Consider the following 54,865-nt stretch of genomic DNA (forward strand, 5'->3'; position numbering starts at 1 on the left):
GCCGCCATGCGGCTCAACATCCCAGTGGTGTTCGTCTCGGGCGGGCCGATGGAGGCGGGCAAGGTGCAGCGCAGCGCCCCCGGCAGCCAGACCATCGAATTCAAAAAGCTCGATCTGGTCGATGCCATGGTGATGGCCGCCGACGACCAGGTGTCGGACGCCGAACTGGCCGAAGTCGAGCGCAACGCCTGCCCCACCTGCGGCTCCTGCTCCGGCATGTTCACCGCCAACTCGATGAACTGCCTGACCGAAGCGCTGGGCCTGAGCCTGCCCGGCAACGGCACCGTGCTGGCCACCCACTCCGACCGCGAGCAGTTGTTCCGCCGCGCCGGGCGCCTGATCGTCGAGCTGGCGCGGCGCCACTACGAGGGCGACGACGCCTCGGTGCTGCCACGCTCCATCGCCAGCTTCGAGGCCTTCGAGAACGCGGTGACGCTCGACATCGCCATGGGCGGCTCGACCAACACCGTGCTGCACCTGCTGGCGACCGCGCGCGAGGCCGAGGTGCACTTCACCATGGCCGACATCGACCGCCTGTCGCGCCGCGTGCCCACGCTGTGCAAGGTCGCACCCAACACCGACCGCTACCACATCGAAGACGTGCACCGCGCCGGCGGCATCATGGCCATTTTGGGCGAACTGGATCGCGCCGGGCTGCTGCACGCTGGCTGTGGCACCGTGCACAGCCCCACGCTGGCGGCGGCGCTGGCGCAGTGGGACATCGCCCGCGCCCCCGCCCCCGCGCCCGAGGTGCAGACCTTCTACCGCGCCGCCCCCGGCGGCGTGCCCACCCAGGTGGCCTTCAGCCAGAGCCAGCGCTGGCCCAGCCTGGATACCGACCGCGCCAATGGCTGCATCCGCAACCTCGAGCACGCCTACTCGCGCGACGGCGGGCTGGCGGTGCTGTACGGCAACCTGGCGCTCGATGGCTGCATCGTCAAGACCGCCGGGGTCGATCAGAGCATGTTCGAGGCCGAGCAGTTGCGCTACACCACCAGCGTCCCGACCTCGACCCTGCGCGCCTTCGAAGGCCCGGCGCGCGTCTTCGAGAGCCAGGACGCGGCGGTGGAGGCGATTTTGGGCGACCGCATCGTCCCCGGCGACGTGGTGGTGATCCGCTACGAAGGCCCGCGCGGCGGACCCGGCATGCAAGAAATGCTCTACCCCACCTCCTACCTCAAGTCCAAGGGCTTGGGCAAGGTTTGCGCGCTGCTCACCGACGGGCGCTTCTCGGGCGGCACCTCGGGCCTGTCGATCGGCCATGCCTCGCCGGAAGCGGCCGCGGGTGGCACCATCGGGCTGGTGCGCGAAGGCGACCGCATCCGCATCGACATCGCGCAGCGCCGCATCGAGCTGCTGGTGTCCGAGGATGAACTGGCGCAGCGCCGCCTGCAACAAGACGCGCTGGGCTGGAAGCCGGCCGCGCCGCGCCCGCGCAAGGTCTCGGCGGCACTCAAGGTCTATGCCAAATTCGTGCTCTCGGCCGACAAGGGCGCGGTGCGCGACCTGTCGCAGCTCGACTGATCAACCACCATGCTGATCCACCCGCAAATCGACCCGGTTGCCTTGCAACTGGGGCCGCTGTCCATCCACTGGTACGGCCTGACCTACCTGGTCGCCTTCGCGTTGTTTTTTTTGCTGGCGCTGCGCCGCCTCAAGCACCCCACCTATGCCAACTTGGGCTGGGGCCGGCGCGACATCGAAGACCTGCTGTTTTTTGGGGTGCTGGGAATCATCATCGGCGGCCGGCTCGGCTATGTGCTGTTTTACCGGCCCATGGAGTTTCTGGCCGAGCCGCTGCGCATCGTGGCGGTCTGGGAAGGGGGCCTGAGCTTTCACGGCGGCTTCATCGGCATCCTGCTGGCCATGGCTTGGTTTGCCTACCGTCGGCGCGTCAACTGGCTGCGCGTGACCGATTTCATCGCCCCCTGCATACCCATTGGGCTGGCCAGCGGGCGCATCGGCAACTTCATCAACGGCGAACTCTGGGGCCGGGTGGCCGACCCGGCGCTGCCTTGGGGCATGGTGTTTCGTGGCGCCGGTGATTTGCCGCGCCACCCCTCACAGCTCTACCAGGCTTTGCTGGAAGGGCTGCTGCTGTTCGTGCTGCTGTGGCTGTACGCACGCGGGCCGCGCCGTTTGGGCGAGGTGTCGGCGGCGTTTTTGATCGGTTACGGCACCTTTCGCTTCATCGCCGAATTTTTCCGCGAGCCCGACGCGCACCTCGGCCTGCTCGGGCTGGGCCTGAGCCTGGGCCAATGGCTGAGCCTGCCGATGGTGCTGGCCGGGGCCGCCCTGTGGGGCTGGGCGCACCGGCAACCGCGCAGCGCCGTCTGAATTAGCGCAGCACCAGCACCGGCGTGTGCGAGTGCGTCAGCACCTGCTGGGTTTCGCTGCCCAGCAGCAGCCGCTTGAGCCCGCGCCGCCCGTGCGAGGCCATGACGATCAAATCGGCCTTGTACTGCTGCGCGGCAGCGATGATGGCTTCGGCGATCAGGTCCGACTTGATCGCCACCGGGCGCACCTTGACATCGAGCTTCTGGCCTTGGTCTTGAATGGTGTGCAGGCTGCCCATGGCTTCCTCGTGCCACTGCTGCTCGATGCGAGCAATTTCTTCTTCGCTCAAGGCCACACCGCCTTCAAAGTAGGTTTTGGGGTAGGGCGGCACCACCCGCAGCGCGATCAATTCGGCACAGGTGATATTGGCCAACTGTAGGGCGTGCGCCACGGCTTGATCCGATAGCTCTGATCCGTCGGTGGTGACGAGTATGCGTTGGTACATGGTGCAGTTTCTCCTTTAAGTGCAAGCCATGCGCCCATTGTGCCTGCATTGGAGGTGGAGTTGAAGCGCTGCCGCGTTCAAAAACCCCCTTGCTTTGATATGAATCAAGCGTGCAGAGCGCAGGGCAATGTTATGCTCGACCGCATGGCAAATTCCACTGTCGTTGGTCAGGCTGCGCTGGTGCAGCCGGGCCCACTCATGCCCGAGCCGCCAGACGGTTTGGCCGGCCTGCTGGGCCAGCACCGGGGTCCGCTCACGGTCGATGACGATTTTTTGGTGCTCGACGACCCGCTCGAGCAGGAAGACTTCAGCCATGCGCTCGAGGTCGATGGCCGGACGCTGCAAGAGTCGATCCTGATGGTGCAGGGCATGTACTGCCCGGCTTGCACCGAAACCGTGGAGGCTGCTCTGGCGGGCCGCAAAGGGGTGGTGTCCGTCTTGGTGCATGCGGCCACGCGCCGCGTCACGCTGCGCTGGGATCCGGCGCAAACCCTGCTATCAGAACTGGCGCGCGATGTGGGGCAAACCGGCTACCGCCTGCTGCCCATGCGCCAAGCCTTGAGTGTGGAGCACCGGCTGGCTGAAACGCGGCTGCTGATGTGGCGCTTGTTCGTGGCCGCTTTTTGCACCATGCAGGTCATGATGTATTCGTGGCCTTTCTACATCACCGAACCGGGCGAGATCGATCCAGTTTACGACCAGTTGCTGCGCATGGCCAACTGGATGCTGAGCGTGCCGGTGGTGATGTTTTCCAGCATGCCTTTTTTCCAGAGCGCGTGGCGCGACCTCAAGCTCGGGCGCATCGGCATGGATATGCCGGTTTCGGTCGGTATTTTGGTCACCTTCATTGCCAGCACCGGCGCCACTTTCGACCCGACCGGCGTTTGGGGGCACGAAATCTGGTTTGACTCGCTCACCATGTTCGTGTTCTTCCTGCTCGGTGGGCGCTACCTGCAATCGCGGCTGCGCGACCGCACCGCCGGCTCGCTCGATGCGCTCATGAACCGCCTGCCCGAGCAGTGCGAGCGCCAAATGGCCGATGGCGCTTTCGAAATCGTCTCGCTCAAGCGGCTGCGCGTGGGCGATGTGCTGCGGGTGCAGGCCGGTCAGGCCTTCCCCGGCGATGCCACCGTGCTGGGCGACAGCGCCACCGTCGATGAGGCGCTGCTCACCGGAGAGTCGCAGCCTGTCACGCGCCTGCGTGGCCAAAGCGTGGTGGCGGGCAGTTACAACTTGGCCGGTTCGGCCTTGGTGCGCATCGACAAAATCGGGCGCGACACCCGCTTTGGCCAGATCGTCTCGCTCATGGAGCAGGCCTCGACCGAAAAGCCCGATCTGGTCAAGCTGGCCGATCGCATCGCGGGCCCGTTCTTGATCTTGGTGCTGTTGAGTGCCGGATTTGGGGCTTGGTACTGGTGGCAGATCGACCCGGCGCTGGCGGTGCCCATCGCCGTGGCCGTGCTGGTGGCCACCTGCCCCTGCGCCTTGGCGCTCTCTACCCCATCGGCCATGTTGGCCTCGGCCGGGGCGCTGGCGCAGCGCGGCATTCTGGTGCGACGCCTGCTCGCCTTCGAGGCGCTTTGCAAGATCGACACCGTGGTGTTCGACAAAACCGGCACCCTAACGCAAGACCGGGTGGTGCTGCGCGAAGTGATCGTGCGCCCCGGATTGGAGCGCGAGCAGGCGCTGCGCATGGCGTGGCCGCTGGCCTCGGCCTCGTTGCATCCGGTTTCACGCGCCATAGCGGTGCAGGCGCAGCCCTTGGCCAGCAACGCGCCCAATCCCAGCGATCCAGGTTCAGCGCCGGTTGCGGAACCAGTCGATCTGGTGCAAGAACGGCCTGGGTCTGGGCTGGTGCTGGAGCGCGCGGGCGGGGGGCAGTGGCGGCTCGGCTCGGCGGACCTGTGCGAACTCGACGAGGCACACCTGCTGGAGCAGGGGCGCAGCGTGGCCGATGCGCCCTGCGCCTTCCTATGCGACGAGCACGGTTGGGCGGCCACCTTCGTCATGGACGAAGGCGTGCGCGCCGACGCCCCGGCTGCGGTGGCAGAGCTGCGCGAAATGGGTTTTGCGGTGCACTTGCTCTCGGGCGACCGGCTCGGGGCGGTGCAGCGGGTGGCGCAGCAGCTCGGCATTGATCAGGTGGTGGCCGGTGCCAGCCCCGAGCGCAAGCTCGAAGTGGTGGCCGCCTTGCAGCAGCAGGGCGCGCAAATCGCCATGGTCGGCGACGGCATGAACGACGGCCCGGTGCTGGCACGCGCCCAAGTTTCCTTTGCGCTCGGCCACGGAGCGCCGCTGACGCAATCGCAGTCCGACTTCGTGGTGCAGAGCGGTCGGTTGTCCGAATTGGTGCAAACCGTGCGCCAAGCGCGCCGCACATTGCGCATCCTCAAGCAGAATTTGTGCTGGGCTGGCGGATACAATGCCAGCATGGTGCCGCTGGCGATCGCGGGTTACGTGCCACCTTGGTTGGCTGGCTTGGGCATGGCCCTGAGTTCCTTTTTGGTCATTGGCAATGCCATGCGTTTGTCCCGCTTGCCGGGCATGCCTGTGCCCGAGCCAGCCGCTGCGGCTGCGGCCCTTTCTGTGAGGTAAAGCCATGGAATCCTTGTTTTTGCTCATCCCTTTGTCGGTGTTGCTGGTGCTGGCCATCATGGCCGTGTTCTGGTGGGCGCTCTACAACGGGCAATACGACAACATCGAGCGCGAGGGCGAGCGGATTTTGAAAGACGATTGATCTAAGTCAAACGGCAACGTCACCCCAGCGATGACACTTACCCAATGTGTTTTTTAGAGTAGAGGAGTAACCATGAGTTCAATAACGGCAGATGCCTTGTCTAGGGCCCAACCGGATGTCCAGACCGGCATCTACAACGACAAGGTCGTCAGACAGTTTTCCGTGATGGCGGTGGTCTGGGGTGTGGTGGGCATGTTGGTCGGCGTGATCATCGCCGCCCAGATGATTTGGCCTGCACTCAACCTAGGCCAGTTTGGCCTAGAGTGGTTCTCCTTTGGTCGTTTGCGACCTTTGCACACCAACGCGGTGATCTTTGCCTTCGGCGGCTGTGTCCTGTTTGCCACCAGCTACTACGTGGTGCAGCGCACCTGCCAGACCCGGCTCTTTATGGGGCCGCTGGCAGCCTTCACCTTCTGGGGTTGGCAACTCGTCATCGTGCTGGCTGCCATCACACTGCCGCTGGGCTTGACCACTGGCAAAGAATACGCAGAGTTGATTTGGCCCATCGATGTGCTCATCACCATCGTCTGGGTCTCCTATGCGGTGGTGTTCTTTGGTACCTTGGCCACGCGCAAGATCAAGCACATCTACGTCGCCAACTGGTTCTTCGGCGCCTTCATTCTGGCGGTGGCGCTGCTGCACGTGGTCAACAGCGCGGCTGTCCCGACCAGCTTATGGCACGCCTACTCGGCCTACGCGGGGGTGCAGTCGGCCATGATTCAGTGGTGGTACGGCCACAACGCGGTGGGCTTTTTCCTCACCGCGGGCTTCTTGGGCATCATGTACTACTTCATTCCGAAGCAGGCTGAGCGCCCGATCTACAGCTACCGGCTTTCGATCGTCCACTTCTGGGCCCTGATCTTCACCTACATGTGGGCCGGTCCGCACCACCTGCACTACACCGCGCTGCCCGACTGGACACAATCCATCGGCATGGTGTTCTCGCTCATCCTGCTGGCGCCTTCATGGGGCGGCATGATCAACGGCATCATGACGCTCTCGGGCGCTTGGCACAAGCTGCGCGACGACCCGATCCTGCGCTTCCTGATCGTTTCGCTGTCTTTCTACGGCATGTCCACCTTCGAAGGGCCGATGATGTCGATCAAGACCGTCAACGCCCTGAGCCACTACACCGACTGGACCATCGGCCACGTGCACTCCGGCGCGCTGGGCTGGGTGGGCCTGATCTCCATGGGTGCGCTGTACTTCCTCATTCCGCGCCTGTTTGGCCAGAAAAAGATGTACTCGGTGCCTGCCATCGAACTGCACTTCTGGATTGCCTGTGTGGGCATCGTGTTCTACATCGCCGCGATGTGGATTGCCGGTGTGACCCAAGGCCTGATGTGGCGTGCGCTGGCTGATGACGGCACCTTGGCTTATACCTTCAGCGAGTCGGTGCGTGCCACTTACCCCTTCTATGCCATTCGTCTGGTGGGCGGCACCATGTACTTTGCCGGCATGTGCATCATGGCTTGGAACGTCTGGATGACGGTGCGCATGGGCCTCCAAGCCGGTCCGGTGCCACAGATTCGCATCCCCGCCGTCAACCCGGCTCATGCTTGAGAAGCAGCACAAAATGGCAAACAACAACCATTCCAACCCGCAAGCGACTGATTCCCGTGGCCGCCTCGCGCGCTCACACGAGAAGGTCGAGACCAACAGCTTCCTGATGATCGTGCTCATCTTGGCGGTGATCTCGGTCGCCGGTCTGGTCGAGATCGTCCCGCTGTTCTTCAAGAAGTCGCTCACGCAACCGGTGGAGGGGCTCAAGCCCTACACCGCACTGCAGTTGGCCGGGCGCGACATTTACATCCGCGAGGGCTGCTTCACCTGCCACTCGCAGATGATTCGCCCTTTCCACGCCGAAACCATGCGCTACGGGCATTTTTCTCTGGCGGGCGAGTTCGTCTACGACCGGCCGTTTCAGTGGGGTTCCAAGCGCACCGGCCCCGATCTGCACCGCATCGGTGGCCGCTACTCGGATGAATGGCACCGCCAGCACCTGAAAGATCCCCGCTCGCTGCGCCCGTACTCCAACATGCCGGCCTATCCATGGTTGGCCGACCGGATGGTGGATGCGGAAACAATGCCTCGTCGTTTGCGCGTGCTGCAGATACTCGGGCACCCTTATACGGACGAAGAGGTGGCGGGTGCGGCGCAAGCAGTCGAAGGCAAAACCGAGATGGACGCCCTGATTGCCTACCTGCAAATTCTGGGTACAGCAGTTCGCTGATTGAATGGAAGGGCGATCAACATGGACGTAAACGACTACCGCAGCATTGTGACCGTGGTCAGCTTTGTGCTGTTTCTGGGCATCATTTGGTGGGCTTGGTCCAAGCGCAACAAAGCGCAGTTCGATGAAGCCGCCCAACTGCCCTTCAAGGAAGATTGAGCCGCGACCTCACTAACTAGAGAATCATCATGAGCGACTTCACAAGCGAATTCTGGCATTATTGGATAGCCGGTGTCACATTGATCAGCATCTTGGCGTGTATTGCCTTGTTGTGGTACAGCACCAAGGTCAAGGTCGCGCCAAGCCAAGACAAATCCACCGGCCATGTGTGGGATGAGGACTTGGTCGAGCTCGACAATCCACTGCCCAAGTGGTGGGTCTACCTGTTTGTTATCACCATCATTTTTGCGCTGATCTACGGCGTGTTGTACCCCATGTTCGGCAAGTTTCCGGGCCTGCTGGGCTGGACTTCAGCGGGGCAGTACCAAGCCGAGAAGGATGCCAACTTGGCTGAGGTTGCGCCCAAGTTTGAAGCTTTTGCGCAAAAATCGGTGCAAGAACTCGCGGCCAACCCAATGGCCATGCAAATTGGTGAAAGTCTGTTCATGAACAACTGCGCCGTTTGCCATGCCGTCGATGCGCGCGGCAGTTTGACCTTCCCCAACCTCACCGACAAAGACTGGATCTGGGGCGGCGAACCCGAAGCCATCAACGCCTCCATCACCCAAGGCCGCGTGGCCGTGATGCCACCCATGGCCGCAGCAGTGGGCACGCCCGAGGATGTCACCAACGTGGCGCATTACGTGTTGAGCTTGTCAGGCGCTCCGCACGACAGCGTGCGCGCAGCGGCTGGAAAGGCCAACTTTGCCTCCTGCATCGCCTGCCATGGCGCCGAAGGCAAGGGCAACACGGCCATGGGTGCCCCCAACCTCACCGACGACATCTGGTTGCACGGGTTTGGTGTCGATGTGATCGTTCGCCAGATCAACGAGGGCATTGTCAACATCATGCCACCGCAAAACGTGTTGTTGTCGGAGCAGCAGATCCACGTGCTCACGGCTTACGTCTGGGGCATGTCGAACCAACCCGCCAACTAAAGCCCTAGAAGCGCAGGTTAGATTTGTCTGATACGAGCAACAAACCCAGCGGCCGCCCAGCGGCTGCCGCTGGTGTCAAGCCGGTAGTGATACCGGTTTATTTAGAGCAAGAGAAGATCCATCCGCGCTCTGTCAGCGGATTCTTTAGCAGTTGGCGCTGGATCACGGTCTGGATCACCCAGATCATTTTTTATGGTCTGCCTTGGCTGAACTGGAACGACCGCCAAGCCGTCTTGTTCGACCTCGAGGCGCGAACCTTTTACCTTTTTAACTTGGTGCTGTTTCCACACGACCTGATTTACCTCACGGGTCTGCTGGTGATCTCGGCACTGGGCTTGTTTTTGTTCACGGCGGTGGCGGGGCGCCTCTGGTGCGGTTTTGCCTGTCCGCAGACGGTCTATACCGAGATCTATATCTGGATGGAAAAGCTGGTCGAAGGCGACCGCTCGGCCCGAATGCGGCTGGACCAATCGGGACGATCATTTGCAAAGTTTGGCAAAAAAACCCTCAAACACACGCTCTGGTTGGCTTTTGCTCTCTGGACTGGATTCACGTTCGTCGGTTATTTCACCCCGATCGACCAGTTGGGGCAGGCGGTGTGGCAGGCGACGCTCGGGCCTTGGCAAACCTTCTGGGTTCTGTTCTACGGTTTTGCCACATATGGCAATGCGGGTTTTCTGCGTGAGAAAATTTGCAAATTCATGTGCCCCTATGCGCGCTTTCAAAGCGCGATGTTCGACAAAGACACCCTGATCGTTACCTACGACGCCCAGCGCGGCGAGCCCCGCGGTTCCCGCTCGCGCACCGCCGATTTGGCTGCACTCAACTTGGGCTCCTGTGTCGATTGCACCCTGTGCGTGCAGGTCTGCCCCACGGGTATAGACATTCGCAATGGCCTGCAGTATGAGTGCATAGGCTGCGGCGCCTGCGCCGATGTCTGCGACGAAGTGATGGACAAGGTTGGCTACCCCAAGGGTCTGGTGCGCTTTACCACGCAGAACGGCCTTGAGCAGGGTTGGAGCGCAGCCCAGATGTGGCGCCGGGTGATGCGGCCGCGGGTGTTGATCTACAGCGCCATTTTGCTGCTCATTACACTGGCCTTGTTCACCAGCCTGTATTTGCGCACCCCTCTAAAAATCGATGTGACCCGAGATTCCAGCGTCATGTCGCGCGTGGTGGGGCAGGGTTACATCGAAAATGTGTATCGCTTGCGTGTGCTCAATGCCACCGAGCAGGTGCAGCACTACCGCATCTCGGTGCAGGGTCTGCCCGGTTTGCTGATCGACTCCGAGTCCCGCTTCAGCCTAGAGCCCACTGGTGCACGCGCCATGGCGCTGACGCTGCGCTTGCCGCCAGGCAGCAGCCCAGCCGGGGCGCATCCGATTCGCATCGAGGTGCAGGCCGAGGGCAACCCAGACTTGCGCGTCGGCACGGATTCGATCTTCATGGTGCCGCGCTGAATGGCCTAGTGTGGCGATCGCCCATCGCTTGTGCCAGCTTGCATTTTTCACTACACTGTCCCCTATCATGACTCAAGCCACCCTCCCAGCAGCCGCCAAGCCAAAACGCCCTTGGTACCGCGAACCCTTCTGCTGGCTGGTCTTCGGGCTTCCTGCTACCTCGGTGGTCACTTCTTTGACCATGGTTAGCATTGCAGTCAACGACCGCGACCCGGTGCTGGATCGAAATGTGCCAATGGTGCGCATCGATCCGCAGAGGGTGCAACACCTCACGCCGGAGCAGCGGGCCATTTACGAAGCCAGCTTGCGCCCGGCGCGCGAGGCGCGCAACCACGCGGCCAGCCCAGAAATGCCGCCGCCGCGCCCCTGACAAGGGGATTCAGGAGGCTGAAATATTTCTCTCAGCCTTTGCATTGCCAGCGGCCGCATGCGGGTTGGCCAGCGCTTCCAAACCCTGAGTGTCTTTGATCAACACATAGCGCTGCTTGACTTCGATGATGTCGTCGTCCATGAAGCGCGAGAAGGTGCGGCTGACCGTCTCGAGCTTCATGCCCAGGTAGCTGCCGATTTCTTCGCGCGTCATGCGCAAAACCAGTTCGGATTGCGAGAAACCGCGCGCGTGCAGGCGCTGCACCAGGTTGAGCAAAAAGGCCGCCAGCCGCTCCTCGGCGCGCATGGTGCCCAGCAGCAGCATCACGCTCTGGTCGCGCACAATCTCGCGGCTCATGATCTTGTGCACGTGGTGCTGCAAGGCGCTGAACTCGCGCGAGAGCTGCTCGATTTTGTCAAAGGGCAGCACGCAGACTTCGGCGTCTTCGAGCGCCACCGCGTCGCAGGCGTGTTGGTCGTGCACGATACCGTCCATGCCGATGATCTCACCCATCATCTGAAAACCGGTGACCTGATCGCGCCCATCGATGCTGGTGACGCAGGTCTTGAAAAAGCCCGAGCGCACCGCATACAGGGCCGTAAACGGTTCGCCGATAGTAAACAGGGCGGCGCCCCGCTTGACGCGGCGTCGGTTCGACACCACGTCTTCAAGGCGCACCATCTCGGGCGCGCTCAAGCCCATCGGCAGGCACAGCTCGCGCAGGTTGCAACTGGAGCAGGCAACTTTGAGGCTCTGAATATCCATAGAAACGCAGCTAGACAAGCCTTGAGCTTAACCTAAGTGAGGCGGTGGACTGGCGTGCTTGGAAAAGGCGGAAAAATGCCCCTGCTTTGACTCATGTCAAGGGTATTTGGCGCGCGCTGGTGCATAGTTCACCCTTAGGAGAGCCATTTTGTGAAACATGTGATCGACGACGGGTTGCTGCGGCGCTTTGATGTGCCCGGCCCCCGGTACACCTCATATCCCACCGCCGATCGCTTTGTCGAGGCTTTTGGCGAGGCGGATTACGCCTTGGCGCTGCAACAGCGTCGATCTGGCGGCTCCTTGGCCTTGCCGCTGTCGATCTATGTCCACATTCCCTTTTGCGAGTCGCTGTGCTACTACTGCGCCTGCAACAAGGTCATCACCAAGCACCACAGCAAGTCGGCCGAGTACCTGCGTTACCTCACGCGCGAGCTCGAAATGCAGGCCCAGCATCTGGGGCAGGGGCACGCCGTGTCGCAGATGCACCTGGGCGGCGGCACCCCGACCTTTATGAACGACGAGGAACTGGCCGACCTGATGGCCATGGTGCAGCGACACTTCACGCTGGTGCCGGGGGGCGAATACTCGATCGAGGTCGATCCGCGCACCGTCACGCCGCAGCGGCTGGAGCATTTGCACCGACTGGGATTCAACCGCCTGAGCTTTGGGGTGCAGGATTTCGACCCCACCGTGCAAAAGGCGGTGCACCGCATCCAGCCCGCCGAGCAGGTGTTCGAGCTGGTGGCGGCGGCGCGGCGCATCGGTTTCGAGTCGGTCAACGTCGATCTGATCTACGGGCTGCCGCAGCAAACGCCCGAGTCTTTCCGCCACACGCTGGAGCGCGTGCGCGAGCTGCGCCCGGATCGCATCGCGCTCTACGCCTACGCGCACTTGCCGGCGCGCTTCAAGCCGCAGCGGCGCATCGTCACCGCCGAACTGCCGCCCGCAGCCGACAAGCTGGCCATGCTCTCGATCTCGCTCGATGTATTCAACCAGGCAGGTTATGTGTATGTGGGGATGGACCACTTCGCGCTGCCCGACGACGCGCTGGCGGTGGCCAAGCGCCAAGGGCGGCTGCATCGCAACTTCCAAGGCTACAGCACCCAGCCGGATTGCGACCTGATCGCCCTCGGGGTGTCGGCCATCGGCCGCATCGGGGCCACCTACAGCCAAAACGCCAAGACCCTAGAGGAGTACTACGATAGCCTCAACCAAGGGCGGCTGCCGATCGTGCGCGGGCTGGCCCTGAACCGCGACGACCTGCTGCGCCGCGCCGTCATCATGGCCCTGATGTGCCAAGGGCGGCTCGATTTCGAGTCCGTCGGGCTGGCACACCTGATCGATTTCAGGTCGTATTTTGCGCGCGAGTTGGAGCGCTTGCACGAGTTCGAGGCCATGGGCTTGCTGCGCCTGAGCCCGGGTAGCATCGAAATCAGCGACAGCGGCTGGTACTTGGTGCGCGCCATCGCCATGGTGTTTGACAAGTACTTGCAGCTAGACCGGGACCGGGCGCGCTTTTCCAAGATCATTTGAGCTTGGTGTTAGAGTCCAAGGTCTATGTTTGAGTCCATGTTGCTCTCGGCCCTGTTGATGGGGCTGGTGGGTGGCCCGCACTGCATCGCCATGTGCGGCGCCGCTTGCGCCGGCATTGCCCACGCGGGGGAACCGCGGCGCGTGCGCGCCTTGCTCACTTTTCAATTTAGCCGTTTGATCGGTTACTCGCTGCTGGGCGCCGTGGCGGCAGGCACCGTGCAGGGTTTGGCCTTGCTGGGGCAGCACACCGCCATCATCCGCCCGCTCTGGACCCTGATGCACGTGGCGGCCCTGTTTTTGGGCCTGCTGCTGTTGCTGCAAGCGCGCCAGCCGGCCTTCATCGATGGCTGGGCCCAAGGGGTGTGGCGGCGCGCGCGCCCGGTGCTCAACAAGCTCGGCCCCAAGGCCCCGGCGGTGCTCGGGCTGGGCTGGGCGTTCATGCCCTGCGGCTTGCTTTATTCGGCGCTGCTGGTGGCCTCGCTGTCGGCCAATGTGTTCAACGGGGCGGCCGTCATGGCCGCGTTTGCGCTGGGCACCATGGTCTCGCTCACGGCAGCACCGTGGCTGCTGCTCAAGCTCAAAGACGCGCGCAGCGGCGGCTGGGGCATTCGGCTGGCCGGGCTGGCGCTGATGCTGGTCTCGGGCGTGGCGCTGTGGATGGGCATTGCGCACCCGACGGGTTTGTGGTGCGCCGAGCCGGTGGCTTTTTTGCATGCCGGCTGTGTTGTTTCATGATATGAAAAGCAGTCTTGTTGCGCTGCAATAAATTTTTTCATATCAAAAACACTGTTTCACAATATAAAATAAGAGTGTCAAGCTATTGATTTTTGTTGGAATTATTTTTGTCTTATATAAGACATAAGATTGATGGCTGCCGTTTCTCGGGTTTACACTAAGGCTCAAGAGTGAGCGGCCGAGTCCCATGGGTCCCCAGTGGCCCCTTGGCAGCCCGGTTGCACCTCGCCCCCCTTTTTTTAACCTTCAGGAGTGAGCATGACCTCTGCCATCAACAAGCAACTCAGCCGCCAGCAACAAATCGAGGCGCTGGAACTCGACTGGGCGCAAAACCCGCGCTGGAAAAGCGTCAAGCGCGGCTACTCCGCCGCCGACGTGGTGCGCCTGCGCGGCAGCGTGCAGCCCGATTACACCTACGCCCAAAACGGTGCCCGCACCCTGTGGGACAAGGTCAATGGCGGCGCCAAAAAGGGCTACGTGAACGCCTTTGGTGCCATCACCGCCGGGCAGGCGATGCAGCAGGCCAAGGCCGGGTTAGAAGCCGTGTACCTGTCGGGCTGGCAAGTGGCCGCCGACGGCAACACCAGCGAAACCATGTACCCGGACCAGTCGCTCTACGCCTACGATTCGGTGCCGACCATGGTGCGCCGCATCAACAACACCTTCAAGCGCGCCGATGAAATCCAGTGGAGCCGCGGCATCGAGCCCGGTTCGCCCGAATTCATCGACTACTTCCTGCCCATCGTGGCCGACGCCGAAGCCGGTTTTGGCGGCGTCCTCAACGCCTTTGAGCTGATGAAGAACATGATCGCCGCCGGTGCCGCCGGCGTGCACTTCGAAGACCAGTTGGCGGCCGTGAAAAAATGCGGCCACATGGGCGGCAAGGTGCTGGTGCCCACGCAAGAGGCGATCGAAAAACTGCTGGCAGCGCGTTTTGCCGCCGACACCATGGGCGTGCCCACCCTCATCCTGGCCCGCACCGACGCCGAAGCCGCGAACCTGATCACCAGCAACCACGACGCCAACGACCAGCCCTTCCTCACCGGCGAGCGCACCCAGGAGGGCTTCTACCGCGTCAAGAACGGCCTCGAGCAAGCCATCAGCCGCGGTGTGGCCTACGCCCCCTACGCCGACCTGGTGTGGTGCGAAACCGGCACCCCCGACCTCGGCTTTGCGCGCGAGTTCGCCCAGGCCGTACACGCCGCCTGCCCCGGCAAGCTGCTGTCGTACAACTGCTCGCCCTCGTTCAACTGGAAGAAAAACCTGGACGACAAGACCATCGCCGTGTTCCAGGAAGAACTCTCGGCGCTGGGCTACAAGTACCAGTTCATCACGCTGGCCGGCATCCACATCAACTGGTTCAACACCTTCCAGTTCGCCCACGCCTACGCGCGCGGCGAGGGCATGAAGCACTACGTCAACATGGTGCAAGAGCCCGAGTTCGCGGCGCGCCAGCAGGGCTACACCTTTGTGTCGCACCAGCAGGAAGTGGGCGCAGGCTACTTCGACGACGTGACCACCGTGATCCAAGGCGGCTCCTCCAGCGTCAAGGCCCTCACCGGCTCCACCGAAGAAGAGCAGTTCCACTGATCTGAACTGAACCAAAAGCAGGCAGGGGAGAGCCAAAGCCCAGGGCAGCCGCCTTGGGCTTTTTTTGTGGGAAAATCGAACCCAAGATTCATTGGCAAGAACGGGAAAGGCAGCTTGGTTATGACACCGCGAACTCGCACGGAGCACCCACCGGCCCTTTAAAGGGGCGGCAGTTCGCGCCTGCACTTTTCTTTTTTTGCGCGGCTCTGGTGCCTACTTGCACAAGTCTTGCTGCATTCGATCGAGCTGGCCTCCCCGGGCGCGGCGTTGCAAATCCTCGCGATGCCACGGGGCATCGCTGCGGTTAGCGCCTTGCGCGCGGGGTACCAGTTCAATCTCTGTGCTGACGCAGACTTATGCAAGTAGGCACTGGCCGCGTTTTTATTTACCAATCGCCTCATCATGTTGACCCTCACCCTCCCCGACGGCTCGCAGCGCCAGTTCCCCGGCCCGCTCACCGTGGCCGACGTGGCCGCCTCCATCGGCAGCGGGCTGGCCAAGGCCGCCTTGGGCGGCAAGGTCAATGGCGAACTGGTTGACACCGCGTTCCTGATCGAGCAAGATGCCCAACTGGCCATCGTCACCGCCAAAGACCCCGACGGACTGGAGCTGATCCGCCACTCCAGCGCGCACCTGCTGGCCTACGCCGTCAAAACCCTGTTCCCCGACGCGCAAGTGACCATCGGCCCGGTGATCGAGCACGGTTTTTATTACGACTTTGCCTACAAGCGCCCGTTCACGCCCGAAGACCTGGAAGCGATCGAGAAAAAAATGCTCGAACTCGCCGCCAAAGATGAAAAGATCGAGCGCCGCCTGCTCGGCCGAGACGAGGCCGTGGCGCACTTCAAGGGCATGGGCGAGCACTACAAGGCCGAGATCATCGCCGGCATCCCGAGCGGGCAGAGCCTGAGCCTGTACCGCGAGGGCGCTTTTGAGGACCTGTGCCGCGGCCCGCACGTGCCCAGCACCGGGCGCCTCAAGCACTTCAAGCTCATGAAAGTGGCCGGGGCTTACTGGCGCGGCGACCACCGCAACGAGATGCTGCAACGCATCTACGGCACCGCCTGGGCCAGCAAGGAAGACTTGCAAGCCTACCTCAAGCGGCTCGAAGAAGCCGAGCGGCGCGACCACCGGCGCTTGGGGCGCGAGCTGGATTTGTTCCACATCGACGAACACGCGCCCGGGCTGGTGTTCTGGCACCCGCTGGGCTGGGCCCTGTGGCAGCAAGTGGAGCAGTACATGCGCCGCATCTACCGCCAGCACGGCTACCACGAGGTGAAGGCGCCGCAGATTCTGGAGCAGACCCTGTGGGAGAAAACCGGCCACTGGGACAAGTACCGCGACAACATGTTCATCACCGAGAGCGAAAAGCGCGACTACGCCTTGAAGCCGATGAACTGCCCCGGCCACATCCTGATCTACAAACAGGGCCTCAAGAGCTACCGCGACCTGCCGCTGCGCTACGGCGAGTTTGGTCAGTGCCACCGCAACGAGCCCTCGGGCGGCCTGCACGGCATCATGCGCGTGCGCGGCTTCACCCAAGACGACGGCCACATCTTTTGCACCGAAGAGCAGATTTTGGCCGAGTGCGACACCTTCACCCAGGTGCTGCGCCACGTCTATGCCGATTTCGGTTTTCACGACATTTTGTACAAGGTCTCGACGCGTCCGGCGGCGCGCATCGGCTCCGACGCACAGTGGGACAAGGCCGAGCAGGCGCTGATCGACAGCCTGCGCCACGCCGGTTGCGAGTTCCAAATCTCGCCCGGCGAGGGGGCTTTTTACGGCCCCAAGATCGAGTACACCCTCAAAGACGCGATCGGGCGCGAGTGGCAGTGCGGCACCATCCAAGTCGATTTCAACCTGGCCGAACGGCTGGATGCCGAGTACGTGGCCGAAGACGGCAGCCGCCGCGCGCCGGTGATTTTGCACCGCGCCATCGTGGGCAGCCTGGAGCGCTTCATCGGCATCTTGATCGAGCAACACGCCGGTGCGCTGCCGCTGTGGCTGGCCCCGCGCCAGGTGGCGGTGCTCAACATCACCGACGCGCAGGCCGATACCTGTCGCGAAATTGCCAAAAAACTCGAGCACTTGGGCTTTAGAGTGGCGCTGGATTTGCGCAACGAGAAAATCACGTATAAAATCCGAGAGTTTTCCTTGCAAAAGCTGCCCTACCTGATCGTTGTGGGCGACAAAGAGAAGGCCGCCGGGACGGTTGCTGTGCGAGCGCGTGGCAACCAAGACCTAGGCGTCATGGCCTTCGATGATTTCGCCTTGCGTTTGCAGCACGAGCTCGATGCCAAGACTTGAGTCCTAGGCTTTGCCTAGGCGGGTAAGCCCAAGCTTTTGCAAGCCTCCATTCGTTTGAACCAAAGGATTTCACCATCGCTACGACTGCTCCGAACTTTCGCGATCGCCGCCACCGCGAAGAACGCGCCCACCGCCTGAACCGCGAGATTCTGGTTCCAGAAGTGCGCCTGACGGGCCCCGAAGGCGAGGCTATCGGCGTCGTCAGCATCCAAGAGGCGCTGCGCATGGCTGGTGAAATGGATGTCGATCTGGTTGAGATCGCTGCCGTGGCCAAGCCGCCGGTGTGCCGCCTGATCGATTACGGCAAGTTCAAGTACGCCGAGCAGAAGAAGGCCGCTGAAGCCAAGTCCAAGCAAAAAGTCATCGAAGTCAAGGAAATCAAGTTCCGCCCTGGCACCGACGACGGCGACTACCACATCAAAATGCGCAACATTCGCCGCTTCCTCGAAGAAGGCGACAAGTGCAAGGTGACGCTGCGTTTCCGGGGCCGTGAGATCACGCACCAGGAAATCGGGCTGGCGCTGTTGCAGCGCATCCGCGAGGAGCTCGGTGACCTGATCGTGGTGGAGCAGTTCCCCAAGCTCGAAGGGCGCCAGATGATCATGATGATTGCCCCCGGCCGCAAAAAGGCTGGGGCTGCCAAACCGGCGCCGGAAACGGCTGCCGTCGCCCAATCGGCTTAAACGCCGCGTTGGGTGCAAAAACGGTGTGGGTGGGTCGCCCGCACGGTTTTATTCGTGGCTCGGGGCCAGCAAGTTCGCGGTGGGTATCGCGGCGCCTCACGAGCACAATTCAAGAAGGAGCACACCATGCCCAAAATGAAGACCAAGAGCAGTGCGAAAAAGCGTTTTCGCGTTCGTCCGGGTGGCACCGTCAAGCGCGGTCAAGCCTTCAAGCGTCACATCCTGACCAAGAAGAGCACCAAAAACAAGCGCCAGTTGCGCGGTGCGGTGAATGTGCATGAGACCAATATGGGTCACATGGCGCAGATGCTGCCCTACGCTGGCCTGTAATTCAACCCGACGAACAAGGAATCAACCATGCCTCGCGTTAAACGTGGTGTAACGGCACGTGCCCGTCATAAAAAAGTGTTGGCTTTGGCCAAAGGTTTCCGCGGCCGCCGCGGCAATGTCTATCGCATCGCCAAACAGGCGGTGATGAAGGCCGGCCAGTACGCCTACCGCGACCGCCGCGCCCGCAAACGGGTGTTCCGCCAGCTCTGGATTGCGCGCATCAACGCCGGCTCGCGCGAGCTGGGCCTGAGCTACAGCCAGTTTGCCAACGGCCTGAAAAAAGCCAATATCGCCATCGACCGCAAGGTGCTGGCCGATCTGGCCGTGAACGACAAGGCCGCCTTTGCCCGCATCGTCGAGCAGGCGCGCGCGCATCTGGGCGCGGCTGCTGCCCCGGTGGCGGCCTGATCTCGCCGAGGGTTTGAGTGGCGGGTGGAGCGCTTAGGCTTCCAACCAGCCCCTTGCCCCTGAGGGCCAGCGCTGCACGGCACTGGCCCTTTTATTTTGCTTCGCCCCTTTGCACTCCACAGCCCGCCCCGCGCACCTCGGAACGGATACTTCGATGAACGAACTCGATGCCCTTGAGCAGTCGGCGCGCGCGCAGTTTGCGCAGGCGCACAGCCCCGCCGAGCTGGAAAACGCCAAGGCCCAGTACCTGGGCAAAAACGGCAGCCTGACCGAGCTGATGAAGGGCTTGGCGCGCCTGAGCGTGGATGAGAAAAAAACCCGTGGCGCGGCCATCAACGTGGCCAAGCAGGCGGTGGAGGCGGCGCTAAACCAGCGCCGCGCCGAGCTGGCCGAGGCCGAGTTGCAGCGCCAGTTGCAGGCCGAGGCGCTGGACGTGACGCTGCCCGGGCGCCACAGCGGCGGCGGCGGACTGCACCCGGTGAGCCTGACCCTCGAGCGCATCGAGGCGATTTTTGGTTCCATGGGCTTTGAGGTGGCCGACGGCCCCGAGATCGAGTCCGACTGGTTCAACTTCACCGCCCTGAACACGCCCGCCGACCATCCGGCGCGCTCCATGCACGACACCTTTTACGTGCGCGCCGGCGCGCAGCCCGAGCCCTATCTGCTGCGCACCCACACCAGCCCGATGCAAATCCGGCACGCGCTGCAACACGTGCAGCGCCACAAGCAGCAGGCGGGAGCGAGCGCTGCGGCGCTGTTTGATGGCGCCATGCCCGAAATTCGCGTGATTGCCCCCGGGCGCACCTACCGGGTGGACAGCGACGCCACGCACTCGCCCATGTTTCACCAGTGCGAGGGGCTGTGGATCGGCGAGAACGTGAGCTTCAAAGACCTGAAGTTCGTTTTCACCGATTTTTGCCGCACCTTCTTTGAGTCAGACGATCTGGTGTTGCGCTTTCGCCCCAGCTTCTTTCCCTTCACCGAGCCCAGCGCCGAGATCGACATCCAGTTTCAGTCCGGCCCGCTGGCCGGGCGCTGGCTCGAAGTGGCGGGCTCCGGGCAGGTACACCCCAACGTGCTGCGCCACATGGGCCTGTGCCCCGAGCGCTACCTCGGCTTTGCCTTTGGCATGGGGCCAGACCGGCTCACCATGCTGCGCTACGGCGTCAACGACCTGCGCCTGTTTTTCGACGGCGACCTGCGCTTTTTGAGCCAGTTCCAGTGAGCCCGCAGCAGCCCCTTCTTCGTTGACCCCTGCCACGCCTACGCACGAGAGCACACGATGCAATTTCCCGAATCCTGGTTGCGTGAGTTTTGCAACCCGCCGCTGAGCAGCCAGCAACTGGCCGACACCCTGACCATGGCCGGGCTGGAGGTGGAAGAACGCCGCCCCGCCGCGCCCCCGTTTACCGGGGTGGTGGTGGCGCGCATCGAGCACGTCGCGCCGCACCCGCAGGCCGAGCGCCTGCGCGTTTGCCAGGTCGATGTGGGTGCTGGCGAGCGGCTGCAAATCGTTTGCGGAGCGCCCAATGCGCGCGTCGGCTTGGTGGCCCCTTGCGCCCTCGTGGGAGCGGTGCTGCCCCCCGGTGCCGACGGCCAGCCGTTGCAGATCGGACTCGGGCAGTTGCGCGGAGTGCCCAGCCACGGCATGTTGTGCTCGGCGCAAGAGCTGGGCATTGCCGACGACGCCGCCGGCCTGCTGGAGCTGCCCGCCGAGGCCCCCGTGGGGCAAGATTTGCGCGCCTATCTGCAACTCGATGACACCATTTTCACCCTCAAGCTCACGACCAACCTGGCGCATTGCCTGAGCGTCTATGGCGTGGCGCGCGAGCTGGCCGCGCTCACCGGGGCGGCGCTGCACACCCCGCCCTGGCCGCAGGTGGCGCCTACCCACACCGAGGTGCTGCCGGTGCAGGTGCAGGCACCCGATCTGTGTGGGCGCTTCAGCGGCCGCATCGTGCGCGGCATCGACCCGCAGGCGCGCACCCCAGGCTGGATGGTGCAGCGGTTGGCACGCTGCGGCCAGCGCAGCGTCTCGGCGCTGGTGGACATCTCCAATTACGTGATGTTCGAGTTTGGCCGCCCCTCGCACATCTTCGATCTGGCGCAGATCGAGGGTGGCTTGCAGGTGCGCTGGGGCCGCGCGGGCGAGACGCTGCCACTGCTCAACGGCCAGACCGTGGCGGTCGATGAGCAGGTGGGCGTGATCGCCGACGCGCAGGCGCTGGAGTCGCTGGCCGGCATCATGGGCGGCGCGGCGACGGCGGTGGGCGCGGCCACGCGCGATGTGTTCGTCGAGGCCGCCTTCTGGTGGCCCCAAGCCATCGCCGGGCGCTCGCGCCGCTACCACTTCAGCACCGACGCCGGGCACCGCTTCGAGCGCGGCGTCGACCCCGCCACCACGGTCGAGCACCTAGAGCGCATCACCGAGCTGATCCTGCAAATCTGCGGCGGCCAGCCCGGCCCGATCGCCGACCAGATCATCAACTTGCCGCAGCCGCAAGCGGTGGCGCTGCGGGTGGCGCGCGCGGCCAAGGTGATCGGCATGCCGCTCACGCAGGAGCAATGCGCGCAGGCGCTGCGCCGCTTGGGGCTGGAGGTGAAGGAAGGGCAGGGCATTTTGAGCGTGACCCCGCCTTCGCACCGCTTCGATTTGCAGATCGAAGAAGACCTGATCGAAGAAGTGGCGCGCCTGATCGGTTACCAGAACCTGCCGCACACCCCGCCGCAGGCCCCGGTGACGGCGCTGCCGCGCCCGGAGCGCCGCCGTGGGCTGTACGCGCTGCGGCGCCAACTGGCGCAACGCGGCTATCAAGAAACCATCAACTTCAGCTTCGTGCAAGAGCGCTGGGAGCGCGACTGGGCCGGCAACGCCGAGCCGATTGCCCTGCTCAACCCCATCGCCAGCCAGATGAGCGTGATGCGCTCCTCGCTCATGGGCAGCTTGCTGGCGGTGCTCAAGTTCAACACCGACCGCAAGGCCGAGCGCGTGCGCGTGTTCGAGCTCGGGCGCGTGTTTGCCCACGACGCCACGGTGCCCGACGGCCCCTACAGCGTGGCCGGTGTGGCGCAGCCGCTGCGCGTGGCGGCGCTGGCTTGGGGTGAGGCCCAGCCGCAGCAGTGGGGCGTGGCGGCGCGCAGCGTCGATTTTTACGACCTAAAAGGCGATTTGCAGGCCCTGCTGGCCCCGCGCCAGCCCCGCTTCGAACCAGCGGCGCACCCGGCGCTGCACCCGGGGCGCTGCGCCCAGGTCTGGCTAGCCGGGCAGGCCATCGGTTACATCGGCGAGCTGCACCCGCGCTGGCGCCAGCAAGAAGGCTGGCAGCAGGCCCCGGTGTTGTTCGAGCTGGAACTGGCACCGCTGTTGCAGCGCGAGCTGGTGCAGGCGCAGCCGGTGCCACGGCACCAGCCGGTGCAGCGCGACCTCGCCGTGCTGCTGCCCGAGCGCGTGACGCACGACGCGTTGCTGGCCGTGGTGCGCGCTGCCGACGGCTCGGGTTGGCTCAAAGACGTGTGCCTGTTCGACATTTACCGCCCCAAGCTGGGGCACAATGCGGGTGCAGGCGGCGTGGCCGAAGGCGATAAAAGCTGCGCCTTGCGCCTGACGCTGGAGCGCGACGACGCCAACCTCACCGATGCGCAGATCGAGTCGGTGGTGCAGTCGGTGCTGGCCGCCTTGTCGGCGCAACTGCAAGCGCGCTTGCGCGCCTGATACCCCCACCCTGTTGGAGACCTTCGCTGTGAGCCCAAGCAACCCCCTGCCCGACACCGATCTGAGCGAGTCTGCGCCAGACGCCGACACCCTGACCAAAGCCCAACTGGCCGAGTTGCTGTACCAACAAATAGGCTTCAACAAGCGCGAGTCCAAAGACTTGGTGGATGCTTTTTTCGATCAGATCGCGGAGCGCCTGATTCAGGGCGACGACGTGAAGCTGTCGGGTTTTGGCAATTTTCAGGTGCGCACCAAAGCCCCCCGGCCCGGTCGCAACCCGCGCACCGGCGAAGCGGTGGCCATTGCGGCGCGGCGCGTGGTGACCTTCCACGCCAGCCCCAAGCTCAAGGAGGCGGTGCAGTCGGGGCGGGCGTTGGACGAGGAGCCCGACGCTGCGGGTGCGCCCTAGTCCCTTTTGAGGGGGGGGGGGCTGCTCAGGCCGCCGCCCAGCGCGCTTCCAAGTCCAATAAAGCCTGCTTGCGTGCCAGCCCGCCGGTGTAGCCGGTGAGCTGGCCTTTGCGGCCCAGCACGCGGTGGCAGGGCAGCACGATGCCGAGGGGGTTGCGCCCCAGCGCGCCGCCCACGGCACGCGCCGCCTGCGGTCGCCCAATGGCGATGGCGATGTCCTGATAGCTGCACGTTTGGCCCGGCGCGATGCCCGCCAAGGCGCCCCAGACCGCTTGTTCAAAGGCGCTGCCCCGGCTCCAGTCGAGCGCCAGCTCGAAGCGCTGGCGTGCGCCGGCAAAGTATTCGTCGAGTTGGGTCGCGGCTTGCCGCAGCAGCGGGTGTGCGGGCTTGGGCGTTGCACCCGTGGCCCAAGCCGGAATGGCGAGCTGGTCGGCAAACCACAAGCCCAGCAAGCGGTCGGCGCGCGCGACCAGAAGCAATTCGCCCAACGGGCTGTTCAAACGGCTTTGGTGCATGGCGGCTTGGCAGCAAGGCAAGGAGCAACAGGGCACGCAGGCCACTGTGCGCAACTGGAGCGGGCGATGGGAATCGAACCCACATCTTGAGCTTGGGAAGCTCAGGTCCTGCCATTGAACGACGCCCGCGTGGCTCGCATTCTATTCGATGTGGCGCAATGGGAGGTCAGCGCGGGTACGCCAGCAGGCAGGCTCATTCGGTCAACAACTCTGCCACCAGCTTGCGCACGATGGATAACCCAGGCACCTCGGTTCGCTGGGCCAGGGTCACAAAACCGAAACGCGCCGTGGCCTTGAGCGGCGGGTGGGTGTCTAGCTGCACCAGGCCGCGCCCGGCGGCATTGATGGTTAGCACCACCGCGTCGCTTTGGCGTGCCACTTCCACCAGGGTGGGCGTGTCGTCGCAGCGCAGCGTGACCATGTCGTCGGGGTTGGCGGCGGCACCGTAGCGTTCGGTGAGGATGCGCGCCACCTCGTCGCTCAAGGGGGTGGATGCGATTGGGTAGGCCAGCACATCGTTGAACGGCAGCGGGCCGGATCGGCTGCACAGGGGGTGACCCGGGCGGCACATGAAACTGGCCGCCATTTCTACTTGGTGGCTGATGCACAGGTCGATGGCGGGCCGCAGCGCGCGTATGTCCACCACGGCGGCGTCCAACCGGCGCTCGCGCAGGGCGTGGATGAGCAGAGCGGTGTTGCCACGCGACACCTCCAAATGCAGCTGCGGGTGGTGCCGCGACATGTGCAGGAGCAGGGGCACCGACAACACAGCCCCCGGCCCCGAACTCAGCCCTAACTCTCATGAATCCTGCGCGACACCCCGGACGATGGAAGACACTGAGGGGGTGTGCGGGCGAGCTTGGGTAGAGGTCGGTCAAACCTTTGATGGCACATTGACCGCGATTCCTAACTTGACCCGCCGCCGACCACTCGTACCCTGGATTGCCTGCGGGCGCTGCCCTGACCCAGTCGGATCAGTGCATGCCTGACAGCCCACATTAAATGGAGCCGCCGGGCTTGCCCGGCAGGCCGTTGGTCTGCGGCACCCATGCTTGCCCTGCACGCTTGTGATTATCGTTCAAGCTGCTAGGAGAGATGCAATGGATTTGACCCCGATGCACAAGCGCGTGCTCGCGCTCGATGTTCACCAAGCCAAGATCACCGCGTGTGCCGTCGTCGAGCACGATGACGGCCGCGTGCAGGTGACCAAGCGCGACTTTGGTGCCTTCAAGCGTGATCGGCGCGCCTTGGCGCAGTGGGCGCTGCAAATCGCACCCGAGGTAGTGGTCATGGAGAGCACGGGCGTGTACTGGAAGAGCCCGTTTGCGGCACTGGAGGCGGTGGGCATCATCGCTTGGGTGGTCAACGCAAGGCACGTCAAGGCCGTGCCCGGTCGCAAGACCGACATGGCCGATGCGCAGTGGCTGGCCACGCTGGCGCGTGCGGGGCTGCTGCGCGCCTCGTTCATCCCTCCCCAGCTCATGCGCCAACTGCGCTTGGTTGCACGCCAGCGGCAAAAGCTGGTGGGCATGTGCAGCGCCGAGAAGAACCGGCTGCACAAGGTGCTGGTGGATGCGGGCATTCGCCTCAACGTGCTGGTCTCCGACATCCACGGCAGCAGTGCGCGTGCGATGATCAAGGCGCTGATTGTCGGCCAGCCCATGCACGAGGTGCTCGATCACAAGGGGCGGCTGCGTGCCAGCCGAGACGAGTTGTTCGAGGCCCTATGCACCGAGCAGTTCAGCGCCGCGCACCGCTTCGTAGCCGATGAGATCATGCAGCACATCGAGTCTCTGGAGCGGCGCATAGCGGGCTTTGATCGGTACTTGCTCGAAGGTCTGCGGCCCTGGCGGGCGCAACTGACGCTGCTGCAAACCATTCCCGGCATCGACGAGCAGGGCGCGGCCATGCTGCTGGTAGAGATTGGCGCAGACATGAGCGTCTTTGGCAGCGCTGAGCGCCTGGCTAGCTGGGTCGGCATTTGCCCGGGCAACAACGAGAGCGCGGGCAAGCGCAAGTGCGGGCGCATCCGCAAGGGCAACGCTTGGGTGCGAAGGCTGTTGTGCGAGTTTTCCCAAGCTGCGGCTCGAACGCGCTGTGCGCTCAAGGCCAAGTTCGATGCGCTGACTATCCGCAAGGGGCGCAAGAAGTCCATCATCGCGCTGGCGCACAAGATGCTGCGCACCATCTACGCCATGCTCACCCATGGCACCCACTACCGGGACAAGGAGGTTGATTATGAGGCGCTCAACGTCGAGCGCAACGCCCCACGCTGGATGAAGATGCTGCTCAAACACGGCTTCATCACCAATCCCGCAGCCGCAGCCGCCTGAGGCTGACCTACCCGCTGATCTCGCGGCCCCGGCCAGCCTGAGGTCAGGATGAGTCTCGGCTGCTGGTGGGGTGTCTTCCACATTAAGTTCATGTGGCCCGTGACGCCGGCCTGCATGCGTTTGCCCAGGGTTTTCAGGGCCTCGGCCTCCTGCGTCAGGATTTTGGCCCGTGGCAGCAGCTCCAGCCCCATCGCTGTCAATTCGATGCGCCGGCCCACCCGGTCAAACAGCGCTTGCGCCAGCTCGGCTTCCAGCGCCTGAATGCTGCGCGATAGGGCTGGTTGGGTCAAAAACAACGCTTTCGACGCCCGGGCGAACGAGCCCAGTTCTGCCAGAGCAATAAAGTGCCGGAGTTGAACCAAGGTCATGGCAGTTTCATGAGTTGAAGTTATTGAATAGCATACAACAATGCATTGGACTTTGTGTATCGGGGCATCTAATATGCACTTAAATGCATGCATCCAGATGGATCGCGTGCACTAAACATCACAAATTGCAGGAGCGCTTTTATGTCACTCTCATCCCCAGCCACCGAAGCAGCGCGCACCCCGGTGGCCTTGGCCCCGGCCCTGGTGGACGAATTCATTGCGGTGCGGCATGACATTCACCGCCACCCCGAAATGGCGTTTGACGAACACCGCACCGCCCAGTTGGTGGCCGAGCAATTGCGCAGCTGGGGCTACCGGGTGACCACCGGACTGGGTGGAACCGGTGTGGTGGGGCAGCTGGTGCGTGGGCACAGCGGCAAACGCTTAGGCTTGCGCGCCGACATGGACGCCTTGCCCATCGTCGAAGAAACCGGCCTGCCTTGGAGCAGTTGCCACCACGGCGTCATGCACGCCTGCGGCCACGATGGCCATACCGCCATGCTGCTGGCTGCGGCCAAGCACCTGGCCCAGCACGGCGCTTTCGAGGGTACGCTCAACCTCATTTTCCAGCCGGCGGAAGAGGGCGCTGGGGGCGCCTTGAAGATGATGGAGGACGGCCTGTTTGAGCGCTTTCCCTGCGACGCGATTTTTGCCATGCACAACATGCCGGGTTATCCGCAAGGGCGGCTGGTGTTTCGCAGCGGGCCCACCATGGCCTCGTCGGACTACGTGACCGTGACCGTGCGCGGGCGCGGTGGCCACGGAGGCATGCCGCACCGCGCCGACGACCCGTTGGTGGCGGCGTCGTCCATCGTCATGGCTCTGCAAACCATTGTCTCGCGCAACACCGACCCGCTTCAGCCCGTGGTGATCACCGTGGGCGCCTTTAACGCCGGCCACGCCAACAACGTGATTCCCGACACCGCCAAGCTCGAAATTGGCGTGCGCGCGCTGGACCCGGCCGTGCGCCGCGCCACCGAAGCGCGCATCAAGGCCTTGGTGCATGCCCAGGCCGAAAGCTTCGGCGTGCAAGCCGACATCGACTGGCGGCCCGGCTACTCGGTGCTCGTCAATAGCGAGGCCGAAACCCGCTTTGCCTTGAACGTGGCCCTACGGCATTTTGGCGCCGAGCGCGTCAACCCCAACGGCGCCATGCTGACCGGCAGTGAAGACTTTGCCTTCATGCTCGAGCGGGTGCCCGGTTGCTACCTGTTCATCGGCAATGGCGCCGATGGCGAGCCGGGTGCCTGCATGGTGCACAACCCGGCTTATGACTTCAATGACCGCAACATCGGAATCGGCGCAGCCTACTGGGTGGCGCTGACGCAGGATTACCTTTTCCCCGCCCCCTGAACCTCAACCCACCACCCGCAAGGAGACTAAAAATGACCCCACGCATCCGCATTCGTGCCTTGGGCGCCACCCTCGCCGCCAGCGTCCTTCTGTCCACGACCGGTTTCGCAAAGGCCCAGGCCTTCCCCAGGAGGCCCATCACCATGGTCATTCCGTATCCGGCGGGCGGCCCTTCTGACCACATTGGCCGACAGGTGCAGCCGCTGGCCAGCCAAAACCTGGGTCAGAACATCATAGTGCAAAACATCGGTGGTGCCAGCGGCACCATCGGCATCGCCCGGGCCTTGTCCGCGCCCGCCGATGGCCAAACCGTGATCCTCGGCTCGCCGATGGAGCTGATCATGGCGCCGCTGGCCTTGCAGGGTGTTGCTTACAATTCTGAAGACATGAAACTGGTGGCCTACTTGGTATCTACCAGCACCATTTTGGCGGTACGCAGCAACTTGGGCGTCAACAACGTGAACCAACTGATTGCCCTAGCGAGAAACTCTGCCAACAGGCCCCTGACCTATGGCAGCGTGGGCTACGGTTCGCTCTATCACCTGATTGGCGAAAAGTTCTCGCAAGATGCTCGCATCCCGCTCACTCACGTGCCCTACCGCGGCATCGCTCCCCTCATGACCGACCTCATGGGAGGGCAGATCGACATGGCGTTTTTGCCCATGGCCGGCACCATCATGCAGGCTGTCAGTGCAGGCCGGATGATAGGCTTGGGCGTGACGGCCAAGACGCCGCATCCGCTGTTCAACCGATACCCGGCGCTGGCAGCCATGCCAGGTCTGGAAGCCTTGGAATTCGAGGTGTGGGCCGGCATACTGGTGCACAAGGACACGCCCGTCGCCGTTTCCGAGCGCCTCAGCCGGGCTTTCTACACCGCTTTGCAGAACACCGAGGTGCGCAACTCGCTCGAAGCAACGGGCAACAATGTCATGAGCCCGCGCAGCCTGACCGAACTGGCTGCCTTCTATCGGCAAGAGACGGAGCGCTACCGCACGATTGCCAGGAGCATGAACCTCCAACCCCGGATGGCACAATAAGCTCGTTTTGCCTTCTGCCGCTTTCCATGGCCCTGTCTATCAGCTCCTTGGACGCCGCACGGGTCCGTCACAAGCGAGGCGGTGTCATGCCGGCGGGAGGTCATGCAGGCCCGCCTAGAGCGGGGGATGCCGACCTGCTTCGATGGACCGCCGCACATAAATGCCAGATGCTTGGCTGGCTGGAAAACAAACCGCCTGACTGGGCTTGAGAAAGTGAGCCAAAAGCGCTAACATCAGCCGATACACGCGTCGGGAGAGACTCGGTTGATTGCAGCCGGGCGCCGAAGGTGCAACCGCCCCGGAAACTCTCAGGCAAAAGGACCGGCGTGTGTGAGGTATTTTTCTGAAAAGTGGCCGTCTTAGTCAGTCGGCCCACCGCAGGAGCAAGTGGTCTGTATCGGGCCATGAATCTCTCAGGTTCCAAACAGAGGGGCGCGTCTCACGCATCCGGCGTTGGCGCTTCCCTTTCCGACGTTTTGGAGCCTTTCATGAAATCGATCGCAGTCATTGGTGGTGGCATCACCGGGGTCACTACCGCCTATGCCTTGGCTAAAAGGGGCTTTGACGTCACCTTGTTCGAGCAAAACCGGTACGCCGCGATGGAAACTTCGTTCGCTAACGGGGGTCAACTGTCTGCCTCCAACGCCGAGGTATGGACGCACTGGTCCACAATCCTCAAGGGCTTGAAGTGGATGCTCAAGAGCGATGCGCCGCTGCTGGTCAACCCCAAGCCCAGCTGGCACAAGGTGTCGTGGTTTCTGGAGTTCATGGCGAACATTCCACACTACGAACGCAACACCACCGAAACCGCCAAGCTGGCCATTGCCGCCCGCCAGCATTTTTTTGCTTGGGCCGATGCCGAGGGTCTAGACTTCAACAGCGAAAAACGCGGGATTCTGCACATATACCGCGACAAGCAGGGCTTTGACCACGCCGGGCGCGTGAGCCAGTTGCTGGCGGCGGGTGGCTTGCCGCGCCAACCCGTGACGCCTGACGAAATCCGCGCCATCGAGCCCACGCTGGCCGGCCAGTATTACGGCGGTTACTACACCGAAAGCGACTCCACCGGTGACATCCACAAATACACCGTCGGCTTGGCTGCGGCGGCCGAGCGTCTGGGCGCGACAATCCGCTACGGACAGCAGGTGCGCCGCCTGCGCAGCGATGGACAGGTCGCTTGGGTGACGGCCCAAGACGACGCCACCGTGGCCACCCACTGCTTTGACGGCTTGGTGGTGTGTGCCGGCGTGGCCAGCCGCGACTTGGCCGCCCAGCTCGGCGACCGCGTCAACATCTACCCGGTCAAAGGATATTCCATCACAGTAAATCTGCTGGATGAACAAAGCCAGCAAGCTGCGCCGTGGGTCAGCCTGCTGGATGACGAAACCAAACTGGTGACCAGCCGTCTGGGTAAGGACCGTTTCCGGGTGGCTGGCACGGCCGAATTTAACGGCGTGAACAAAGACATCCGGGCCGACCGCATCAAGCCACTGATCGACTGGGTGAACCAGTGCTTCCCAGGGGTGAACACCCGTCAGGTGGTGCCGTGGGCCGGCTTGCGCCCGATGATGCCCGACATGATGCCCCGCGTGGGCCGAGGCAAAAAGTCCAACGTGTACTACAACACCGGCCACGGCCACCTAGGCTGGACTCTGTCAGCCGGCACCGCCGACTGGGTGGCGAGCTTGGTGAGCTGCGCCAGCACCCCCGCTGTGCATGCGGTGGCGGCATGATTCAGGCGACAACTATCTTGACATGCGCCGAGGGGATGAACCGCAACCGATAGCAGCCGGGTGGATCGGGAGCCTTTTGGCCGTGTGTGGCTTCAGACCTCGCGCCGACGTGCCAGTGGCGGATTGCCCTCGAAATAGGCCACGATGCCGCGCAGCATGGCGTCGGCCATGTGGTTCTGAAAGCGCGGGTCGCGCAGGCGGCGTTCTTCTTCTGGGTTGCTGATGAAGGTGGTTTCGATCAGCAGGCTGGGGATGTCGGGCGCGCGCAGCACGGCAAAGCCGGCTTGTTCGACGCGCGGCTTGTGCAGTCGCCCGACGCGGCCGATCTCGCGCAGCATCACGTCGCCCACGCGCAGGCTGTCGTTGATCTGCGCCGTCGTGCTCATATCAAGCAAGGTGCGCTGCAGCACGCTTTCTTGTTCGCGCAGGTTGACGCCACCCACCTGGTCGGCAGCGTTTTCGCGGTCGGCCATCCATTGGGCCGCGGCACTGGTGGCGCCGCGTTCGCTCAGCACAAAAACGCTGGAGCCTCGGGGCCTGGGGGTGAAAAACGCATCTGCGTGCACGCTCACAAACAGATCGGCCTGCACCCGGCGCGCCTTTTGCACCCGCACCCGCAGCGGCACGAAGTAGTCGCCGTCGCGCGTCATGAAGGCGCGCAGGGTGTGGCCATTGACTTGGGTGCGGTTGACGCGATCGCGCAACAAGCGGGAAATGCTCAGCACCACGTCCTTCTCGCGTGTGCCGCCAGGGCCGATGGCCCCCGGGTCTTCGCCGCCGTGGCCGGGGTCGATGGCGATAACGAGCAAGCGATCGCTGCGGCCGCCGGTGCTGCCGTGGGTGACGCGGGGCCGTGCCGGTGCCGCTGCGGTCGCTGGCACAGGCTGAACGGGTGGGGTGATCGCCGGCCTCTGGGTCAAGACCGGGGCAGCTGTGGGTGCAGCCGGTGGGGCCGGACGCGCGGTGGCGGTGGCGGCGTTTGCCGCAGGAGGGGGCGGCAGCCGGATGGTGCCCAAGCCCGCCGTGACTGGGCTGCCCTCGGCGGGCAAGCGGGCAATCAGTTCGCCCAGCGGGTCAGGTGCTCGGGTAGGGGGGGTGACACCTTCTGCGGCGCTGCCTTTAAAGCCCGCGTTGCCTGTGCTGGCCGAGGCCGGTTCCGGATTGGGTGCCGCGTCGAGCTCGCGCAGCCGTTGCGCGATCAGTTCATCCAAGGGGTCGCGGGCCTGAGCGGGGAACAGGTCGAGCACGAGGCGGTGCTGGAAGGCCGCCACCGGGCTGAGTTGGAACACCTGCGGGTTGATCGGGCGCTTCAAATCCACCACCACCCGCACCACCCGGGCGGCGTGTTGCCCAACGCGAATCGCGGCCACGTTGGGGTCGTCGGGGCGCACCTTGCCCGTCAACTGCTGCAACATCGGCGCCAGCTCGATGCCCTCCAAGTCCAGCGCCACGCGCGGTGGGTCGGCCAGGAAATGGGGCGTGGCTTGCAGGGCGGCGTCGGACTCGATGGTGATGCGGGTGTAGTCGGGCGCGGGCCACAAGCGCACCGCCACGATGCCGGCACCCCAGGCCAGTTGGTGCGGGCCGAGCGTAAGCACGAGGCTCGAACCCAGCCACTGCAGGGCGCTGCGGCGTCTCATGCCTGCAAAGCCTTCAGCAGGCGCAAACCCAGAGCGCTGCGCGCGCACAGCCGCAGCCGGCGCCGTTCGTCGGCCAGGGTTTCGAGGTGCAGGTCGAGGTCGGGCATGGGCAGCAATCCAGCGGCTTTTTCGGGCCACTCCACCAACTTGAGGCCGGGTTCGGCAAAAAGTTCACGCAGTCCCGCATCTTCCCACTCTTGAGGGTTGATAAATCGGTAAAAATCCGCATGAACGGCATCCATGCCAGTGCCCCGGCGGGGGTCTGCATCGAGGCGGTAGGTCTCGACGATGGCGTAACTCGGGCTTTTGATGCGGCCCGTCACGCCCAAGGCGCGCAACAAATGGCGCACAAAAGTGGTTTTGCCGCTGCCCAAATCGCCCCGCCAGTGCAAGTGGGCGTGGTCGATCTGGGCGCAGTCGGCCAGCCGGGCGGCGAGGGCGGCGGTGGCGCTTTCGTCGGCCAGCAGCAGGGTCACGCAAGCCAGCGGCGGCGGCGTGGCGGCTTGGCTTCCTACAATCGGTGGGGTATGTTCGATGCGGCTCAATTCGTTACACAGGTTCAAGGCTGGGGCCGGGAATTGGGATTCTCGCAAATCGGCGTGGCCGGTGTCGATTTGCGCCACGCCGAAGCCGGGTTGTTGCAGTGGTTGCAGGCCGGGTTTCATGGACAGATGCACTACATGGCCGCGCACGGCCTCAAGCGCGCGCGCCCGGCCGAGCTGGTTCCGGGCACCTTGAGCGTAATCACCGCCCGCATGGATTATCTGCCCGCCAGCGGCAATCCCGGCTGGCGCGAGCAGGAATGGAAGACTCTGCAGCAGCCCCTGCAAGCCAACGTGGCCTTGTACGCCCGGGGGCGCGACTACCACAAGGTGCTGCGCCAGCGGCTGCGGCGGCTGGCCGAGCGCATCGAGCAATCCTTGCGGGAGCAGGGGGGGCCTTGCGAGTCGATGTTCAAGGCCGCAGGCCAGGCCGCGCAGCAAGCCCCGAGCTGGCGCGTCTTTACCGACTCGGCCCCGGTGCTGGAGGTCGAGCTGGCACAGCGCAGCGGCCTGGGCTGGCGCGGCAAACACACGCTGGCCTTGAGCCGCGAGGCCGGTTCGATGTTTTTTTTGGGCGAGATTTTTCTCAATTTTGAGCTGCCGCCCACGGCGCCGACCAGCGCCCACTGCGGCCAATGCCAAGCCTGCCTCGAGGTCTGCCCAACGCAGGCCATCGTGGCCCCATACCGGCTCGATGCGCGCCGCTGCATCGCCTACCTGACCATCGAGCACACCGGGCCGATTGCGCCCGAGCTGCGGCCCCTGATCGGCAACCGCATCTACGGCTGCGACGACTGCCAATTGGTCTGCCCGTGGAACAAGTACGCCCAGCGCACCTCTGTGCCCGATTTCGAGCCGCGCGCCGCCTTGCAGGCCCCCGAGCTGCTGCGTGTTTGGGCCTGGAGCCGGGCCGAGTTTGAGCGCCACACCGAAGGCAGCCCGATCCGGCGCATCGGCCACGAGCGCTGGCTGCGCAACGTGGCGGTGGCCTTGGGCAATGCGTTGGCCAGCGACGGCTTGGAGCCACAGCAGGCGGCTGCCATCCAAGCGGCATTGCATGCCCGGATCGAAGACACCAGCCCGTTGGTGCGCGAGCATGTGCGCTGGGCGCTGGCGCAACACCCTGCAAATCCTGTGGAGCAAGACCCATAAGCCCGCGCAGCCCATGTGCCTGCTGGCGGAAGCGGTGAGATTCGAACTCACGAACGGGGTTACCCGTTGCCGGTTTTCAAGACCGGTGCAATCGACCACTCTGCCACGCTTCCCGATACCCAACGCACGAGCACCGATTGTAAGCGGCAAGGGACACAAGGAGGACAGCGCGGGGAGGAGCGCGCAGATAGGGTGTGCCAGTAGGAGGCAGGCAGGGATGGGTCTGTCAGGGATTTTCTGACTGCATCTCCAGTCATTTTCCGACTCATGGCGTTGCGCGGGCGGCCTACAGTCAACACCAAGCTGGGCGCACGGTGCACCCGCAAACGCTGGAGATCATGATATGGTGACGAACAGCGACGCCTTGGGCGTCAGTGCCAATGCGCTAAATCGGCCACGGCCGGTTCCTGTGGGTATCAAAAAGTCGGTCAATCGAACCGAATACTGGCCGTTTACGCTGCGACTGGCCAGCGGTGCGCAGGATATGGCCAAGGTGCTGGAGATTCGGCACAGCGCCTACGCCCGCCATTTGCCAGAGGCCTTGAGCGCTTCGCTGCGCCAACCCGAGGCGATGGACAGCGCAGCAGGGGTGGTGATGCTGCTGGCCGAGTCAAAACTAGACGGTTCGCCCATGGGAACCATGCGCATTCAGACCAACCGCGCGCAAGCGCTGGCACTGGAGCAGTCGGTGCAATTGCCGCAGTGGATGCAGGGCTTGCCGCTGGCCGAAGCCACGCGCCTAGGCGTGAGCCTAGAGGGCTCGGCGCGCTTGGTCAAAGTGGCCCTGTTCAAGGCCTATTACCTGTATTGTTTGCAAGCCGGCATCCGCTACATGGTCATCACCGCTCGAGCACCGTTGGACCGTCAGTACGAACGCATGCTGTTCCAAGACGTGTATCCGCATCTGGGCTACATCCCGCTCTCGCATGTGTTCAATTTGCCGCATCGGGTTTTGTATTTGGATGTGCAAAACGTGCGTGAACAGTGGGAGGAGGTGGGACACCCGATGCTGGATTTTATGTGCAACACGAGGCACCCCGATCTGCAACTCTGAAGTTGCCAGAGACTTTCAGGTGCGCGGTGTGGGTGCGGCCTGCGGTGGGTCAGCTCCCAGCACCAGATCGACGTGGTCGAGCTCATCCGGCTTGAGGGTGCTGAGGTAGGCCATGAGCTGCGCATCGGCTATGAAATCGGCGCCGCTTTGGGCCTGCAAAATCGCATCGGGTAGCTGCGGCCGAGCCACCACGAAACCTTGCACGTAGTCCACCCCAATTTCGGCCAGCGTTTCCACCGTTGCAAAATCCTCGGCCCACTCGGCGATGGTTTTCATGCCTAGGTTTTGCGCCAAGCTGACGATCGCCTCGACGATGGCTATGTTGGCGGGGTGCTGGTTCATGTTGACGATGAAGCTGCCGTCAATCTTCAGTAAATCGGCTGGCAATTCCTTGAGATAGGAAAACGAGGTGTAGCCCGCACCAAAATCGTCCAGCGCCACTTTGGCGCCCACTGCACGCACCCGGTCGATGAAGCGGCGGGTGTTTTCCATATCGTGCAAGGCCACACTCTCGGTGATTTCGAGGCAGATTCGCTGCGCCACGCTGCGGTGGCGTTCGAGCATGATGAACACATCGTCTATGAAGCGTTCATCATTGAGCGAAGCGCCACTAAAATTGATGCAGACAAAGCGGTTGAGCGACAGCTGTTCCTGATGCTGTTCCAGCCAGTTCAAGGTCTTTGATAAAACCCATCGATCAATCATGCCCATGCGGCCGGCAATTTCGGCGGCATGAATCAGGCGTGCAGTGGGAATGAGCGCACCATGGGCGTCCTGCATGCGCAGCAAGACCTCAAAATTGAGCGATTCATACGGGCTGCGCAGCGACATGATGGGCTGCATTTCCAGAAACAGTCCGGCTATGGATGACTGACTGGCCAGCTGCTCGACCAAGAGCAGTTCGGTCTCGTGGTCTGTAAAAACATTCGAGTTGCGGTCGAACACCACCAGCGCGTTGCCTTGGCCTTTTTTGGCCATGCGGCAGGCATGATCAGAGGTCGAGACCACATCTTTGGCCAGGCTTCCCGCCGCCACTTCAATCAAACCGATGGAGCTGCGCACCTGAAAAGCGCGTTCGCCGACTTGGCAGGGGTTGCCGCCGATCTGCTGTAGGATTTCACGGCACGTGGCTTCGGCAACTGCCAGCGGGGTATTGGGCATCACAAATAGAAATTCATCTCCACCCACGCGGCCCAAGTGCATCTCTGGCCCCAGCGGAATTTGGGCGCGTTGGCAAACGGTCTGCAGCACCGCGTCCCCAGCCGCGTGACCGTAGAGGTCGTTGATGAGCTTGAATCGGTCCAGATCGAGGTAGGCGACAGCCAATGGTTTGCCAAGCCCAATGTCCGAGATGCTGGAATTGAGAATCTGCTCGATGCCGTGCCGGTTGAGGACCTTGGTTAGGGTGTCGTGATGGGCCAAGAACTTCAGGTTTTCGGTGGCTAGGGATTTTTCAGTGATGTCTTGGAAGGTGCCTTCAATTTTGTCGCCAGCCCGGGTGGCGCGCACCTGGAAGCGCCGCGGCGTTTGATCGGGGTGCTCAATTATCACCTCCAGTTCGGCGGTCGAGCAGGTTTGTGTTTGCTCGAGCAGGGCTTGCCAGTGCGCAGAACCAAAGCGTTGCGGCCAGGTTTGTTTGCGCAATGCCGGATCGCTGGTCTGGAGCATGTTCAGCAAGGCCGGATTGGCGCTGCTTAGGCTTCCGTCCAAATCAAGGGTGAACAGACCGATGGGTATCACTTCATAGGTGTGTTGCAGCTCGGCCTGCGCAGCCAGTTTTTGTAGCTGGGCTTGCCGCATCTGTTCAGCAATGGCCAGCGAAGCGAGCAAGCTTGATGCCAAGGCGGCGGTGAGGCTGTTGAAGCTGCCGATCCAGCCTTTAAGTCCTAATGCGGCTGCCGCAACTTCATAAAGGCTTGCAAAAAGGGCGATGCCAATTGATGCTGCGTACCACAAGGCTACTCGAGATTGGGTGCGAAGCAATATTCGGGTGAGCATGAATAGCAAAATAGCCACACCCAAACCAGTAAAGACCCATATTAATGGTAAAAAATGCGCATAGGGTAGGGTGAGCGCCAGCAGCAGCAAGGGTGGGCAAGACCATTTGGCGACATTGATCAATATTTTATATCCAACTCCACTGAGTTCTTCCTTAAATAGAGAAATAAACAATGTAAATGTAACCACGTAATACAAAGCCAGCGTCAACGGTCGCATGGTTTGCTGCCATGCAAACGGGATGGTATGCCCCAGCCATTGCTGATCCCAGCCCATCGAGAGCGCGGCCATGCGCAGGTTCACCACCAGCCAGGCGGCAAACAGGATGTAGGTGCGGTTGCGGTTGATGAAGCCGGCAATCAGGGTAAAGAGCGCCAGCACCAGAATGCCGCCATCGAGCAGCCCCGAGCCGCGGTGGAATTGCAATTCGCGCGAGGACAGTTCGGCCGCGGCCCACTGCAGGGCGCTGATGCGCCCCGGGCCCACCAGCACGGTGCGACACAGCAGGGCTTGGGCACCGCTGGGGTCGAGGGCAAAGCCGGCGCGGACCGGCAGGATGGAACCTTGTGGCGGCGTAGTCCGCGAAGCTGCGCCCAGGATTTGCAGGGTGCTGGCGTTCCAGCAACTCAGGCTGTAGGTGTGGCGTGAGGGGAATTCGATCCGAATGGCTTGGGTCGCGGGCAAGGGTTGCAGCAACAGCCAAAAGGGTGACTCTTGCAATTCGGTGTCTTGCTGTGGAACGGGGGCTGGTGCGGCTTGCCTCAGTTGCTGCAGCGCATCGGAGGCTTGCCAATTTCCTTGCGTGTCTTGCAGCACCTGAAAATTCAAGGCCTTGCCTTGAGCGGCCGTGTAGGGGCTGTGCCAGTTCCAGAGCGCCCACAGGGTCAGCAGGCCGAACAAAACAGGAAGCCAAAAAACCGAAAGCCCCAGCAGCAAACGATCCAAGCCCTGATTGAGGCGAGGCAGCCGAACCGATGGCGGGAGCGAAAGTGGAGGCATAAACTGGGCTTGACCCGGTGTGATGGTTTCTCCCTTTCGACAGCAGCCGGATTATGCGTCCAAAATCGCCCGATTCCGCACTTGTGCCACACTCTGGCGCTTATGGACAAACCCGAACTGGCGCGCCATGCGCTGGCCAGCTACGACCGGCTGCTGCAACTCGACCCTGGGTTGCGACCGCGGCCGGGGCAGCGCCTGATGGCGGAACAAGTGGCGCAGACCTTTAGCCTTGCCGATCTGGGGCCGACGGCGGCCTCGCCGGCGCTGCCCGGGGTCAAGCCAGAGCGTGCGGTGGCGGTCATTCAGGCCGGTACCGGGGTGGGGAAGTCGCTCGCCTACTGCGCGCCGGCCCTTGCCATGGCGCTCCAGCGCAACACGCGCTTGCTCATCAGCACCGCCACGGTGGCCCTGCAAGAGCAACTGGTGCACAAGGATTTGCCCGCTTTGGCGGCGCAGTCGGAGCAGCCCTTTCGGTTTGCCCTGGCCAAGGGGCGCGGGCGCTACGTGTGCAAGCTCAAGCTGGAGCGCCAGTTGTCCCGTTTGGGAGGGGCGCGCACCAGTGACGGCGCCGCCGAGGAGGATGTGCACGAAGACGATTGGTTTCTCGAGGCCCAGCCGGCCCCGCAGGGTCAATCCGATGACCTAGCCGTTTTATCGGCCCTGCAAACCGAATTGGCCAGTGGTCGCTGGGGGGGCGATCTGGACACCTTGAGCCAAGCCCCGGATGGCCGTGTCTGGCAGTCGGTGGCGGTGCAAGCCAGTTCTTGTGCGGCGCGCCATTGTCCGGTCTACCACCAGTGCAGCTATTTTCAGCAGCGCAAGGAGCTGGTGGGGGCGCAGGTGATTGTGGTCAACCACGACTTGCTGCTCAGCACCTTGGGCTCGCGCACCTTGCCCGAGCTGGACAATTGCCTGCTGGTGATCGACGAGGCGCACCACCTGCCGGCCGTCGCATTGGAGCAGTTTGCCAGCCGCATGGACTTGAGCCGCTTGGGCTGGATCGAGCGGCTGGCTCAGCGCGCCCTGCGCACCGGCGCCTCCTTGGGGCTGGACGAGTTGGCCGCCGTTCCCGGCCACGCGGCGGCGCTGCGCTCGGCGATGCAAGAGCTGGCGCGCTTGGTGGTGCTTCAGTTTGGTACCGAACTGGGTGGCGTGCCGCTTTCACAAAGTGCCTCGGCCACTGCGGGTGCTCGCCAAGCCGCCTTGGCTGCCTCGGGGGCGGCAGGCACGGGGTTTGCCACCGAGCGCGTGGCCCGCCTTGGTGCAGGCCAAACGCCGCCCGCGCTGCTCGAGCCCCTGAACGCTTTGTTGCGCAGCGCGGGCGCTTTTATCGATTTGCTGCGGCTGCTGGCCAAGGCCTTGCGCGCCGAAATGCGCGATCAGCCCCAGCAGTCGCGCCAACTGGCCACCCAGTACGCCCAGTTGGGCAGCTTGACGCCGCGCCTAGAGGCCGCGCACGAGACCGCGCGCCTGCTGTTGCAACAACCCACCGAGGGCGCCGAGCCGGTGGCCAAATGGTTTGGCTGGCAGTCGGCGGGAGCGGATGCGGCGCTGATGGCGCACGCCAGCCCCACTTTGCCTGGCAGCACCCTGCGCCAGCACCTGTGGGGCTCGGTGCGCACGGCGGTGCTGACTTCGGCCACCTTGAGCAGCGGCGGCCGCTTTGATTATTTTTTGCGCGAATCCGGCCTCGATCACGACCCCGACGTCTGCGCCCTCGAGGTGCCCAGCCCCTTCGATTTCAGCCGCCAAGGGCGCATCGTGCTGGCCAGCACACGCGCCGATCCCAAAGACGCGAGCGCCTTCAATGCCGAGCTGGTATGCAGCCTGATGCAGGATTTGGCTTGCGTGCGCCACGGGGCGCTGGTGCTGTTCACCTCGCGCCTGCAGCTGCGGCTGGCTTGCGAGGCGCTGCCGCCGGCATTGCGACCGCTGGTGCTGGTGCAAAACGAGTTGCCGCGCCAGCGCCTGCTGCGCCTGCACACCGAACGGGTGGCGACCGGGCAGCCCTCGATCATCTTTGGCATGCAGACTTTTGGCGAGGGGCTGGACTTGCCGGGCCGGCTGTGTGAGGATTTGTTCATCACCAAGCTCCCCTTCGCCCCGCCCGACGACCCGGTGGGTCAGGCGCGCGCCGAGTGGCTGCGCGCTGCCGGGCGGGATCCGTTTCAGGAGCTGGTGCTGCCCGCCGCTGCGATCCGGCTGGCGCAGTGGGTGGGGCGCGCCATACGCACCGAAGACGACCGGGCGCAGGTCTATTGCTACGACCGGCGCCTGCACCAGAGCCGCTTTGGCCAGCAGTTGCTGGCCGGGCTACCGCCTTTTGAGCGGGTGCTGCGCCCGCTCCAGTCTGCATTCGCCCCGCTTTGAACAAGACTTGGGCAGACCGGGCAAGCAGTCCGGGGTTTCAGGCCCCAGCTGGAGGAAACTTCTTGTACCAAGCCCCATAGGCCCAGCAAGCGGCGCAAAACGAGAACGCCCATTCCAGCGTGGCAAAAATCACCAGCATGGTAGCCGGCACCATCCACAGGTTGCTGCCCGAGAGGAACAGCGCCAGCGACACGCTGCTGGCAATGAACAGCACCTTGTTGGCAAACATTTTGGCGCCCGCGTCTTCGAGCTTGCCGGCGCAGTTCAGGCGCAGCATGAGCGCTTTCCATGCGTAGTGCGAGGGGCAGCGGTGGTGCCCGACAAAGCCGCGCACCAACCCGAGCGCGACCAGCAGCGCCATCAGCCACGGTAGGTTGAGCGCCAGCGCCAGCGCGGCCACGGCGGCAGTGAGAAAGGCTTCAAGGCGGATCACGTTGGACCAGACCTGGGGGACGTCGAAACGCAGCATATGAGACTCCTGAAAAACGGGTAGGGGTATTGTAGCGTGTTCTTGGGAAGCGTGCACTGTGCCGACCCTACAATCGAAGGCTAACGGAGTGCAGCTATGAGCATCAAGAGCGACAAATGGATCCGCCGCATGGCCGAGCAGCACGGCATGATCGAGCCCTTCGAGCCGGGGCAGGTGCGGCAGGCGGATGGGCAAAAAATCATCAGCTACGGCACCAGCAGCTACGGTTACGACATCCGTTGCGCAGGCGAGTTCAAGGTCTTCACCAACATCCACAGCACGGTGGTGGACCCGAAAAACTTCGACGCCAAGAGCTTTGTGGACTTTGAAGGCCCGCACTGCATCATTCCGCCCAATAGCTTTGCGCTGGCGCGCACGGTGGAGTATTTCCGCATCCCGCGCAATGTGCTCACCATCTGCCTAGGCAAGAGCACCTATGCGCGCTGCGGCATCATCGTCAACGTCACACCCTTCGAGCCCGAGTGGGAGGGCTATGTGACGCTGGAATTTAGCAACACCACGCCGCTGCCGGCCAAAATCTACGCCGGCGAGGGCTGCGCCCAGGTGCTGTTTTTCGAGAGCGACGAGGTGTGCGAGGTATCCTACAAAGACCGGGGCGGCAAATACCAAGGTCAGCAGGGCGTGACGCTGCCGCGCGCCTGAGCCACCGTTGCCGTCGCAGATTTCAAACCAGCCCACCTCGGCCAATCCTTCGCGCCATGTCCGACCTCGATTTGTTTGGCTTCGGCCCGCAGCCCAGCGGCGAGCCCGAGCGCTCCTACCCGCGCCGCGACCGCATCATCAAAGGGCGGCCGCTGCGCCAGACTTGGGACTTGCTCGATGCGTCTTTGCAAGGTGCGCGCGTGCTCAGCAGCGGCCTGTGGCGCTGCGAGGTGGGTGAATGGGCGATCGCTTTCGGCCCGACCGAGCGCGAGGTATTTACGGTGCTCGAGGGGCGCTGTCGCATCCGGCGCGACGACGGCAGCCACGAGGAAGCCGGCCCGGGCCAGACGCTGCACATCCCGCCCGGCTTCACGGGTTCATTTCAGGTGTTGGAGCCGGTGCTCAAGGTCTATGTGATCGTGGAGTAGGGCGGCTCCACCAAGGGCAGCCGCACGCACGCGCGCAGCCCAAGGGGGTGACCGCGCTCGTCGAGACGGTTTTGCAAGTCGATCTGGCCGCCCAGCGTTTGCACGATGCCGTGGCAAATGGCCAGCCCAAGGCCCGAGCCATGCGGGGCGTGGGCGGCACTGTGGAAGGGCTGAAAGGGGTTGTCGAGCAGTTCCTGTGGCAGGCCGCCGCCGCTGTCTTCGATGGTGAGCTGGCCACACCCAGTGCCGGGCTGGGTGTGCAGTTCGATGCGCAGCGCACCGCCCGGCGCCGAGTGGCGTATGGCGTTGTGCAGCAGGTTGCGCGCCAGCTCTTTGAGCGACCACTCGTGTGCCCGCACGCGCATGGTTGCGGCTGCGGGGTCGAGCCTCCACTCGAAATCCAGCTGCTTGTCGGCCACCAGCGCGGCCACATCCAGTGCCACCGTGCGCAGCGCCTCGGCCCAGACGACCACCGGCACGTCGGACTGAATGCGCAACTGCTCGATCTTGGCCAGCGCAAGCATCTGGTTGGCCAGTTCGGTGGCGCCATCGACGGTTTGCATCATTTCGCGCAGCGCCAACTGGGTCTCGACGTCGCCGCGCAGGGCCGATTGCAGTTGGGTGCGCAACACCGCCAGCGGTGTCTTGATCTGGTGCGAGGTGTCGCGGATGAAGCGCTTTTGATGCTGCAACAGCTCACTCAAGCGGGCCATGTGTTGGTTGGTGGCTTGCACCAAGGGCAGCAGCTCGGTTGGGGCGGCGGTGCTGTCGAGCGGGCTGAGGTCGTTTTCAGGACGTTCGGCCAAGGCGGCGCTGAGTCGGCGCACCGGCAAGGTGGCGCGCTGCACCGCCACGTACACCACCAAGCCGATCAGGGCGATCAAGAGGCTCTGGCGCCACACCATGTCGAGCAAGATCTGGCGCGCCAGGGTTTGACGCAGCTCCAGCGTTTCGGCCACTTGGATGGTGGCCATGCCCAGTCCATGCACCCCGGCCACGGGTTGCAGCAACACCGCCACGCGCACCGGCACGCCTTGGTAGTGGTCGTCGTAGAAGTGCACCAGCGCGGCGTACAGGGTGCGCTGGGGCAGCGTGCCATCCCAAGGCGGCAGATCGGCAAAGCCCGACACCAGCTCGCCCGAGAAGCCGGTGACGCGGTAGTACAGGCGGCTGCGGTTGTCGGCCTCGAAGGCTTCCAGCGCGGCGTAGGTCAGGGAGCCCAGCAGCCGGTGGCCAAGTTTGGCATCGGGCACCACCTCGAGCTGTTCCCCGATCGCCTTCGCGCTGGCCAGCAGGGTGCGGTCGTAGGCGGTGTCGGCCGCACTCAGGGCCTGCTGGTACAGCACATAGGTGTTGAGCACCAGAAAAGCCAGCACCGGCAGCAAAATGCCCAACAGCAACTGGTTGCGCAGCGAGCTTGGGGTTAGGTTCATTCTAGGCTTTTGAGCAAATAGCCCAAGCCGCGCAAGGTCACGAGTTCGACGCCGAGGTGGGCGATTTTCTTGCGCAGCCTGTACACCACCACCTCGACCGCATCGGGCTGGATTTCATCGGCGTGGGGAAACACCCGCTCCAGCAATTGCTCCTTGGCGATGGCCCGCCCCGGGCGCTCCAGCAGGGCGCGCAGCAGCGCCGCTTCGCGCGGTGCCAGATCGAGCGCCCGGCCCTCGAAATACACCGCGCCACTGTCGGGGTCGGCGCGCAGGCCGCCAAACGCGGGCAGTGTGCCAACGCCGGCTGCGCTGCCGGGCGTGGCGGCACCGCTCTGGCTGCGCCGGTGCAGGGCGCGCACGCGGGCCTCGAGTTCGTCGAGGTCAAAGGGCTTGGGCAGGTAGTCGTCGGCCCCAGTCTTGAGGCCGAGCACGCGGTCGCCCACGGTGCCGCGGGCGGTGAGGATGATGACCGGGGCGGCAAAGCCGGCTTGGCGCGCTTTCTGCAACACCTGCAAACCGTCTAGCCCGGGCAGGGTCAGGTCGAGCAGCACCACGTCGGGGGCGCTGGCGGCCCATGCATCGAGGGCTTGGCGGCCGTCGCCACACAAGGCCACTGCGATGCCGCGCCGCTGCAAGGAACGCTGCAGGCTGGCCTGCATGGCGAGGTTGTCTTCGATCAGCAGCAGCTTCATGGTGTCGGGAGAATTATCGTTCGATCGAACGCCTGCTGGTGTGGGCCGGGGTTTGCCAGGGCAGCGGTATGCGGGTAAATCCCGATCTGTTTGACAGCGCTTTGACAGCCTGAGGGCGCAACATCGCGGCATTCCAAAACCTAGGAGATCCACCATGCGCCGCGACACCTTTCTCAAATCCCTGACGGCACTGGCGGCGGTCAGCGCCACCGGCTTGCCCCTGACGGCGTGGGCGCAGACTGCGCTGCGCCTGATGATCCCGGCCAATCCGGGCGGCGGCTGGGACCTGACCGGGCGCGCCCTCGGCCAAGCCCTGCAGGATGCCGGGCAGGCGCGGTCGGTGACCTTCGAAAACCGCGGCGGGGCTGCGGGTACGATCGGGCTGGCGCAGTTTTACAACGCACGCCGCGCCGACCCGGACGCCTTGTTGGTGATGGGGGCGGTGATGCTGGGCGGCATCATCACCGGACGGCCGCCGGTGAGCATCACCCAGCTCACGCCGATTGCGCGCCTGACGACCGAGTTCAACGTGTTCGTGCTGCCGGCCGATTCGCCGCTGCGCACCATGCGCGATGTGGTCGAGCAGTTGCGGCGCGACCCCGGCAGCGTGAAATGGGGCGGCGGTTCGCGCGGCTCCACCGAACACGTGGCGGCGGCCCTGATCGCCCGTGCGGCGGGCGTCGACGCCGGGCGCATCAATTACGTGCCGTTTCGTGGCGGCGGCGAGGCGGTGGCGGCCATTCTGGGCGGCAACGTGACGGTCGGCGGCAGCGGCCTGAGCGAGTTCCTGCCCCACATTCAGGCCGGGCGCATGCGCGCCATTGCCGTCACCTCCGAGCAGCGCCTGCCCGGGCACAACATCCCGACCCTGCGCGAGCAAGGCATCGACGTGGTGATCGGCAACTGGCGCGGCGTCTATGGCGCGGCGGGCATCACGCCAGCGCAACGTGCCGCGCTGACCGAGCGGGTGCAGCGCGCCACCGAAAGCCAAACCTGGCGCACGGCCTTGCAAACCAATGGCTGGACGCCGGCGTTCTTGTCCGGGCCGGCTTTTGACCAGTTCGTCGAGCGCGACTTTGCCCGTCTGCGCGCCGTCATGGCGATGTCGGGCATGATCTGAGCCGCGCCGACGGAGCAAGGCCATGACGCAACCCACCGAATCGCCGCAGGTGCCACAACCCGCGCACTCCGCGCACTCCTCGCACTCGGTCACGCTGCAGGTGCTGCTCTCGCTGGGGGTGATCGGGGTGGCGGCGCTGCTGGCTTACGGCGCGACGCAGATTCCCTCCGAGGCCGGGTATGCGGGCATCGGGCCCAACTTTTTGCCTTGGGTGGTGGCGGCGGCCCTGCTGTTGTGCGGGGGCTTGCTGTTGCGCCAGGCCCTCACGGGCGGCTTCCAGGACCTCGACGAGGCATCGGGGGCGGCGCGCGCCGACTGGCATGCTTGGGCTTGGGTCTCGGCTGGGGTGCTGGCCAACGCGGCATTGATCGAGCACATCGGTTTCGTGCTCAGTTGCGCCCTCTGCTTCATGCTGGCTGTGCGTGGCCTGCGCCTGGCCGCAGGCAAGCCCGGTGGTGGGCTGATGGGGCTGCTGCGCGACGCGGCCATCGGCTTGCTGCTGGCGGCCCCGGTGTACTGGCTGTTTGCCCAACTGCTGGCGGTTAACCTGCCCGGCCTGACCGATACCGGTTGGATCTGAGCCTACCTTTGGGCCGCGCCTAGCGGCAGCTGCGATGGAAACTTTCGATCTCTTGATGAGCGGCTTTGCCACCGCCGCGACCCCGTCCAACCTGATGTGGGCTTTTTTGGGCTGCGCGCTCGGCACGGCCATTGGGGTTTTGCCGGGTTTGGGGCCGGCGGTGACGGTGGCTATGCTGCTGCCCATCACGGCCCAGGTGGAGCCGACCGGCTCGCTGATTTTTTTCGTCGGCATTTACCTCGGGGCCATGTACGGCGGCTCGACCACCTCGATTTTGCTCAACACCCCGGGCGAAACCGGCACCATGGTGACGGCGCTGGAGGGCTTCAAAATGGCCAAGAGCGGGCGCGCCGGAGCCGCCTTGGCCACTTCGGCGATCGGCTCCTTCGTGGCCGGCACCATAGCCATCGTGCTGCTGACTCTGTTTGCGCCTGCGGTGGCGGATTGGGCGGTGGAGCTCGGGCCGCCCGAGTATTTCACCCTCATGCTGTTGGCTTTCGTCACCGTCAGCACGGTGCTGGGCAAAAGCGCGCTGCGCGGCCTCACCGCCTTGTTTCTCGGGCTGGCGCTGGGGCTGGTGGGGATGGACCAGATCACCGGCCAGGTGCGCTACACCGGGGGCGTGCTTGAATTCATGGACGGCATCGAGGTGGTGCTGGTGGCGGTGGGCCTGTTTGCCGTGGCCGAGGCGATCTACAACGCCATGTACGAGGGCCGCAGCACCAGCACCATGAACCGCCTGACCCGGGTGCGCATGAACCGCAGCGAGTGGAAACGCTCGTGGCCGGCGTGGTTGCGCGGGGCCGGCATGGGCTTTCCGTTTGGCACCATTCCGGCCGGCGGCACCGAGATCCCCACCTTCTTGAGCTACGCCACCGAGCGCAAGCTGGTGGCGCCCCAGCACCGGGCCGAGTTTGGCAGCACCGGGGCGATCGAGGGCGTGGCAGGCCCCGAAGCAGCCAACAACGCCGCCGCCACCGGCACCCTGGTGCCCTTGCTGGCCTTGGGGATACCGACTTCGGTAACCACGGCGGTGCTGCTGACGGCGCTGCAAAACTACGGGCTCAACCCGGGGCCGCAGTTGTTCCAGACCTCGGAGGCGCTGGTGTGGGCGCTGATCGCCTCGCTCTACATCGGCAACGTGATGCTGCTGCTGCTCAACCTGCCCCTGATCCGGCTCTGGGTCAAGCTGCTGCTGGTGCCCAAACCGATGCTGTACGCGGGCATCATGGTGTTTGCCACGGTCGGGGTGTACGGCATGCGCCAGAGCGCTTTCGATCTGTTCCTGATGTTTGCGGTGGGCATGCTGGGGGTGCTGATGCGGCGTTTCGATTTCCCGGTTGCGCCGGTGATCGTGGGCCTGATTCTGGGCCCGCTGGCCGAGGCGCAGTTGCGCAACGCGCTCTCGATCGGCGAGGGCAATTGGTCGGTCTTCATCGAGCGCCCGCTCTCGCTGGCATTGCTGGTGATCGTGCTGCTGGTGCTGATCACGCCGCGTTGGCTGGCGTGGCGGCGGCGCGCCTGAGGCACGGCGCCCGCGCTGTGCCACTCAGCGCGGCCAAGCGCGGCGCAGGCTGCCCGGCGGCAGCAGCACCGCCGCAATCGCCACCATGACGCAGATCACCGCCACGCCGTCTTGCCAGCGCGGCCATTCGTCCATGATCAGGGTGGCGCTGGCGGTGCCGATCAGGGGCACCATCATCACGCTCATGGCGCTGGTGGCGGGCGGCAGATGCCGCGCCAGCGAAAACCAGATGATCTGCGCAAAACCGTAGTTGAACACCACGCCGTAGGCCAGGCTGATCCACATCGGCACGCTGAAGTGGAATTGCGGCCACGGCTCAGACAGCGCCGCCATGAGCCACATGCAGACGCTGGTGAGCGCCATCATCCACACCGTGAGCGCCTCCACGGGCAGCGTGAGGTGGGCGCGGCGCATCATCAGCGTGCCGATGGCCCAGCACATGGCCGCGCCCAGCATCACGGCCACGCCAAAGGGGCTGCCGGCCAGGTTGCCCCATTCGTCGGCCAGCAGCAGCGCCACCGCCAGCAGCACCGCCAGCGCGGCGGCCACGCTGCGCCGGGTCAGGTGCTGGCGAAAGAACAGCGCGCCCAGCAGCACCGTCCAGACCGGCATGGTAAAGCCCAGAATGGCGGCGCGCCCGCTGGCCAGCGCCTGCACGCCAAAGATCGAGAGCGTGTGCCAGCCGAGCAAGTTGGGCAAACCCAGCACGACCACGCTGCGCCACTCGCTGCCCTGCGGCAGCATGCGCACCCCGCGCAAATAAAAAAACACCGCCAGCCAGAGCGTGCCGCCAGTCATGGTGAAGGCGCGAAAGTACAGCGGCGTGAGCTCTTGCAGCGAGAGCTTCATCATGGGCCAGTTGACGCCCCACATGAGTGTGAGCGCAACCAGCCCGACCAGTTGCTGGCGGTTGAGCATGGGGCGTTTTTAGGGCAGTGGGATCAACCGAGATTGCCCATTAGGGTTTGGCGGGCAGGCGGATGCAGGGGCGAGGTAGTTTTGTCCTGACAGAGGCGTCCATAGCTGGTGCTATGGACAACGATGAAGGGCAAAACTGGCCGCCCATGCGCCGCTTGCACCCAAACAGCACCGTTAGGTGCGCCTAATGGGCAATCTCGGTTCATACCGCGACCGGCGCCTTGATGGCCGGGTGGTGCTGGTAGTCGAGCAGTTCGAAGTCGGCCAGTTCGTAGTCGAAAATCGAAGCCGGCTGCCGCGCCAGCCGCAGCAGCGGGTAGGGGTAGGGTGCGCGGCCGAGTTGCAACTGCACCTGCTCCAGGTGGTTGTCGTAGATGTGGCAGTCGCCGCCGCACCAGATGAATTCGCCCGGCTCGTAGCCGCACTGCTGCGCCAGCATGTGCGTGAGCAGCGCGTAGCTGGCGATATTGAAGGGCACGCCCAGGAACAGATCGGCGCTGCGCTGGTAGAGCTGGCAGCTCAGACGCGGGCGCGGCTGCTGCGCCGTGGCCGGGGCCACGTAGAACTGAAACAACACGTGGCAGGGCATGAGCGCCATCTGCGGCAGATCGGCCACGTTCCAGGCGCTCACCAGGTGGCGGCGGCTGTCTGGGTTGTGTTTGAGCTGCTGCACCAGCTCGGAAATCTGGTCGATCTGGCCGCCGCCGGGGGTGGGCCAACTGCGCCACTGCACGCCATAGACGGGCCCTAGGTCGCCGTCGGGGCCGGCCCATTCGTCCCAGATGCTGCAGCCGCGCTGTTGCAGCCACTGCACATTGCGCCCGCCCTGCAAAAACCACAGCAGCTCGACGATCACGGCCTTGAGGAACACCTTTTTGGTGGTCACCAGCGGCAGGCCCTCGCTCAGGTCGAAGCGCAGCTGCTGCCCAAACACGCTGCGCGTGCCGGTGCCGGTGCGGTCGCCCTTGGCCACGCCGTGGGTGTGAACGTGGCGCAGCAGGTCTTCGTACTGGGTGCGGATGGGGCGCGGGTTCATGGGGGTGGATTATCCGACAGCGCTGCGCGCTTGGGCTCGGATGCGGCCCCGCTGCCGGTCGCGCACGCGGCACACAGGCAGGCCTTGCCGCGCAGAGGCTCGGGCACCCGCGCCAGCGCCGCCGCGCTGATGCTCACGCTGGCGCACCAGCAATCGACCGAGAAACTGCCCGCGGCCGCTACCGCGCACCGGTTGGGTGCCCCGCACAGGGGGCAGACGTGATTTGGTAGCGGTTCCATGTGGGTGTTGGGTGTGGCTTTGGAATGGCCATTTTGCGAAGGATAGCAGAGCCGCCATACTCAAACTTGGCAATGCGTAGCCGGTCAGACACCACGGGCGGCAGAGCTTCAACACCCTCTTGAACAGAGGAAGACGGGGTTAGATGTCGCCTCCCGGACGATCTTATAGACTTAAGGCGCTCACCAACACCCGGCCCGGATTGAGCAGGCCCGGTGGGTCCGCGAGGGCGGGGGCTTGGTTCAGAGGAAAACGGTGGTCCGACACCATTTTTCTTGTTTGCACACTTTTCATCGTCAGGCGATCGCCATCAACCCTTTCTTTTTGATGACGGTGAGCAACCGCAGGGCTGGGCCGCCAGGCTTCTTGACGCCGCGCTCCCAGTCCGAAACGAGATTCTTGGAAACGTTGAGGTAGCGTGCAAACACCGGCTGCGAGATGTGCTCACGCAGGCGGATTTCCAAGATCTCATCCGGTGCCAACACATGCACTGGCGTCAGGCAGGCCTCGTCGAATTCACGCATCGTCTGCTTGTTGACGGCACCAATCTCATGCAGACCCTCCATCGTTTCGTGGATCGCGGCCAAGGCATCACTGCGGTATTTCTTAGGCATCTTTGATGACCTCCTCAAACTGGCGGTTGTGGATGAGCCGCTGCAATTGCTCATCAGTGAGTGCAAGGACCTCCTTGGCCATTCTCTTGAACTGGGCCTCCTCATCCTCTCGGATGTTGTCCTGCACGTTCTTGGGAAACCCAAAAACAAAGAATGCCTTGTCACCCTTGCGGTACAACACGATGCTGCGGTAGCCCTTGGACTTGCCGCCGCCTGGACGTGCAATCCGCTGCTTGATCACACCACCGCCCAGATCGGCACCGATCTGGCCTTGTTCGGCGCGCTCCACTGCATCCCAAAGCGCTTCGGCTGAGATTTTTTCTTTGCGGGCAAACCGCACAAACCAAGCGTTTTTGAAAACCCTCAAGCTGAAGCGCTCCTTTCCATGGCTCTATCTTATCACACCAAGCGTGATACATGAAGCGCCATTCACCTTGCAGCCAACTCTACTGGTTACCTAAAGATGCCCTGTTGGCCCGAAGGCAGCAGCTCGGCCCGCACTGCAGGCGTCAGCATGAAGTGCTCGGCCAGACGCTCTTCGACCTCGCGCAAGGTAGCACCGACCAGCCCAATGGCGCTGACGCTCAGGCGCGCACCAACACCCGGCCCGGATTGAGCAGGCCCTGCGGGTCCAGCGCCTGTTTGATCTGGCGCATCAGGGCCAGCGCCTGCGCGTCTTTGTAGCGCGGCAGGGTGGCGGCGCGCAGGGTGCCGATGCCGTGTTCGGCGCTGATCGAGCCGCCGTGGCGCTGCACGCAATCGAACACCAGCGCGTTGATGTGTGCCTCGTGCTGGCGCAAAAAGGCGGCGGCGTCGGCCCCGGCAGGGCACTGCACGTTGTAGTGCAGGTTGCCGTCGCCCAGGTGGCCGAAGTTGACCAGGCGCGCACCCGGAAGGGCTTGCGCCAGCAGGGCCTCGGCCTCGGCGCAAAAGGCCGGAATGCGCGAGATCGGCAGGCTGATGTCGTGCTTGGCGTTGAGCCCTTCTTGCGCCTGCGCCAGCGGGATGCACTCGCGGATGTGCCACAGGCGCTGCGCCTGCGCCAGCGTTTCGGCCAGCACCGCATCACCGGCGCAACCCTGCTCCAGCGAGGCCTGCAGCAGCGCCTGCAAGCGGGTCTGCACCAAGGCGTGTGCCTGCTCGGGCGCGGCGCTTTCGCTGAGCTCGATCAGCACGCAGTAGGGCCATTGCTGCCACAGCGGCGGGCGCAGCGTGGGCAGGTGCTGCGCCACCAGTTGCAGCGCCAACTGGCCCATGAGCTCAAAGCCGCTCAGGCCCGGCCCGAGCTGGCGCTGCGCCAGCGCCAGCAGCGCCAGCGCCGCCTCCAGACTGGGCACGCCGACCCAGGCGCAGCCTTGCGCCGCCGCCTGCGGCTGCAGCTTGAGCGTGGCGGCGGTGAGGATGCCCAGCGTGCCCTCGCTGCCGATGTAGAGATGGCGCAAGTCGTAGCCGGTGTTGTCTTTGCGCAAGCCGCCCAGCCCGTTCCAGATGGCCCCATCGGGGCAGACCACTTCGAGCCCCAGGCACAGGTCGCGCGCGTTGCCAAAGCGCAGCACCTGGGTGCCGCCGGCGTTGGTGGCCAGGTTGCCGCCGATGGTGCAACTGCCTTCCGAGGCCAGGCTGAGCGGCAGCCAGAGGCCGGCGTTGGCGGCGGCTTGCTGTGCCGTTTGCAGCACGCAGCCGGCTTCGAGGGTGAGGGTGAGGTTGGCCGCATCGAGCGCGCGGATGCGGTTCAGGCGCCGGGTGCACAGCAGCACCTCGGTGCCGCTGGAGTCGGGCACGCCGCCCAGCACCAGCCCGGTGTTGCCGCCCTGGGGCACGATAGCGGCCCCGGCGGCGGCGCAGGCGCGCACCACGGCCGCCACTTCGGCGGTGCTGCCAGGGCGCACCACGGCGCGCGCGCGCCCGCGCTGGCGGCCGCGCCAGTCGCGCTCGTAGGGTTCGAGTTCGGCCGTGGGCGCATCGGGCGCCAGCACGTGGGGGGCACCGACGCAGGCGCGCAGCGCGTCGAGCAGCGGGTCGGGGGCGGTGCCCATCATGGCGCAGCGCGGGCGCTCGGGTCGGTGTCGGCAGCGGCATCTTTGGCCGCCGCTGCCTCGCGCAGTGCCTTGGCCGCTTGCAGCCGCAGCTTGATGTGCATGGCGCAGGCCGTGAACAGCGTCACGCACAGCAGCACCTGCAGCGTCGCCAGCGCCTGCGACCAACCGGTTTCGGTGGTGGCGCGCATCACGCCTTCGAGCACGTACAGCCACACCAGCAAACTCACCCAGCGGTAGGTGTACATGCGCAGGCGCAGCAGGCCCGGCAGCGGCAACAGCAGCGGCAGCACCTTGAGCGCCCACCACGAGCCGCCTTCGCGCAGCGGCGCCAGCCACAGCTCCCAGGCCAGGCCGAGCACGATCAAGCCCAGCACGCTGGCCACCGCGATGAATCGGGTGCGCCGGGCCGCCGCGCTGGGTGGGGTGGAGGTGAGCGCCAAATGGTCGGCGCTGCCTTCGTAATCGGTGGAGGTGCTTGGGTTCATGAATCAGGGGCCAAAGACCGTGGCATGATAGCCGGATGCAGGCATCCAAATTGTCAACCGGGGCCATGGGCGCGGCCAATATCTTGCGCCACGCCGAGTTCGGTGGCTTTCTCGACCAGCCAGTCCATGCGCTCGTTGGCTGGCCAAGCACAGCGGGTTTTCGGCGGACACCAGCGTGTGCATAGCGGCGCACGACCGCGCCGGGCTGGAGCGGCTGCTGCGCTACTGCGCCCGCCCGCCGTTTGCCATGGAGCGGCTGCGCAAAGCGGGCAGCGAGCTGGTCTACCGCTGCGCCAAGCAGCACAGCGAGCCCGGCAGCCTGCCTCACAACAAGCGCGGCGTAAAGGCCGATGAGATCACCCTCACCCCGCTGGAGCTGATTGAACGTATCGCCAAGCTGGTGCCGTCCGCCGCGCACGCACCGCCACCGCTACTTTGGCGTGCTGGCACCGAACTCACCCTTGAGGCCTGCCGTCACGGCGCTGGCGCGTGATGCAGCGGTGAAACCGGCGCAGGTGCAAGCCGAGCCAGCCAGCACGGCTGCAGGCGAGGGCGCACTTGGGGTAAGAAGCCCACTGCCAACCCAGACCGAGCCCGCCCAGCCGGTGCCACCCAAGCGCCCGGCGCACTATTTGTGGGCGGTGCTGATGGCCCGTATCTACGAGGTGTTCCCGCTGCTGTGCCCCATCTGCGGCGGGCAAATGCACATCATCGCCTTCATCACACACAGTGCCGATATCCGCCAAATACTGGAGCACATCGGGGTGGAGACGGAGCCGCCGCACATCACCCCGGCACGCGGGCCGCCACTGTGGGACGAGTGCGACGCGCAAGCCGCAGAGGGCGTGGAGCCAGCCCCAGACTGGGATGAAGCGACCCAGCCGGCCCCGGACTTCGAGGTCGATCAGCGCGTCAGTTGGTAGGGTGGCAACAGCGGTTAACAGTGGTTTTGCCAACGTTGCGAGGCAGCGCTGCGCCTGTCACCGCCAAAAACGGGTCATACCGAAAAATCTCGGGCAACTGGCTTTGAGAAATCAACCCAGCAGTCCCCTGTGTGCATGCCTGAGACGCCCCAAACGTGTGCCATACTTGTGCTCATGCGGTTGGATTTCCTATCCCCACGCCAGCTCCAGATGCACTTGCCGCCTGAGCTGTTTCCTGAGCCGCCGTCGCATCGCGCATGGCCTTGGCTGCTTGCAGCCGCAGCTTGATGTGCATGGCGCAGGCTGTGAACAGCGCCACGCACAGCAGCACCTGAATCGTGGCCAGCGCTTGCGACCAGCCGGCTTCGGTGGTGGCGCGCACCACGCCCTCGAGGAAGTAGAGCCACACCAGCAGGCTCACCCAGCGGTAGGTGTACATGCGCAGGCGCAGCAGGCCCGGCAGCGGCAGCAGCAGCGGCAGCACCTTGAGCGCCCACCACGAGCCACCCTCGCGCAGCGGTGCCAGCCACAGCTCCCAGGCCAGGCCGAGCACGATCAGCGCCAGCACGCTGACCACGGCGATGAACCGCGTGCGCCGCGCAGCAGCCGAGGGTGGGGTGGATACGAGCGCCAGGTGCGCGGCAGTGCCGTCGAAATCGGGGGAGGGGCTTGGGTTCATGGAGTGGGGCATGGACGGTGGCATGATAGCGCCATGCGGGCATCCAAACTGTCATCTGGGGCCATGGGCGCGGCCCAAATCTTGCGCCGACCGGCCCAGACCCTGTGGGAAGGGCTGCTGCACTTCCCGTGGCGCACCACGGTACAGACGCTGCGCGCGCGCTTTCGCGCCGACGACCTGAGCAACGCTGCCGCCAGTCTGTCGTTCACCACCGCCTTTGCCTTGGTGCCTTTCATCACCGTGGCGCTGGCCGTGTTCAGCCTGTTTCCGGCCTTTGCCCGCGTCGAGCTGCAGGTGCGCCAGTGGCTGCTCAGCGGCCTGATTCCGCCGCACATCGCCGAGCCCATGGCGCAGTACCTGTCGCAGTTTTCGGCCCACGCCACACAGATGGGCGTGGTCGGGGCGGTGGGGCTGCTGCTCACGGTGCTGGTGATGGTCTGGTCGATCGACCTCAAGCTCAATGAAATCTGGCGCGTGCGCCGCATGCGCTCGTTCATGCAGCGGCTGCTGATCTATTGGAGCCTGCTGACGCTGGGCCCGTTGCTCATCGGCCTGAGCCTGAGCCTGAGCTCGTATGCGCTCTCGGTCTCGCAGGGCTGGGTGCAGGGCGTGCACGGGCTGCTGTTTACGCTGCTGGAGGGGCTGGAGTTTGCGGTGATCGTGCTGGCCATCGGGGCCATGTTTCGCTACGTGCCCAACGCCAGCGTGCGCTGGAGCCATGCGCTCGCCGGCGGCCTGTTTGCGGCCCTTGGGGTCGAGCTGGTCAAGGGCCTGCTG

53 protein-coding genes, 2 tRNA genes, 1 pseudogene and 1 riboswitch (2 of these 57 only partly in view) are annotated in these 54,865 nt (G+C 64.3%); of the genes and pseudogenes, 34 read left to right on the plus strand and 22 right to left on the minus strand.

Features of this window, described 5'->3' with window-relative positions; all coding sequences use genetic code 11:
• Positions 1 to 1,524, plus strand: the 3' portion of a protein-coding gene (gene ilvD, locus SRAA_RS04230; protein ID WP_045531164.1) for a dihydroxy-acid dehydratase. The gene continues 393 nt to the left of window position 1, outside the view; 1,524 of the gene's 1,917 nt are visible here — the last part of the coding sequence; its start codon lies off the left edge, out of view; its stop codon occupies positions 1,522 to 1,524.
• A gap of 9 nt (positions 1,525 to 1,533) precedes the next feature.
• Positions 1,534 to 2,337, plus strand: a complete 804-nt coding sequence (gene lgt / locus SRAA_RS04235) for a prolipoprotein diacylglyceryl transferase (RefSeq protein ID WP_045531165.1) — start codon at positions 1,534 to 1,536, stop codon at positions 2,335 to 2,337.
• Between the two features lies 1 nt (position 2,338).
• Here the strand turns inward: lgt and SRAA_RS04240 are convergent, their stop codons facing one another.
• Positions 2,339 to 2,782 carry a universal stress protein gene (locus tag SRAA_RS04240; RefSeq protein ID WP_045531166.1) on the minus strand — a complete coding sequence of 148 codons (444 nt, stop codon included), beginning with the start codon at positions 2,780 to 2,782 and terminating at the stop codon, positions 2,339 to 2,341.
• Positions 2,783 to 2,926: 144 nt separating this feature from the next.
• Here SRAA_RS04240 and SRAA_RS04245 point away from each other — a divergent pair, with 144 nt between their 5' ends.
• The 8 genes from SRAA_RS04245 (at position 2,927) to SRAA_RS04280 (ending at position 10,679) form a co-directional block, all read left to right on the plus strand.
• Positions 2,927 to 5,377 (plus strand): heavy metal translocating P-type ATPase, encoded by a 2,451-nt coding sequence (locus tag SRAA_RS04245; RefSeq protein WP_231849331.1) that lies wholly within the window; start codon positions 2,927 to 2,929, stop codon positions 5,375 to 5,377.
• A gap of 4 nt (positions 5,378 to 5,381) precedes the next feature.
• Entirely contained in the window at positions 5,382 to 5,519 is a 138-nt protein-coding gene (ccoS, locus tag SRAA_RS04250; protein WP_045531167.1) for a cbb3-type cytochrome oxidase assembly protein CcoS, read from the plus strand.
• Positions 5,520 to 5,591: 72 nt separating this feature from the next.
• The gene (ccoN, locus tag SRAA_RS04255; RefSeq protein ID WP_045531168.1) at positions 5,592 to 7,082 is read left to right on the plus strand and encodes a cytochrome-c oxidase, cbb3-type subunit I; all 1,491 of its coding nucleotides are present in this window, start codon (positions 5,592 to 5,594) and stop codon (positions 7,080 to 7,082) included.
• 13 nt (positions 7,083 to 7,095) lie between these two features.
• Positions 7,096 to 7,752 (plus strand): cytochrome-c oxidase, cbb3-type subunit II, encoded by a 657-nt coding sequence (ccoO, locus tag SRAA_RS04260; RefSeq protein WP_045533256.1) that lies wholly within the window; start codon positions 7,096 to 7,098, stop codon positions 7,750 to 7,752.
• Between the two features lie 21 nt (positions 7,753 to 7,773).
• Complete coding sequence (locus tag SRAA_RS04265) at positions 7,774 to 7,911, plus strand: CcoQ/FixQ family Cbb3-type cytochrome c oxidase assembly chaperone (protein ID WP_045531169.1); 138 nt, start codon at positions 7,774 to 7,776, stop codon at positions 7,909 to 7,911.
• A 29-nt stretch (positions 7,912 to 7,940) separates the two neighbouring features.
• Positions 7,941 to 8,849, plus strand: a complete 909-nt coding sequence (ccoP, locus tag SRAA_RS04270) for a cytochrome-c oxidase, cbb3-type subunit III (protein ID WP_045531170.1) — start codon at positions 7,941 to 7,943, stop codon at positions 8,847 to 8,849.
• Positions 8,850 to 8,872: 23 nt separating this feature from the next.
• On the plus strand, positions 8,873 to 10,309 hold the full coding sequence (ccoG, locus tag SRAA_RS04275; protein ID WP_052467479.1) for a cytochrome c oxidase accessory protein CcoG: 1,437 nt from the start codon (positions 8,873 to 8,875) through the stop codon (positions 10,307 to 10,309).
• 181 nt (positions 10,310 to 10,490) lie between these two features.
• The gene (locus SRAA_RS04280; protein WP_045531172.1) at positions 10,491 to 10,679 is read left to right on the plus strand and encodes a hypothetical protein; all 189 of its coding nucleotides are present in this window, start codon (positions 10,491 to 10,493) and stop codon (positions 10,677 to 10,679) included.
• 9 nt (positions 10,680 to 10,688) lie between these two features.
• On the opposite strand, the gene fnr is transcribed toward SRAA_RS04280, so the two are convergent.
• Positions 10,689 to 11,444 carry a fumarate/nitrate reduction transcriptional regulator Fnr gene (gene fnr / locus SRAA_RS04285; protein WP_045531173.1) on the minus strand — a complete coding sequence of 252 codons (756 nt, stop codon included), beginning with the start codon at positions 11,442 to 11,444 and terminating at the stop codon, positions 10,689 to 10,691.
• A 150-nt stretch (positions 11,445 to 11,594) separates the two neighbouring features.
• Between fnr and hemN the strand changes: the two genes are divergently transcribed.
• From hemN to SRAA_RS04335, 10 genes are all read left to right on the plus strand, one after another.
• Positions 11,595 to 12,977 (plus strand): oxygen-independent coproporphyrinogen III oxidase, encoded by a 1,383-nt coding sequence (gene hemN, locus SRAA_RS04290; protein ID WP_082039897.1) that lies wholly within the window; start codon positions 11,595 to 11,597, stop codon positions 12,975 to 12,977.
• Between the two features lie 24 nt (positions 12,978 to 13,001).
• The gene (locus SRAA_RS04295) at positions 13,002 to 13,712 is read left to right on the plus strand and encodes a sulfite exporter TauE/SafE family protein (RefSeq protein WP_045531175.1); all 711 of its coding nucleotides are present in this window, start codon (positions 13,002 to 13,004) and stop codon (positions 13,710 to 13,712) included.
• A gap of 258 nt (positions 13,713 to 13,970) precedes the next feature.
• Complete coding sequence (aceA, locus tag SRAA_RS04300; RefSeq protein ID WP_045531176.1) at positions 13,971 to 15,302, plus strand: isocitrate lyase; 1,332 nt, start codon at positions 13,971 to 13,973, stop codon at positions 15,300 to 15,302.
• Between the two features lie 402 nt (positions 15,303 to 15,704).
• The gene (thrS, locus tag SRAA_RS04305) at positions 15,705 to 17,612 is read left to right on the plus strand and encodes a threonine--tRNA ligase (RefSeq protein WP_045531177.1); all 1,908 of its coding nucleotides are present in this window, start codon (positions 15,705 to 15,707) and stop codon (positions 17,610 to 17,612) included.
• Between the two features lie 74 nt (positions 17,613 to 17,686).
• Positions 17,687 to 18,295 carry a translation initiation factor IF-3 gene (infC, locus tag SRAA_RS04310; RefSeq protein ID WP_082039898.1) on the plus strand — a complete coding sequence of 203 codons (609 nt, stop codon included), beginning with the start codon at positions 17,687 to 17,689 and terminating at the stop codon, positions 18,293 to 18,295.
• Positions 18,296 to 18,421: 126 nt separating this feature from the next.
• Entirely contained in the window at positions 18,422 to 18,625 is a 204-nt protein-coding gene (gene rpmI, locus SRAA_RS04315) for a 50S ribosomal protein L35 (protein WP_045531179.1), read from the plus strand.
• A 27-nt stretch (positions 18,626 to 18,652) separates the two neighbouring features.
• Positions 18,653 to 19,033, plus strand: coding sequence for a 50S ribosomal protein L20 (rplT, locus tag SRAA_RS04320; RefSeq protein WP_034113946.1), 381 nt, complete (start codon positions 18,653 to 18,655; stop codon positions 19,031 to 19,033).
• A gap of 154 nt (positions 19,034 to 19,187) precedes the next feature.
• The gene (pheS, locus tag SRAA_RS04325) at positions 19,188 to 20,258 is read left to right on the plus strand and encodes a phenylalanine--tRNA ligase subunit alpha (RefSeq protein WP_045531180.1); all 1,071 of its coding nucleotides are present in this window, start codon (positions 19,188 to 19,190) and stop codon (positions 20,256 to 20,258) included.
• A 57-nt stretch (positions 20,259 to 20,315) separates the two neighbouring features.
• A complete protein-coding gene (gene pheT / locus SRAA_RS04330) occupies positions 20,316 to 22,745 on the plus strand; it encodes a phenylalanine--tRNA ligase subunit beta (RefSeq protein ID WP_045531181.1) in 2,430 nt (809 codons plus the stop codon).
• Positions 22,746 to 22,773: 28 nt separating this feature from the next.
• Positions 22,774 to 23,154 carry an integration host factor subunit alpha gene (locus SRAA_RS04335; protein ID WP_420834925.1) on the plus strand — a complete coding sequence of 127 codons (381 nt, stop codon included), beginning with the start codon at positions 22,774 to 22,776 and terminating at the stop codon, positions 23,152 to 23,154.
• 25 nt (positions 23,155 to 23,179) lie between these two features.
• On the opposite strand, the gene SRAA_RS04340 is transcribed toward SRAA_RS04335, so the two are convergent.
• The 3 genes from SRAA_RS04340 to SRAA_RS04350 form a co-directional block, all read right to left on the minus strand.
• On the minus strand, positions 23,180 to 23,668 hold the full coding sequence (locus tag SRAA_RS04340) for a methylated-DNA--[protein]-cysteine S-methyltransferase (RefSeq protein ID WP_045531182.1): 489 nt from the start codon (positions 23,666 to 23,668) through the stop codon (positions 23,180 to 23,182).
• Between the two features lie 55 nt (positions 23,669 to 23,723).
• Positions 23,724 to 23,797: transfer RNA gene (locus SRAA_RS04345), tRNA-Gly, on the minus strand.
• A gap of 64 nt (positions 23,798 to 23,861) precedes the next feature.
• Positions 23,862 to 24,458: a LysR family transcriptional regulator substrate-binding protein gene (locus tag SRAA_RS04350; RefSeq protein ID WP_082039900.1), complete on the minus strand. Its 597-nt coding sequence runs from the start codon at positions 24,456 to 24,458 to the stop codon at positions 23,862 to 23,864.
• Between the two features lie 310 nt (positions 24,459 to 24,768).
• Here SRAA_RS04350 and SRAA_RS04355 point away from each other — a divergent pair, with 310 nt between their 5' ends.
• Positions 24,769 to 26,001 (plus strand): IS110 family RNA-guided transposase, encoded by a 1,233-nt coding sequence (locus SRAA_RS04355; protein ID WP_045530664.1) that lies wholly within the window; start codon positions 24,769 to 24,771, stop codon positions 25,999 to 26,001.
• On the opposite strand, the gene SRAA_RS12205 is transcribed toward SRAA_RS04355, so the two are convergent.
• The gene (locus tag SRAA_RS12205) at positions 25,905 to 26,369 is read right to left on the minus strand and encodes a LysR family transcriptional regulator (RefSeq protein WP_144318703.1); all 465 of its coding nucleotides are present in this window, start codon (positions 26,367 to 26,369) and stop codon (positions 25,905 to 25,907) included. The genes SRAA_RS04355 and SRAA_RS12205 overlap by 97 nt on opposite strands.
• Before the next feature lie 141 nt (positions 26,370 to 26,510).
• On the opposite strand from SRAA_RS12205, the gene SRAA_RS04365 reads away from it, so the two are divergent.
• The 3 genes from SRAA_RS04365 (at position 26,511) to SRAA_RS04375 (ending at position 30,492) form a co-directional block, all read left to right on the plus strand.
• Positions 26,511 to 27,722: a M20 aminoacylase family protein gene (locus SRAA_RS04365; protein ID WP_082039902.1), complete on the plus strand. Its 1,212-nt coding sequence runs from the start codon at positions 26,511 to 26,513 to the stop codon at positions 27,720 to 27,722.
• 32 nt (positions 27,723 to 27,754) lie between these two features.
• On the plus strand, positions 27,755 to 28,759 hold the full coding sequence (locus SRAA_RS04370; protein WP_045531184.1) for a Bug family tripartite tricarboxylate transporter substrate binding protein: 1,005 nt from the start codon (positions 27,755 to 27,757) through the stop codon (positions 28,757 to 28,759).
• A gap of 240 nt (positions 28,760 to 28,999) precedes the next feature.
• Positions 29,000 to 29,093: riboswitch (glycine riboswitch) on the plus strand.
• A 70-nt stretch (positions 29,094 to 29,163) separates the two neighbouring features.
• Positions 29,164 to 30,492 carry a D-amino acid dehydrogenase gene (locus SRAA_RS04375; protein WP_338056377.1) on the plus strand — a complete coding sequence of 443 codons (1,329 nt, stop codon included), beginning with the start codon at positions 29,164 to 29,166 and terminating at the stop codon, positions 30,490 to 30,492.
• Between the two features lie 92 nt (positions 30,493 to 30,584).
• Here the strand turns inward: SRAA_RS04375 and SRAA_RS04380 are convergent, their stop codons facing one another.
• Positions 30,585 to 32,132: an N-acetylmuramoyl-L-alanine amidase gene (locus tag SRAA_RS04380; protein WP_045531186.1), complete on the minus strand. Its 1,548-nt coding sequence runs from the start codon at positions 32,130 to 32,132 to the stop codon at positions 30,585 to 30,587.
• Positions 32,129 to 32,695, minus strand: coding sequence for a tRNA (adenosine(37)-N6)-threonylcarbamoyltransferase complex ATPase subunit type 1 TsaE (gene tsaE / locus SRAA_RS04385; protein ID WP_231849334.1), 567 nt, complete (start codon positions 32,693 to 32,695; stop codon positions 32,129 to 32,131). The genes SRAA_RS04380 and tsaE overlap by 4 nt, the downstream gene beginning before the upstream one ends.
• On the opposite strand from tsaE, the gene queG reads away from it, so the two are divergent.
• Entirely contained in the window at positions 32,660 to 33,826 is a 1,167-nt protein-coding gene (gene queG / locus SRAA_RS04390) for a tRNA epoxyqueuosine(34) reductase QueG (protein ID WP_045531188.1), read from the plus strand. The genes tsaE and queG overlap by 36 nt on opposite strands.
• A gap of 23 nt (positions 33,827 to 33,849) precedes the next feature.
• On the opposite strand, the gene SRAA_RS04395 is transcribed toward queG, so the two are convergent.
• Positions 33,850 to 33,939: transfer RNA gene (locus tag SRAA_RS04395), tRNA-Ser, on the minus strand.
• 230 nt (positions 33,940 to 34,169) lie between these two features.
• On the opposite strand from SRAA_RS04395, the gene SRAA_RS04400 reads away from it, so the two are divergent.
• Positions 34,170 to 34,880 carry an N-acyl amino acid synthase FeeM domain-containing protein gene (locus SRAA_RS04400; RefSeq protein WP_045533263.1) on the plus strand — a complete coding sequence of 237 codons (711 nt, stop codon included), beginning with the start codon at positions 34,170 to 34,172 and terminating at the stop codon, positions 34,878 to 34,880.
• A gap of 15 nt (positions 34,881 to 34,895) precedes the next feature.
• Here SRAA_RS04400 and SRAA_RS04405 read toward each other — a convergent pair whose 3' ends face one another.
• On the minus strand, positions 34,896 to 37,562 hold the full coding sequence (locus tag SRAA_RS04405; RefSeq protein ID WP_171820218.1) for an EAL domain-containing protein: 2,667 nt from the start codon (positions 37,560 to 37,562) through the stop codon (positions 34,896 to 34,898).
• A gap of 417 nt (positions 37,563 to 37,979) precedes the next feature.
• Here SRAA_RS04405 and dinG point away from each other — a divergent pair, with 417 nt between their 5' ends.
• Positions 37,980 to 40,247 carry an ATP-dependent DNA helicase DinG gene (dinG, locus tag SRAA_RS04410; protein WP_045531189.1) on the plus strand — a complete coding sequence of 756 codons (2,268 nt, stop codon included), beginning with the start codon at positions 37,980 to 37,982 and terminating at the stop codon, positions 40,245 to 40,247.
• A 37-nt stretch (positions 40,248 to 40,284) separates the two neighbouring features.
• Here the strand turns inward: dinG and SRAA_RS04415 are convergent, their stop codons facing one another.
• A complete protein-coding gene (locus SRAA_RS04415; RefSeq protein ID WP_045531190.1) occupies positions 40,285 to 40,716 on the minus strand; it encodes a DUF4395 family protein in 432 nt (143 codons plus the stop codon).
• 96 nt (positions 40,717 to 40,812) lie between these two features.
• On the opposite strand from SRAA_RS04415, the gene dcd reads away from it, so the two are divergent.
• Positions 40,813 to 41,379, plus strand: coding sequence for a dCTP deaminase (dcd, locus tag SRAA_RS04420; RefSeq protein WP_045531191.1), 567 nt, complete (start codon positions 40,813 to 40,815; stop codon positions 41,377 to 41,379).
• 56 nt (positions 41,380 to 41,435) lie between these two features.
• The gene (locus SRAA_RS04425; RefSeq protein WP_045531192.1) at positions 41,436 to 41,807 is read left to right on the plus strand and encodes a cupin domain-containing protein; all 372 of its coding nucleotides are present in this window, start codon (positions 41,436 to 41,438) and stop codon (positions 41,805 to 41,807) included.
• On the opposite strand, the gene SRAA_RS04430 is transcribed toward SRAA_RS04425, so the two are convergent.
• Both SRAA_RS04430 and SRAA_RS04435 read right to left on the minus strand, forming a co-directional pair.
• Complete coding sequence (locus SRAA_RS04430) at positions 41,789 to 43,240, minus strand: sensor histidine kinase (RefSeq protein WP_045531193.1); 1,452 nt, start codon at positions 43,238 to 43,240, stop codon at positions 41,789 to 41,791. The two genes, SRAA_RS04425 and SRAA_RS04430, sit on opposite strands and share 19 nt — an antisense overlap.
• Positions 43,237 to 43,932 (minus strand): response regulator transcription factor, encoded by a 696-nt coding sequence (locus SRAA_RS04435; protein WP_045531194.1) that lies wholly within the window; start codon positions 43,930 to 43,932, stop codon positions 43,237 to 43,239. Before SRAA_RS04435 ends, SRAA_RS04430 begins: the two co-directional genes overlap by 4 nt.
• Before the next feature lie 154 nt (positions 43,933 to 44,086).
• On the opposite strand from SRAA_RS04435, the gene SRAA_RS04440 reads away from it, so the two are divergent.
• The 3 genes from SRAA_RS04440 to SRAA_RS04450 are packed head-to-tail and all read left to right on the plus strand — an operon-like array spanning position 44,087 to position 47,157.
• Positions 44,087 to 45,052: a Bug family tripartite tricarboxylate transporter substrate binding protein gene (locus SRAA_RS04440; protein WP_045531195.1), complete on the plus strand. Its 966-nt coding sequence runs from the start codon at positions 44,087 to 44,089 to the stop codon at positions 45,050 to 45,052.
• A 22-nt stretch (positions 45,053 to 45,074) separates the two neighbouring features.
• A complete protein-coding gene (locus SRAA_RS04445; RefSeq protein ID WP_082039904.1) occupies positions 45,075 to 45,632 on the plus strand; it encodes a tripartite tricarboxylate transporter TctB family protein in 558 nt (185 codons plus the stop codon).
• A gap of 34 nt (positions 45,633 to 45,666) precedes the next feature.
• A complete protein-coding gene (locus tag SRAA_RS04450) occupies positions 45,667 to 47,157 on the plus strand; it encodes a tripartite tricarboxylate transporter permease (RefSeq protein ID WP_045531196.1) in 1,491 nt (496 codons plus the stop codon).
• A 24-nt stretch (positions 47,158 to 47,181) separates the two neighbouring features.
• Here SRAA_RS04450 and SRAA_RS04455 read toward each other — a convergent pair whose 3' ends face one another.
• The 8 genes from SRAA_RS04455 to SRAA_RS04485 all read right to left on the minus strand — a co-directional run bounded on the left by SRAA_RS04455 (position 47,182) and on the right by SRAA_RS04485 (position 52,486).
• Entirely contained in the window at positions 47,182 to 48,075 is an 894-nt protein-coding gene (locus SRAA_RS04455) for a DMT family transporter (protein WP_045531197.1), read from the minus strand.
• Between the two features lie 202 nt (positions 48,076 to 48,277).
• Positions 48,278 to 49,111, minus strand: a complete 834-nt coding sequence (locus tag SRAA_RS04460; protein ID WP_045531198.1) for a thymidylate synthase — start codon at positions 49,109 to 49,111, stop codon at positions 48,278 to 48,280.
• On the minus strand, positions 49,108 to 49,350 hold the full coding sequence (locus SRAA_RS12210) for a cysteine-rich CWC family protein (protein WP_082039905.1): 243 nt from the start codon (positions 49,348 to 49,350) through the stop codon (positions 49,108 to 49,110). Before SRAA_RS12210 ends, SRAA_RS04460 begins: the two co-directional genes overlap by 4 nt.
• Before the next feature lie 294 nt (positions 49,351 to 49,644).
• Positions 49,645 to 49,962, minus strand: a complete 318-nt coding sequence (locus SRAA_RS04470; RefSeq protein WP_045531200.1) for a helix-turn-helix domain-containing protein — start codon at positions 49,960 to 49,962, stop codon at positions 49,645 to 49,647.
• On the minus strand, positions 49,955 to 50,329 hold the full coding sequence (locus SRAA_RS04475) for a type II toxin-antitoxin system RelE/ParE family toxin (protein WP_045531201.1): 375 nt from the start codon (positions 50,327 to 50,329) through the stop codon (positions 49,955 to 49,957). Before SRAA_RS04475 ends, SRAA_RS04470 begins: the two co-directional genes overlap by 8 nt.
• A gap of 86 nt (positions 50,330 to 50,415) precedes the next feature.
• The gene (locus tag SRAA_RS12625; protein ID WP_197538520.1) at positions 50,416 to 50,514 is read right to left on the minus strand and encodes a winged helix-turn-helix domain-containing protein; all 99 of its coding nucleotides are present in this window, start codon (positions 50,512 to 50,514) and stop codon (positions 50,416 to 50,418) included.
• A gap of 32 nt (positions 50,515 to 50,546) precedes the next feature.
• Entirely contained in the window at positions 50,547 to 52,001 is a 1,455-nt protein-coding gene (locus SRAA_RS04480; RefSeq protein ID WP_420834926.1) for an FAD-binding oxidoreductase, read from the minus strand.
• Entirely contained in the window at positions 51,998 to 52,486 is a 489-nt protein-coding gene (locus SRAA_RS04485; protein ID WP_082039906.1) for a DUF2069 domain-containing protein, read from the minus strand. Before SRAA_RS04485 ends, SRAA_RS04480 begins: the two co-directional genes overlap by 4 nt.
• Positions 52,487 to 52,631: 145 nt before the next feature.
• Between SRAA_RS04485 and SRAA_RS04490 the strand changes: the two are divergent.
• Positions 52,632 to 53,409, plus strand: a pseudogene (locus SRAA_RS04490) (IS91-like element ISCR22 family transposase); the annotation flags it as partial.
• Positions 53,410 to 53,581: 172 nt separating this feature from the next.
• Here SRAA_RS04490 and SRAA_RS04495 read toward each other — a convergent pair.
• A complete protein-coding gene (locus SRAA_RS04495; protein ID WP_082039907.1) occupies positions 53,582 to 54,100 on the minus strand; it encodes a DUF2069 domain-containing protein in 519 nt (172 codons plus the stop codon).
• A 21-nt stretch (positions 54,101 to 54,121) separates the two neighbouring features.
• Between SRAA_RS04495 and SRAA_RS04500 the strand changes: the two genes are divergently transcribed.
• On the plus strand, positions 54,122 to 54,865 hold the 5' portion of the coding sequence (locus SRAA_RS04500) for a YihY family inner membrane protein (RefSeq protein ID WP_231849335.1). Its footprint extends 516 nt past the window's final position; only the first 744 of its 1,260 coding nucleotides appear in the window; its start codon is at positions 54,122 to 54,124; the stop codon falls past the right edge of the window.

The organism is Serpentinimonas raichei, assembly GCF_000828895.1.
GTDB lineage: Bacteria > Pseudomonadota > Gammaproteobacteria > Burkholderiales > Burkholderiaceae_C > Serpentinimonas > Serpentinimonas raichei.

What these genes read in the sequence shown, in the direction of transcription:
- lgt (WP_045531165.1), top strand. Translation starts at nt 1,534, where the DNA reads ATGCTGATCCACCCGCAAATCGACCCGGTTGCCTTGCAACTGGGGCCG.
- SRAA_RS04240 (WP_045531166.1), bottom strand. Translation starts at nt 2,782, where the DNA reads ATGTACCAACGCATACTCGTCACCACCGACGGATCAGAGCTATCGGAT.
- SRAA_RS04245 (WP_231849331.1), top strand. Translation starts at nt 2,927, where the DNA reads ATGGCAAATTCCACTGTCGTTGGTCAGGCTGCGCTGGTGCAGCCGGGC.
- ccoS (WP_045531167.1), top strand. Translation starts at nt 5,382, where the DNA reads ATGGAATCCTTGTTTTTGCTCATCCCTTTGTCGGTGTTGCTGGTGCTG.
- ccoN (WP_045531168.1), top strand. Translation starts at nt 5,592, where the DNA reads ATGAGTTCAATAACGGCAGATGCCTTGTCTAGGGCCCAACCGGATGTC.
- ccoO (WP_045533256.1), top strand. Translation starts at nt 7,096, where the DNA reads ATGGCAAACAACAACCATTCCAACCCGCAAGCGACTGATTCCCGTGGC.
- SRAA_RS04265 (WP_045531169.1), top strand. Translation starts at nt 7,774, where the DNA reads ATGGACGTAAACGACTACCGCAGCATTGTGACCGTGGTCAGCTTTGTG.
- ccoP (WP_045531170.1), top strand. Translation starts at nt 7,941, where the DNA reads ATGAGCGACTTCACAAGCGAATTCTGGCATTATTGGATAGCCGGTGTC.
- SRAA_RS04280 (WP_045531172.1), top strand. Translation starts at nt 10,491, where the DNA reads ATGGTTAGCATTGCAGTCAACGACCGCGACCCGGTGCTGGATCGAAAT.
- fnr (WP_045531173.1), bottom strand. Translation starts at nt 11,444, where the DNA reads ATGGATATTCAGAGCCTCAAAGTTGCCTGCTCCAGTTGCAACCTGCGC.
- SRAA_RS04295 (WP_045531175.1), top strand. Translation starts at nt 13,002, where the DNA reads ATGTTTGAGTCCATGTTGCTCTCGGCCCTGTTGATGGGGCTGGTGGGT.
- aceA (WP_045531176.1), top strand. Translation starts at nt 13,971, where the DNA reads ATGACCTCTGCCATCAACAAGCAACTCAGCCGCCAGCAACAAATCGAG.
- thrS (WP_045531177.1), top strand. Translation starts at nt 15,705, where the DNA reads ATGTTGACCCTCACCCTCCCCGACGGCTCGCAGCGCCAGTTCCCCGGC.
- rpmI (WP_045531179.1), top strand. Translation starts at nt 18,422, where the DNA reads ATGCCCAAAATGAAGACCAAGAGCAGTGCGAAAAAGCGTTTTCGCGTT.
- rplT (WP_034113946.1), top strand. Translation starts at nt 18,653, where the DNA reads ATGCCTCGCGTTAAACGTGGTGTAACGGCACGTGCCCGTCATAAAAAA.
- pheS (WP_045531180.1), top strand. Translation starts at nt 19,188, where the DNA reads ATGAACGAACTCGATGCCCTTGAGCAGTCGGCGCGCGCGCAGTTTGCG.
- pheT (WP_045531181.1), top strand. Translation starts at nt 20,316, where the DNA reads ATGCAATTTCCCGAATCCTGGTTGCGTGAGTTTTGCAACCCGCCGCTG.
- SRAA_RS04340 (WP_045531182.1), bottom strand. Translation starts at nt 23,668, where the DNA reads ATGCACCAAAGCCGTTTGAACAGCCCGTTGGGCGAATTGCTTCTGGTC.
- SRAA_RS04355 (WP_045530664.1), top strand. Translation starts at nt 24,769, where the DNA reads ATGGATTTGACCCCGATGCACAAGCGCGTGCTCGCGCTCGATGTTCAC.
- SRAA_RS12205 (WP_144318703.1), bottom strand. Translation starts at nt 26,369, where the DNA reads ATGACCTTGGTTCAACTCCGGCACTTTATTGCTCTGGCAGAACTGGGC.
- SRAA_RS04365 (WP_082039902.1), top strand. Translation starts at nt 26,511, where the DNA reads ATGTCACTCTCATCCCCAGCCACCGAAGCAGCGCGCACCCCGGTGGCC.
- SRAA_RS04370 (WP_045531184.1), top strand. Translation starts at nt 27,755, where the DNA reads ATGACCCCACGCATCCGCATTCGTGCCTTGGGCGCCACCCTCGCCGCC.
- SRAA_RS04375 (WP_338056377.1), top strand. Translation starts at nt 29,164, where the DNA reads ATGAATCTCTCAGGTTCCAAACAGAGGGGCGCGTCTCACGCATCCGGC.
- SRAA_RS04380 (WP_045531186.1), bottom strand. Translation starts at nt 32,132, where the DNA reads ATGAGACGCCGCAGCGCCCTGCAGTGGCTGGGTTCGAGCCTCGTGCTT.
- queG (WP_045531188.1), top strand. Translation starts at nt 32,660, where the DNA reads ATGTTCGATGCGGCTCAATTCGTTACACAGGTTCAAGGCTGGGGCCGG.
- SRAA_RS04400 (WP_045533263.1), top strand. Translation starts at nt 34,170, where the DNA reads ATGGTGACGAACAGCGACGCCTTGGGCGTCAGTGCCAATGCGCTAAAT.
- dinG (WP_045531189.1), top strand. Translation starts at nt 37,980, where the DNA reads ATGGACAAACCCGAACTGGCGCGCCATGCGCTGGCCAGCTACGACCGG.
- SRAA_RS04415 (WP_045531190.1), bottom strand. Translation starts at nt 40,716, where the DNA reads ATGCTGCGTTTCGACGTCCCCCAGGTCTGGTCCAACGTGATCCGCCTT.
- dcd (WP_045531191.1), top strand. Translation starts at nt 40,813, where the DNA reads ATGAGCATCAAGAGCGACAAATGGATCCGCCGCATGGCCGAGCAGCAC.
- SRAA_RS04425 (WP_045531192.1), top strand. Translation starts at nt 41,436, where the DNA reads ATGTCCGACCTCGATTTGTTTGGCTTCGGCCCGCAGCCCAGCGGCGAG.
- SRAA_RS04430 (WP_045531193.1), bottom strand. Translation starts at nt 43,240, where the DNA reads ATGAACCTAACCCCAAGCTCGCTGCGCAACCAGTTGCTGTTGGGCATT.
- SRAA_RS04435 (WP_045531194.1), bottom strand. Translation starts at nt 43,932, where the DNA reads ATGAAGCTGCTGCTGATCGAAGACAACCTCGCCATGCAGGCCAGCCTG.
- SRAA_RS04440 (WP_045531195.1), top strand. Translation starts at nt 44,087, where the DNA reads ATGCGCCGCGACACCTTTCTCAAATCCCTGACGGCACTGGCGGCGGTC.
- SRAA_RS04445 (WP_082039904.1), top strand. Translation starts at nt 45,075, where the DNA reads ATGACGCAACCCACCGAATCGCCGCAGGTGCCACAACCCGCGCACTCC.
- SRAA_RS04450 (WP_045531196.1), top strand. Translation starts at nt 45,667, where the DNA reads ATGGAAACTTTCGATCTCTTGATGAGCGGCTTTGCCACCGCCGCGACC.
- SRAA_RS04455 (WP_045531197.1), bottom strand. Translation starts at nt 48,075, where the DNA reads ATGCTCAACCGCCAGCAACTGGTCGGGCTGGTTGCGCTCACACTCATG.
- SRAA_RS04460 (WP_045531198.1), bottom strand. Translation starts at nt 49,111, where the DNA reads ATGAACCCGCGCCCCATCCGCACCCAGTACGAAGACCTGCTGCGCCAC.
- SRAA_RS12210 (WP_082039905.1), bottom strand. Translation starts at nt 49,350, where the DNA reads ATGGAACCGCTACCAAATCACGTCTGCCCCCTGTGCGGGGCACCCAAC.
- SRAA_RS04470 (WP_045531200.1), bottom strand. Translation starts at nt 49,962, where the DNA reads ATGCCTAAGAAATACCGCAGTGATGCCTTGGCCGCGATCCACGAAACG.
- SRAA_RS04480 (WP_420834926.1), bottom strand. Translation starts at nt 52,001, where the DNA reads ATGATGGGCACCGCCCCCGACCCGCTGCTCGACGCGCTGCGCGCCTGC.
- SRAA_RS04485 (WP_082039906.1), bottom strand. Translation starts at nt 52,486, where the DNA reads ATGAACCCAAGCACCTCCACCGATTACGAAGGCAGCGCCGACCATTTG.
- SRAA_RS04495 (WP_082039907.1), bottom strand. Translation starts at nt 54,100, where the DNA reads ATGCCCCACTCCATGAACCCAAGCCCCTCCCCCGATTTCGACGGCACT.